Below are 55,125 nucleotides of genomic sequence, written 5' to 3'. Positions count from 1 at the left end.
TAGCCCGTCATGTTCCCGCTGGTCGGGCGAATTTGGTGACGTCCGCCATCCCGTCGCCTGGCTATCATGTCGCGCTGGGGGCGGCAGGTTGGCAAGTTCGGCCGACGGATGTGCGGGAAGGTTGCGGCCGAACGCGGTCTAAAACGAGACAACACCAGGCGGCGGGGTGACGACCAAGCGGGTTGCTACTGTAATCCTTCTTGATTTTCGGGATAGATCCTATCCACCTCTTCAAGCCAGCTCTTGTAGTGACTTCGCGATTCGTAGAACATCAACAGTCCCGCATTCATGCGGCTCAAAACTTTATCGAGATCTTTCGAGAACCCTTTTCCGCCTTCAATCGATGTCATCATGGACTCCGTGGTGCTCGTAGCCTCAAGTGACCTCTCTGCCATTTCGCGAACATTTTTAAGAAAATCCAGCACATCTCGATTTTCTGGGTTAGCGGCCTCGCCGCTGGCGCCAACCATGCGAATGATGGAGATAATGCCTGGACCAATTCCCTGAATTACTTCACGCAGCTCGTCGCTGATCCTGAACGACTCTTCAACTACGGGCTGGAGTTCCTTCGCGAGATTCCTAGCTACGGCAAGACGTTGGCCAAATGAGGTTGCATTTGCAATGGGTCCAGTGGCATTCGAAACGAGCTCGTTGAATTGGCTGATCTCCTTACCGTAGGTGCTCGCAAGGATGCCCACGCGGGGTAGGTCTTCTTCCGCTTTGGCTATCTCCTCAAGGGTGCCTTCCCTTAATTCCGGGTTTGCAGTATCGAAATTCTCGTCGGTATCAATGAGTGCACTTGAACTATCGATAGTTGATTGTTCGTCAAGCGCTTCTTCGATTCGCTGGGAGATCTGTTCGATAATCAGCATCCACGACGAAGAACCGACTTCTTCGCCGCGAAGACTGGATGCGTCTTTCCATTGCAATTGTTTAATTTCAGACCATTGTTCGTCATTTGGAAAAAGACGGTCAATTCGATCTTGGGGGAATAAAAGGATAGGGATCACAAGCTTACGGCCCTCGCGGCTGGGCAAGAATGCGAAGAAGCTCGCTAGTTCCTCTCGGCAGGCGGGACTTTTAAGATACGATGGCGATATAAAGGCGAGTAGCACGGTGGCGTTATTTAGGCCTGCACGAATCCTATCTCGCCAGTTCTCGCCAAGTCGAATTGATTCGGTGTCGAAAAATATCCCGACGTCCAGACCGGTTAGGCTTGCGTAGGTGTCCGCTATCCCTTCGGCAAGCTTCTTCACTCGGCCGTGCGAAGAATTATCGTCCTTATGCGCATATGAGACGAACACTGAAACATCGTTACCGGCAACTGCGTGCCGAGTCGGCGGGGTATCCTTGTTCTCATCGGTACTCAATGACAGTCATCCTCATCTCTGCCGAATTTAGCTCTATGGGATCAAGACGCGCCGCCGACGGCGGCGCGCGCGTCACCTCCCGTACGGCGGGCTCGCCCGGATACGACACGGACGGCCTGCCGCTCCGCTTCGGCCGCCGGTCGCCGGGCGGCCCGCCGGAGGGCAGGGCCGCGTACGCACGCCGCCGGGACCTGGTTGATCCGTCCGTCCGCATACGTCCAGAGACGTCGCACAGTCGATCAGTGTTACGCCGACCAGGTCACCATCCGATGACCGCTCCCTCGTCAGCGATCGTTTAACACCGGCCGACCGCCATCAAGGGCGCCTTCGGCGTCGCTGCGCGATGGACGCAAGCGCCCACCCTTGACACCGGCCCTCCGGCGCTAATGGCAGCAGGGACGAGGAAGACGGGGCAGGGCTGCCACCAGGCCAGATGGACACAGGGGCGGCAAGGAGCCAGGCCGTCTACAGGCCGTCAGAAGTCCAGACGGGCCCGGACGCGACCGGACCCAACAGACGCAAAAGAGCAGGTCAGAGGCGGTACGCCCAGGAACGCCCCCAGGCCCACCGACCGCCTGGATAGTTCATGAACAAGAAGCCCATCCGGCTCTGAGGGCTATTCGAGGGCTATTCGGAAACCTCGCCGTCCCGGATGGAGCGGGCCACCTCGCGGTCGATCTCCGCTTGCTCGCGCTCTGCGCCGGCCGCCGATGCCGACAGGCGGGCCTTCGCGCGCTGCACCTCCGCGCCGGCGCGGTCGAGCAGTTCGTGGTCGATCTCCGCGAGGGTGGTTTCGAAGTCCGGACTGGCTCCCGGGAAGGATTCGAAGCGGGCTTCGTGAAAGCGGATTCGCTCCTCGCGCTTGTCGGCCGAGGATTCGCGCTGGTCGGCGCGGTGCTCGCGTTCGTCGGCGCGGTGGTCGCGCTCGTCCGCCTTGCGGTCGCGCTCGTCTGCCTTGCGGTCGCGTTCGTCGGCGATGCGGTCGCGCTCGCTCTTCGCCCGCTCGTCCATGCTTGCCAGGGTACGGCCGGAGAGGACCGGCCGCCTATCGGCTCACGGGATGATGCCCCGTGAGGCCAACGCGTCCGCCAAGCGCTGCCGCAGCTCCTGAGCCGTCGCCTGGACGTCGATCTCCGCCGGTGGGGACAGCACCTTCGAGATCACCGTCGAAAGGTTCTGGTACGCCGGGGTGAGCGGGCGGACCGCCGCGTCCGTGAGGGCCGCCTGGATGTCGCCCTTCATCGGGTACTGGTCGGCCATCGTCGGGTTTTCCTTCGGGTCGGCCGGTTTCGCCGGGTCCAGCGGGCCGTTGTCGCGGTAGATCGACGCGATGCTCGGCGGGATGCCGTCCACCAGGGCCTGGTACTTCTGCGAAGTCGCGTTCCGCAGGCACAGCGCCGCTTCGAACGCTTCCGGCTTGTGCTGCGAATACGTCGACACCGCCAGGTTGAACCCGCCGATCGTGACGCGGCTGGCGCGGCCCGGGTCCACCGCCGGGTAGCGCGTCCACTTGAAGTGCGCGAGGTCCTGCGGCTTTTCCTTGGCGTAGGAGGCGTAGACGAACGGCCAGTTCAGTTCGGTCGCCGCCTGCCCGCGCTGGAAAGCCTGCCGGATGTCGTCCTCCTTCTGGTTGGTCAGCGACGGGTCGGTGATCCCCGCGGTCGTCAGCTTCTTGAGCAGCTCCAGGGCCCGCACGGCGCCGTCGTCCATCACCACGGACTTGCCGTCGTCGGACAGGATGTGCCCGCCCGCGGAGGCGACCAGCGTGTTGTAGAAGACGACCAGGCCTTCGTACTGGGCGCCGGTGAACACGACCTGGTACGGCTTCCCGGCGGCCTTCAGCTGCTGCGCCTGCGTCATCAGCTCGTCGAACGTCTTCGGCGGCGACGGCGTGATCCGGTCGTCGTACCAGAGCAGCTGGACGTTCGTGTTCTTCGTGGCGCCGTACAGCTTTCCGTTCCACTTGGCGGTGGCCAGCGGCCCGGGCAGGACGTCCTGCGTGGCCGCGGCCGCGTTCGCGCCCGTCCACTCCTCGGCCCAGCCCGCCTCGGCGAACTCCGGGACCCACGTGACGTCGAGGCCGAGCACGTCCAGCGAGGTGTCCCCGGCGGCGAGCCGGCGCACCATCTGCTCGCGCTGGCCGTCCGCGCCGCGCGGCAGCTTGTTGTAGACGATCTTGTAGCGGCCCGCGGCCTCCTGCGTGCACCGGTCGACCACCGTCTGCAGGTGGTCCTCCGGCGAGATGTACAGGTTGATCGTCAGGCCCGCGGCCGAGGAGCACGCGGCGAGCGCGGAGGCGGCCAGCGTGACCGCGCCGACGACGGGAAGGAGCTGGCGCATGTCGGCCTCCTTGCCGGACAGGCAACGCTTGATTGCAAGCGCTTGCATCGATGATTAGCCTTAATCAAGGCAAGTGTCAACGCCTGATGGGAAACTGGTTGCAAGCGTTTGCGGCGAATGGGGCAGGAGATGCCGGACAAGCTCGACGACGTGGCCCGGCTCGCCGGCGTCTCGGCGGCCACGGTGTCGCGGGCCCTGCGCGGGCGGCCCGGGGTCGCCGAAGGCACGCGGACCCGGGTGCTGGCGGCCGCGGCGCGGCTCGGGTACGCGATCTCGCCCGCCGCGTCGAGCCTGGCCACGGGCCGCACCGGGACGGTCGGCGTGATCGTCCCCTACGTCGACCGCTGGTACTTCTCGCGGCTCATCTCCGGTGTGGAGCGGGTGCTGCGCGACGCCGGGACGAGCCTGCTGCTCTACAACCTCGGCGACGACCCGGGCCGCGCGCGGTTCTTCGCCGATCTGCCGCTGCGGCGCCGCGTCGACGCCGTGCTCGTGCTTTCCCTGCCGCTGACCGGGGCCGAGCGCGACCGGTTGCTCGGCCTCGGCACGCCGCTGGTCACGGTCGGCACCGAGGAGCCCGGCGCGGACTCCGTCGGCATCGACGACCACGCGGCCGCGGTGGGCGCGATGCGCCACCTCGTCCAGCTGGGCCACCGGGAAATCGCGTTCATCGGGGAGAACGCCCCGGTGCCGCTCGGGTTCACGACGCCGCTGCGACGGCTCGAGGCCTACCGCGAGGTCTACCACGCGGTGTGCCGGGAGGACGGCCGCGAGCCGGAGGCGGCGTTCGAGACCGGCGGCGGGTTCACCGTCGCGGGCGGGGAACGCGCGATGGGCACCCTCCTCGGCCTGCCGCGCCGGCCGACCGCGGTGTTCGCCGCCTCCGACGAAATGGCGTTCGGCGCGCTGCGCACGCTGCGCCGGGCCGGGCTTCGGGTGCCGGACGACGTCTCGGTGCTCGGGTTCGACGATCACGAACTGGCCGACCTGCTCGACCTGAGCACGGTCGCGCAGCCCGTGGCCGAGCTCGGCGAGCGGGCCGGGCGGTTGCTGCTCGCGCGATTGTCCGGTGGAAAAATCGCGACATCGCCGTCGATTCTCGGGACACAACTAGTCCTTCGGGGGAGTACCGCGCCACCGAAGGCGCTCTGACCAGCGGTTCTTACGGCGTTGCTCTGTTCGGTCGATTGCGGCCAAGTGGATCACCGGGTCAAATAATCGCCGACAAGGATTAATCGCCGTGAGGAGCTGGCTGTGCACTGGGGGTCCGTGCTCGAAGAAGGCGGAGCGGGGATGGTCCGCCCGTACTTCCGCACCCACGGCCGAACGCGGCCGACGCGGGATCTGCCGATCGAGACGCTGGTGTCGATCACCCAGCGCGGTCAGGCCGTGGTGCGGGGGAGCACGACGGAAGAGTCGGAGATCTGCGCGCTGCTGCGGACCTCCCAGTCGGTCGCGGAGGTCGCCGCGCGGCGGCGGATCCCGCTGGGCGTCGCGCGGGTCCTGCTGTCCGATCTGGCCGACCGGGGGCTGGTCATCGTGCACACCGCGCGCAAGAGTTCCGGGAACCGGCCCAGCCTCGAGCTGATGGAACGCATCCTCCACGGCCTCAGCCGGCTGTGAACTCCCGGATCAGCCGCGCGAGCTCGGCGGGCTGATCGAGCGGGACCAGCGTGTAGCTGTCATCGACCTCGACGAGCTTTCCCTTGGGCAGCAAGGCGGCCAGCCGCTTCCCGTGCTCCGGTGGCATCACGCGGTCCTCGGCGGCCCAGACGACCAGGACGGGCCGGTCGAACGCCGGCAGCCGCTCGGCCGCCTCGACCAGGAGGTTCGGGGCCGCCGCGGCCGCGCGCAGGACGCGGACCGTGTCGCGGCGGACGTCCGCCCGGCTCAGCAGCGGCCGGATCCAGCCCGCCGAAACGGCGTCGCCGCGTTTCGTCAGCCAGCCGAACGCGATCGGGAGCCGGCGCACCGCGCGCAGCCGCATCTGCTGCATGAACGCGCCGAACAACGCCGGTGACAGCTTCCCGGTGAGGAACAGCGTCCTGCCGGTGAGCCCGGGCGGGAAGTTGTCGAAGGCGTCGCACGAGGCGAGCACCACGCGGCTGACCCGCGGAGCACCGTCCGCCATGAGCAGCTGCACCAGCGCGCCGCCGGTGTCGACGCCGACCAGGGTGACGTCCCGCAGGTCGAGCTGCTCCAGGAAGCCGGCCAGCAGGCGGGCGATGCCGGGCATCGAAAGGTCGGCGTCCGTCGGCATCGGGTGCCGGTGCGCGCCCAGCGGCAGCGTCGGGACGACGCAGCGGTGGTCCGGCAGCGCCGCGACCGGGCCGTCCCACAACGTGCCGTCCATCAGCAGGCCGTGGACGAAGACGACGACCGGGCCCGGCCCGCCCGTGTCGGTGTACTCGACGGTGCCCGCCCCCAGCGCGATTTCCATGCCAGAAGTGAACCACGCGGTTCACATTGTGTCGAGAGCTTCCTCCCGCTCCACCGCGCGCAGGAGCGCCTCGAACCCGGCGGCCGCGCCTGCGCCGTCCGGGCTCGTCAGCAGGTCCACGAGGAAGCCGCGCAGGGTCGCGAGGATCATCGAAGCGACCTCGAACTTCCGCTGGTCCGGCCAGCCGGGCGGGCAGAACTCCATGAGCGTCGGCAGGTACTGCTGGGACGCGCCGTGGCCGAGCGCCGCGTACCGGCCCGGGTCGTACATCGCCAGGCCCATCGCCTGGTCGAGGACCCGTCGCAGCTCCGACTCCTCGTCGCGCAGGCTCACCCAGGCGGCGCGGACGCGGTCGGTGAGCGTCGAGGGCGTCTCGGCGACGGCCGTCAGCGCGTTGCCGATCCGCCGTTCCCGCAAGGCGAAGACCGCTTGGCGGAGTAGGTCCTCCGCGCTCGCGAAGTGGTAGAGCAGCACCTTGTGCGTCGTCCCGGCGGCCCGCGCGGCGCGCCGCAGTGAGAAGTCGACCAGGCCGTTCTCGGCGACGTCGTCGGTGACCTTCGCCAGCAGCTCCCGGCGCCGGGCCTCGCCGCGGGCCGAGCCGGTCGAGCGCCGGTAGCCGGTAGCGTTGTCCATGGCCGACAGCTTGGCACGGGGAGGGGTCGTCGATGCGGGTACTGGTGACCGGGGGCAACGCCGGGATCGGGTACTTCGCCGCGGAGCAGCTGGCGTCGGCGGGTGCCGAGGTGGTGATCGGCAGCCGGGACCCGGCGAAGGTGGAAGCCGCGAAGAGCGCCCTTCGCGCGCGGGTCGCCGGGGTGAAGGTCGAGCACGTCCGGATCGACCTCGCGGACCTGGCTTCGCTCGAGGCGGTCGACCCGGGTGAGCTGGACGCCGTCGTCTGCAACGCGGGCGTCATGCTCGACGAGCCGCCGCGGCGCGAGACCCCCGCCGGGCACGAGCTGATGTTCGGCACCAACCACCTCGGCCACTTCGCGCTGGTCGCCCGGCTGATGCCGGTGCTGGCGCCGGACGCGCGCATCGTCACCACCGGCAGCTTCGCGGCCAAGTCCGCGAGCCTCGACTTCGCCGACCTCCAGAGCGAGCGCGACTACCGGCCGAAGCGGGCGTACGAGCGGTCCAAGCTGGCCCAGATGCTGTTCGCGCTGGAGCTCGACCGGCGGCTGCGGGAGGCGGGCTCGAAGCGGCTGAGCGTGGTGGCCCATCCCGGTGGTGCGCTCGACTCGCTGACGCCGTCACGGCCACCCGTGCACGTCCGCACCGCCGGCGAGTGGCTCACGGGGCTGCCGGCCCGGGTTCTGCTGCAGGGCAAGGACGCCGGCGCGCGGCCCGCCGTCCGCGCGGTGCTCGGCCCGGACGTCACCGGCGGCCAGCTGTGGGGCCCGCGCGTCTTCGGCCTGCGCGGCCGCCCGCGGCTCGAGGAACGCTGGAAGAACCTCGCCGACGACGCGGCCGCCGGGCGGCTGTGGGCGGAAAGTGTCACGCTGACCGGGGTGGACCCGCTGGGCTGAGTGCACAGCGCCGACGCCCTGGCTGTGCACATCGCACGGTGACGCCGCCGGAACCGCTGCCTACGGTGCGGGGAACCGTTCCCCTTCCCGGAATAGGAGGTCGGCGTGGCCTCAGCAGTCGGTGTCGATGACTATGCCCTCACCAGAGTGCCGGACCAGGCCCGGTACTCGTGGTGGTCGGTCGCCGTCCAGCGGTTCGGCCAGGTGTCCGCCCTGTCCCAGTTCCTGCTCGGAGCCACCGTCGGCTTCGGGATGAGCTTCTGGAACGCGGTACTGGCGTTCACGTTCGGCTCGGTCATCCTGGAGCTCATCACGATCCTCGTCGGCGTCATCGGCGTCCGCGAAGGTCTTTCGACGTCCATGATCGCCCGCTGGACCGGCTTCGGCCGCGGCGGCTCGGCGCTCATCGGGCTCGCCATCGGGATCAGCCTCATCGGCTGGTTCGGCATCCAGTCCGCGGTCTCCGCGGAAGGGCTCGTCTCGCTCATCGGCGGCCTGCCGGAGTGGGGCTGGGCGCTCGTGTTCGGCCTGCTCGTCACCGCGATCGTGGTGCGCGGCTTCCACTCCATGGCCTGGACGGCGTACGTGACCGTCCCGGCGTTCCTGGTCCTCGTCGGCTGGTCGGTCATCTCGGAGCTGACCCGCCACGACGTCGGCGCGCTCGTCTCCTCGGCCCCGCCCGGGCCGTCGCTGAGCCTGCTCCAGGGCACCACGCTGGTGGCCGGCGGCTTCATCGTCGGCGCCGTCATCACCCCGGACATGACCCGCTTCAACCGGTCCACTTCGGACGTCGTGAAGCAGACGCTCGTCGGGATCACGCTCGGCGAGTACGTCATCGGCCTCTCCGGCGTGCTGCTCGCGCACGCCGTCGGCAGCGCCGGGATCACCACGATCGTGACGTCGTCGGTCGGCTGGGTCGGGCTGCTCATCGTCATCGCCGGCACGATGAAGATCAACGACTGGAACCTGTACTCCTCGGGGCTGGGCGTCGTGAACTTCATCGGCACGGTGTCCGGGCGCAAGGCCCACCGCGGCCTGGTCACCGCGGTACTCGGCATCGCGGGCAGCGTGCTCGCCGCGGCCGGGATCCTGGCCAAGTTCACCGACTTCCTCACCGTGCTGGGCGTCGCGTTCCCGCCGATCGCCGGGATCATGGTCGCCGAGTACTTCGTCGTGAAGAAGTGGCGCGGGGACCTGGAAGCCGCCCGCGCCCGGGGCACGGTTCCCGAAGACGCCCCGGTGTGGGTGCCGGCCACGATCGTCGTCTGGATCGCCGCGGCGCTCTTCGGCGAGTTCGTCGAATGGGGCCTGCCGAGCATCAACTCGCTCGTCGTGGCCTTCGTCCTGTACGTCGTCGCCGGGAAGCTCGGTCTGGTGCGGGGGATCGGCAGCAGCCGGACCGCCGAGACCGCTCCCGCCGTCCAGTCTGCTTAAGGAGAACCTGTGCGCATCGGCATCGACGTCGGCGGCACCAACACCGACGCTGTCCTGCTCGACGGCCGTCAGGTGCTCGCCTCGGTCAAGACCAGCACGACCGCGGACGTCACCTCGGGCATCGTCGCGGCGATCGACGGGCTGCAGCGGCAGCGCGCGTTCGACCCGGCGGGCGTGCGGGCGGTGATGATCGGCACCACGCACTTCATCAACGCGCTCGTCGAGGCCCACCGGCTCGCGCCGACCGCGGCCGTCCGGCTCAGCCTGCCGGCCGGGGCGTCGTTGCCGCCGATGGTCGACTGGCCGCAGCGGCTCGTCGACGCGGTGTCGGGGCGCAGCTACCTGGTCCACGGCGGACACGAGTTCGACGGCCGCCACATCGCGGAGCTCGACGAGAGCGAGCTGCGCAAGGCCGCCGACGACATGGGAACGGCCGGGGTGCGCAGCGTCGCGATCACCTCGGTCTTCTCCCCGGTCAACGCCGAGTTCGAAGCCCGCGCGGCGGAGATCATCGCCGCGCAGCTGCCGGACGTCGCGATCTCGCTGTCCCACGAGATCGGCCGGATCGGCTTGCTGGAACGGGAGAACGCGACGGTCATCAACGCGGCGCTGCGGGAGCTGGCCGCGCACATCGTCGACGGGCTGGCCGCGTCGGTCACCGGCGCGGGCATCACCGCGCCGCTGTACCTGAGCCAGAACGACGGCACGTTGATGGACGTCGACTTCGCCCGCCGCTACCCGGTGGCGACGTTCGCCTCGGGGCCGACGAACTCGATGCGCGGCGCGGCCGTGCTGTCCGGTTTGGACACCTGCGCGGTGGTCGACGTCGGCGGCACGACGTCGGACGTCGGTGTCCTGCGGCAAGGGTTCCCGCGCGAGGCGACCACGGACGTCAGCGTCGCCGGGATCCGCACCAACTTCCGGATGCCGGACGTGCTGTCGATCGGCCTCGGCGGCGGCAGCCGGGTGCGCGGCAACGTCACGGTCGGCCCGGACTCGGTCGGCTACGAGCTGACGTCGAAGGCCCTGGTCTTCGGCGGCGACACGCTCACCGCGACCGACATCGCGGTCGCCGCGGGCCGCGCCGACATCGGTGATCCTTCGCTGGTGTCGCATTTGGACAAGAGCCTGGTGCGTGCCGCACTGGACCGCATCGCGGCCGAGGTGTCCGATGTGGTCGAACGGATGCGGACGTCCGCCGAGCCGTTGCCGGTGGTCGCCGTCGGCGGTGGCTCCGTGCTGCTGCCGGACGAGCTGGCCGGCTGCGGCGAGGTGCACCGGCCGGAGAACTACGCCGTGGCCAACGCGATCGGCGCGGCCATCGCGCAGATCGGCGGCGAGGTCGACCGCGTCTTCGTGATCGAACCGGGCCGCCGGGAAGCCGTCGTCGAAGAGGCCAAGCAGGAGGCGATCGACCGGGCCGTCGCCGCCGGGGCGTCGCCCGCGTCGGTCGGCATCGTCGACTTCGACGAAGTGCCCATCCCGTACCTGCCCGGCAACGCCACGCGCATCCGCGCGAAGGCCGTCGGCGACCTGCAGCTGGGGGCGTGATGCGCGAGATCACGGCGGACGACCTCCACGACATCGCCCGCGGTGCCGCCATCCTCGGCACCGGCGGCGGGGGCGACCCGTACATCGGCCGGCTGCTGGCGCTCTCGGCGGTCCGCTCGTACGGGCCGGTCCCGCTGGTGCCCCTGGCGGAGGTGGGCGACGACGCCGTCGTGCTGCCCGTGGCCATGATGGGTGCGCCGACGGTGATGGTCGAGAAGCTGCCCTCGGCCGAGCAGGTCGGGCTCGCCGCCCGCACGCTCGCCGGCTACCTCGGCAAGGAGCTGACGCACATCGCGTGCGCCGAGGCGGGCGGGGTGAACTCGCTCATCCCGGTCGTCGCGGCCGCGCAGCTGGGGCTCCCGCTGGTCGACGCCGACGGCATGGGCCGGGCGTTCCCCGAGCTGCAAATGGTTTTGCCGACTTTGTACGGCATCCGCGCCACCCCGATGTCCATTGCGGACGAGAAGGGCAACCGCGGGGTGCTGGACACAGTGGACAACCGGTGGGCCGAGCGGCTCGCCCGCTCCGCGACCATCGACATGGGCTGCTCGGCGATGATCAGCAACTACGCGATGTCCGGCTCGCAGGCCCGGGAGTCGCTGGTACCGGGCACGCTCAGCCTGTGCGCCGAACTGGGTGCGCTGGTGCGCGTGGCCCGGGCGGCGCACGAGGACCCGGTCGCTCGCGTGGTCGACCGGCTGGGTGGGCGGCGGCTGTTCAGCGGCAAGGTCGTCGACGTCGCCCGCCGGACGGTCACCGGCTTCGCCCGCGGCGAGGCCCGCCTGTCCGGAATGGACGACGACACCGGCGCGGAACTGGTGCTGCGGTTCCAGAACGAGCACCTGGTCGCCGAGCGCGACGGCGTCGTCGAAGCGTCGGTGCCCGACCTGATCTGCACGCTGGAGCGCGAGTCCGGCGAGGCGGTGACCACCGAAGGGCTGCGCTACGGCCAGCGCGTCACGGTGATCGCCGCTCCCGCCGACCCGCGCTGGCACACGCCGGAAGGCCTCGCGCTCGCCGGGCCGCGGTACTTCGGCTACGACATCGACCCGATCGGAGTCGCCGGGTGAGCTGGACCCTGACCGAAGACCACCTGACCGACCTCGCCCGCGGCGCCGCCGTGCTCGGCACCGGCGGGGGCGGCGACCCGTACGTCGGCCGCCTGCTCGTGCGCGAGGCCATCCGCGAACACGGGCCGGTCACGATCCTCGACCCGTCCGAAGTGGACGACGACGCCCTCGTCGTCCCGACCGCGCAGATGGGCGCGCCGACCGTGGTGCACGAGAAGCTGCCCAACGGCTCGGAACCCGTGCTGGCCCTGCGGACCCTCGAAAAGCACCTCGGGAAACGGGCCGACGCCACGATGCCGATCGAGTGCGGGGGCATCAACTCGATGATCCCGCTGCTCGTCGGCGCGCGGCTCGGTCTGCCGGTCGTCGACGCCGACGGCATGGGCCGGGCGTTCCCCGAACTGCAGATGGAGACGTTCGGCGTCTACGGCGTGCCCGGTTCGCCGATGGCGATCGGCGGCGAGCGCGGCGAGACGACCGTGATCGACACCGGCGCGGACAACCGGCGGATGGAGTGGCTGGCGCGCGGCATCACCATCCGGCTCGGCGGGGTCGCGCACATCGCCGAGTACGCGATGAGCGGCGCCGACGTCAAGCGCACGGCCGTGCCGCAAACGCTTTCGCTGGCGTTGACCGTGGGCCGGACGATCCGTGAGGCACGCGAGTCCAACGAGGACCCGGTCGGCCGGCTGGCGGCGGCGTTGCGCTCGACGCCGTACCAGCACCTGCGGGTGCTGTTCCGCGGCAAGGTGTCCGATGTGGAACGCCGGACCGAGGCGGGCTTCGCGCGCGGCCGGGCGGCGGCCGTGTCGTTCGACGGCGCGCACAAGCTGGAGATCCTGTTCCAGAACGAGAACCTCCTGGCCACTGTGGACGGTGAGGTGCGCTGCCTGGTGCCGGACCTGATCTGCGTGCTGGAGTCCGAGTCCGCCGAGCCGATCACCACCGAGACGCTGCGGTACGGGCAGCGCGTCACCGTCGTCGGCATCTCGACCCCGGCGCTGATGCGCACGCCCGAGGCGCTGGACACCTTCGGCCCGGGCGCGTTCGGGCTCGCCCACGACTTCCGGCCCGTCGAGGAGATCGCGTGAGCCTCGCCGGGAAGCACGTAGTGATCATCGGCGGCGGGTCGGGCATCGGGCTCGAAGTGGCCCGGCGTGCGTCGGCGGCGGGTGCGTCGGTGCACCTCGGCGGGCGGACGCCGGAGAAGCTGTCGACTGCGGCGAAGGAGGTCGGCGGCACCTGGCAGGTCGTCGACACCACGGACCAGGGCTCGCTGGCCACGTTCTTCGGCGCGCTCGACCGCGTCGACCACCTGTTCACGCCCGGCGCGTCCTACACGGTCGGGCCGCTGCGGGAGCTCGGTGACGAGGACGCGGCCAGCCCGTTCGTGACGAAGTTCTGGGGCCAGTACCACGCCGTCAAGCACGCCGTGCCGAAGCTGGCTCCCGACGCCTCGATCGTGCTGATGTCCGGCGCGGCGAGCGTCCGGCCGCCGGGAGCGGCGCCCGCCTACGTCGCCTGCAACGCGGCGGTCGAAGGCCTCGGCCGCGGACTCGCGGTCGAGCTGGCACCGGTCCGGGTGAACGTCGTCGCGCCCGGCACGATCGACGGCGCCCTGTGGGCCGGGCGGCCGGCCGACGTCCGGGAGGCGAGTTTCGCCCAGTACCGCGCGGACACGCTGCTGCACCGCGTCGGCAAGGAGTCCGAAGTGGCCGATGCCGTGCTGTACCTGTTCGGCAGCACCTACACCACGGGGTCGACGCTCTACCCCGACGGCGGCTACGCGCTGCGCTGAGCTCGTCTACTGTGGTCGTTCATGCGCATCACGGCCGGTGACGTGGCCGCCCTCGAACGCGGGGTGGCCCTGCTCGGGTCCGGCGGTGGCGGGGACACCGCCACCGCCGCGGTCCTGCTGCGGCGGCTGGTCGCAGCAGGCCGCTCACTCGCCGTGCAAGCGATCGAAGAGTTGCCATCGTCGGCCGGGGTCGTGCCGATCGGCATCGTCGGCGCCACCGCGGCGTTCACCGAGAAGCTGCCCGGCGGCGACGAGTTCGCGGCCGCGGTGGCCGCCGTCGAACGCTGGACCGGCGAGCGCGCCGACGCCCTGATGTCCATCGAGATCGGCGGGCTCAACGGGTTGCTGCCCCTGGTCGTCGCCGACCAGCTCGGGCTGGGCTACGTCGACGCCGACCTCGCCGGGCGGGGCCTGCCCCGGCTCGACCAGTTCTCCGTCGCCGCGACCGGCCGCGGCATCGCGCCCGCCGCGCTGGCCGAGCCCGGCGGGCAGGTGGTGGTGCTGGCGGCGGGGTCCGACGCCGTGATCGAGCGGGGTACCCGGGCGTTCCTGGCCGGCTCCGGCGGGTGGGCGGCGTTCGCGCTCGCCCCGATCCCGGCGGGCGAGCTGGCCGCGTGCACGGTGCCGGGGACGACGAGCGGCGCGCTGGCGCTCGGCCGCCGGGTGCTCGCCGCGGGGGAAAGCCCGGCGCGGGACGCGCTCGAAGCCGCCCTCAAAGGTTCGGTCCTGGCCCGCGGCCGGGTCCTGGAAGTGGCGCGGCACGTCGGACCCGGACAGCACGGCAGCCCGGGGTTCGGCCGGGGCAGCGTCACCCTCGCCGACCACCGCGACGGCGCGCTGCTGCGGCTGGAGATGGAGAACGAGTACCTGCTCGCCCTGCGCGACGGCACACCGGTGGCGTCCACTCCGGACGTCCTTTCGGTACTGGACCACCGCACCGGCGTCCCGGTGTCGTGCGACGCGATCCGCGCGGGCGTGGAGGTCGACGTCGTCCGGCTGGCGGCGGCGCCGTTCTGGACCGACCCGCGGTGGCTGCCGGTGGTCCGGCCCCGCGCGTACGGCATCGACTGCGACCCGGTGGGGCTCCCGTGACACTGCGACGGGTGCTCGCGCTGCCGGGCTGGGCGGAGCACGTCGCCCTGCTGGCCGGGTCGGCCGGTCTCGACCGTCCACTCGCGACGGTCAAGGCCACTTTGGACGCTTCGCACGTCCCGGTGGCCGGGGAGCTGACGGTCGTCGTCCGGCCGATCGCCGGCACCGACTGGCAGATCGACGCGCTGCTGCGGCGGTGTGCCGACGCCGGGGCCACCGGGGTGCTGCTGCCGGCGACCGAGCCGCTCACCGCGTCGCGCCTGCTCGCCGACCGCCTGGGCGTGCCGCTGCTGAGCACTGCCGCGTCGCCGCTGGACCTGCTCGTCGAGGCGCGGCTCCTGCTCGCGGCACCGGAACTGGACCGCGCGGAGCTGCTGCTGGCGACCCACCGCGCCCTCGGCGACCGGCTGCGCCCGCCCGAAGAGGTCGTCGCGGTGCTGCGGCGGCTGCTGCGTTCGCCGGTCGCGGTGCTCGACGACCGCGGCGCCCCGCTGGCCGGGGAGGTTTCCGGGCGCGTCCGGCTCGACGAGGCCGTGCCGCAGCGGATCGAACTCAACGAGGGGGTCCTGCTCGCGCACCCGGTGCTGCTGCAGCGGCCCGCGATGTGGCTGGCCGCCGAGGTGGACGCCGCCCGGGCCGACGTCGTCCCGCCCGCGCTCGCGGTGGCGGCCGGGGCGCTGCAGCGCTGGCTGCTGGCGAACCGGCTGGAGCTGGAACGCGACGCGCGCTCGCGCACGGCGTTGCTCGGCGACCTCCTGCGCCTGGACACCGAGCCGGGCGCGGACCTTCGCCGCCGCGTCGCCGACGCGGGCTGGCGGCTCGGCGGCTGGCACGCCGGGCTGCACCTCGGCGTCCCGGCGGCGGTCGACACGGTGGCACGCACCCAGGAAGTGGTGCGCGCGCTGCGAGCCGAGGACGTCGACGCGGTGGTCGTCGAGCACGGCGACGGCTGGACCGGCTGGGTCACCTTCGACCACGAGCCGACCGCGGAGCGCGTCCGGTCCCTGGCGGCCCGGCTGCAGGCGGTGCACCGGGCGGTGCGCCTGGGCGGGCACATGGGGGTCGGGCGGCCGCACCCGCGGCCGGAAGGCCTGGCGACGACGGTCGCGGAGGCCCTCGACGCGGCCCGGCTGGCCGCGACCCGGCCCGAAACGGGCCACTTCCTGCACGTCGACCAGCTCGGCATGGCCCAGCTGCTGCTGGAGTGGACCCGCACGGACACGTTCGAACCGGCGGCGCGCGCCCTGGTCGCGCCGCTGCGGGACGCCCCGGGCGACCTGGTCAGGACGCTTTCGGCCTACCTGGACGCGGAGTCGTCGATCGCCGAGACCGCCACGGTGCTGGGCGTGCACCGCAACACCGTGGCGGCCCGGGTCGCCCGGATCGAGCAGCTGCTGGGCGTCGACCTGTCCCGCCCGGACGAGAGGCTGGCCCTGCACCTCGCGTCCCGGGCGGTGATCCTCGCCGAGGAGTGACTAGTTGTCGTCCCCGCCGGTGACGTTCCCGATGCTGGCGGGCACACCCTTGATCATGTCGACGACGGTCTTCCCGGCCAGCCCCGACTTGCCGAACCACGGATCGGTCATGATCTTGATGGCCGACTCGAACCGCTCGGCGCCTTCCTTGCCGAAGACCTTGCCGAGCTCGTGCACGGAGAAGTTGCTGATCTTGTCGAACTTCTGCATGATCTCCGGCGTCACACCGTCGACTTTGGACAGTTTGTCCTTGATGACATCGGTCATCTGATCGGTGAACGGCTTGTGCGGCTTGGGATCCGGAGTGGCCGACGACGGGGTGCTGTCGGGCTTCGGCTCGGGTGTGGTGTCCGGCTTGGGCTCGGGTGTGGTGTCGGGCTTCGGTTCGGGCTTGGGTTCGGGGGTGGCCGACGAGGGGGTGGAGTTCGGCTTCGGCTCGGGCGTGGTGTCCGGTTTCGGTTCGGGCTTGGGTTCCGGGGTGGCCGAGGATGGGGTGGTGTCGGGTTTCGGTTCGGGCTTTGGCTCCGGGGTGGTGTCGGGCTTGGGCTCGGGCTTGGGTTCCGGGGTGGCGGACGAGGGTGTGGTGTCGGGCTTCGGTTCGGGGGTCGTGTCCGGTTTCGGCTCCGGTGTGGTGTCCGGTTTCGGTTCGGGCTTGGGGTCGGGGGTGGCCGAGGATGGGGTGGTGTCGGGTTTCGGTTCGGGCTTTGGCTCCGGGGTGGTGTCCGGCTTGGGCTCGGGCTTGGGTTCCGGGGTGGCGGACGCGGGTGTGGTGTCGGGCTTCGGTTCGGGCTTTGGCTCCGGTGTGGTGTCCGGCTTGGGCTCGGGCTTGGGATCCGGGGTGGCCGAGGACGGTGTGGTGTCCGGCTTCGGCTCGGGCTTCGGGGCCGGGGTCGGGGTCGGGTCCGGCTTGGGGGTGGGCTTCGGGGTGGGCGTTGGCGTCAGGCTGCCCGCCGGGGGCTTGACCGCTGCCAGGTCGTCGCCCGCTTTGCCCATCTTGGCCAGGGCCTGGACCAGGTCCGCCAGCTTCTTGCCCAGCTCCGCCAGCTTGGCGCCGATCTTGCCCAGGGCCGTGGCCACCGTGCCGATCGTCGTCGTGATGAACAGGGCGATCGAGGCGCCGAACGTCACCGGGGCCAGGGCCGCCGCGATCAGAGCGCCCTTGACGATCGTGGCCAGGAGCATCGCGATCAGGTCGCGGAGGATGCCGCGGAACGCGCCTACGATGCCGCCCGCGATCTTCATGTTCTTGCCGGCCTGGTCGAGGTAGCCGCCCAGGGAACCCAGCTGCTCGGTGACCGCGTCCATGTCCTTCTTGAACTGCTCGGCGGCCTTGCCCTCCCAGTCCTTCATGAGCGTGTCGAGCGCCTGCTGGTGCTGCGCCGACCAGTCCTCGAGCTTCTTCTTCTCCGCCGTGAGCGCTTCGCTGGCCGCCGCGATGCCGATCGGGTCGCCCATCAGGATGTCCAGTGGCCACCGCAGGATGGTGATGTGCTCGATGAGCCAGCCGATCCCGGCGGTCAGCAGGCTGCCGATCGGGTCCAGCACCAGGCCGATCGTCTCCAGCGCCATGCCCGCCGCGCCGATGCCGATCGCGACCTTGTCGTTGTCCTTGACGGCCTTGTCCAGACCGATCGCCGCTTCGAAGAAGCCCGCGCCGGCCGAGGCGTTGTCGCTGTTGAAGAGTTCGGAGCCGTGGAGGCTGACGTCCTTGCTCTGGTAGTCGTCGGCCACTATTCGAACCTCACGATCGAGTCGACGGCGTCTTCCTCGCCGGACTTGTAGCGCTTCGCGGCCTCGGCGACCTTGTCGGAGAACTCGCCGATCGTCTTGGCGTAGTCGCCGAACTGGTGGTGCGCCTTGTCCGTCCAGGTGCTCGCGCCCGCGGCCATCAGCTGGCACGCCGGGTTGATGCCGAACATGCCGGGGTCGCAGGTCATGCCGCCGACCAGGTCGGCCGTGCTCTGCAGGTTGCGCTGGAGTTCGTCGAGGTGCTGGCCGAACTTCGCCAGGGGTTCGGAATCGACCCGGAAGCCGCCGCCGCTCACCAGGGGTTCGATTCGTCGTCGGAGTGGTCGTCGGCCGGGGGACGGCGACGCGGCGCGGCCGGCGGCGGGGTCGCCGGCGGCGGCGGGGTCGCCGGCGGCGGCGGGGTGCGCTCGGGCTCGGCGCTTTCCGGCGCCGCGAAGTCGCCGTCCGGCGGCGGGTCCGGCGGCAGGAAGGAACGCACCATGTCGGTCGACTCGCCGTCGCCGTTGATGGTCGCGAAGGAGTCCGCGACGGCGCGGGCGGTCTGGCGCTGCGCGTCGCGCACCGCGCCCATGATCGCCGCGGTCAGCCGCGCCGGGCCCAGTTCGCACGCCCGGTGGCCGAGCTCCAGGTTCGTCAGCGCGCCGTTCGGCGCGAGCGTCACGGTGACCGACCCGTCGCGGGTGCGGACCGTGGCCCCGGCGGCGGAAAGCGCTTCGTTCAGCGCGGCCGCTTTCGTCTGCATGTCCCGGACCTGCCGCTCGAGCAGCAGTTGGAAGTCTTCACCTGGCCCCAGGTTCGGTTGCACGAATTCAACTCCTCGCCACGCCGGGGTGCGGGGCCGCCCAGCCCCATGATCGGGCCAGATTAGCGCACACCGGACATTCATCTGCTGATCGCCGGGGCGATGCCTCGTTTTCTCCCCGATGTTGCCCTCGAATGCCCTCGATCGGGTTTGACCCGGACCGCGCTCCGGGTTGCACGATCGGGGCATGACACTCGACGACTACCGGGCGCTGGGCCGCTCCGGGCTGCGGGTCTCGCCGCTGGCGCTGGGCGCGATGACCTTCGGCACCGGGTCCCTCTGCGCCGACGACGGCACCGCCCGCAAGCTCTTCCGCAGCTACGTCGAGCGCGGCGGCAACTTCGTGGACACCGCGAACAACTACAGCGCCGGCCGCAGCGAGGAGCTGGTCGGCGAGTTCCTCCGGGACGTCGACCGCGACGACGTCGTCCTCGCCACCAAGTACTCCGGCCCCGACTTCCGCGACGGCGTCCCGCGATCCGACGTCCGCCGCCGCAGCAACGGGCGCAAGAACATGGTCGCCTCGCTCGAGGCGTCGCTGCGGCGCCTGCGCGTCGACCACGTCGACCTCTACTGGCTGCACCTCTGGGACGGCTTCACCCCGGCCGAAGAGGTGATGGCCGCGTTCGACGACCTCGTGCGCGCCGGGAAGATCCGGGCGGCCGGGCTCAGCGACGTCCCGGCCTGGTACGCGACGAAGGCCGCCATGCTCGGCGGCCCGCCGGTGACGGCGCTGCAGCTGGAGTACTCGCTGATCGAGCGCGCGATCGAGGCCGAGTACGTGCCGCTGGCCCGGGAGTTCGGCATCGCGGTCCAGCCGTGGGGCGCGATCGGCGGCGGGTTCCTGTCCGGCAAGTACACCCGCGACGGCGCGGGCAGCGGACGGCTCGCCGAGGCGGCCGCGTTCCGGTCCCTGCCGGACACCCGCTGGGCGATCCTGGACGCCGTCCGCGAGGTCGCCGCCGAAGCCGGCGCGACACCCGCCCAGGTCGCCCTCCACTGGGTGACCCGCCGGCCGGAGATGCCCGCGCCGCTGATCGGTGCCCGGACGACCGAGCAGCTCACCGAAACCCTCGGCGCGCTCACGCTCGGCCTCACCGGCGCGCAGCTCGACCGGCTCACCGAGGTCAGCGCACCGGAACTGCCGTTCCCGCACGGTGTCCTGGCGCGGCTCAACGCCGGGCTGCCGCGCTAGCCGCGTCCCCGGTGGCCGCCGCTGTCGTCGGCGACCGTCTCGGCGTGCGGCTCGCCGCCCCGGCAGGTCACGACCGTCGTGTTCTCGGCCCCGTCGCTCTTGAACTTGACCGACGCGGTGGCGGCCGGGCCGCGCGAGACGTCGTCGGTGCGGTAGCCCGGGGCCGGGCTCCACGACACCAGCTCGACCCGGTCCCCGGTGCACTTCGCCACGAGGCTGCCGCCGGGGACGGTCAGGCCGCGCGGCGCCGGCGCGCTCGACGACGCCGGTGGCGCCGGGGTCGTGCTCGGCGGCACGGTTTCCAGCGCGCGGGCGACGTCTTCTTGGGACAGCGGCCGGCTCTGGGGGCCGAGGATGCCCGCGCCGACGACGTCGAGGGCGGCCGTGCCGACCGCGGCGGTGGCCGCGGCGGCCACCAGCCAGCCCGCCGTCATCAGCAGTCCACGCCCGGTCACCCGTCCACTGTGCCATCCGCGCGGGTTAAAGCGGGGCTAAGACGCCCTTAGCGTTCGCCACGGGCCCGGCGAAGCGGCTTCGCGTGTGTAGCCTCCGGGAATGGCGATCGTGCTGCTCGTCGAGGACGACCCGACCATCCGCACGGCCGTGCTGCGCGCGCTGACCGAGCGGGGGCACACGGTGACGTCCGCGCCGACCGCGATGGCCGGGCTGCAGGCGGCCGTCACCGACCGGCCCGACGTCGTCCTGCTCGACCTCGGGCTGCCGGACCTGGACGGCCGCGAGGTGCTGCGGATGATCCGGGCGGTCAGCGCGGTGCCGATCATCGTGGTCACCGCGCGCGGGGCCGAGGAGGAGATCGTCCGGCTGCTCGACGCCGGCGCCGACGACTACGTGGTCAAGCCGTTCGGCGGGGCGCAGCTCGACGCGCGGATCCGCGCGGTGCTGCGGCGGGCCGAGCCGGAGGAGACGGCGGCCCCGGTGGTCGTCGGCGGGCTGTCGGTCGACGCGCGCACCCGGCAGGCGTCGCTCGACGGCGCACCGCTGGACCTGACACCGCGCGAGTTCGACCTCCTGCACTACCTGGCGAGCCGGGCCGGGACCGTGGTCAGCAAGCGCGAGCTGCTCGCCGACGTCTGGAAGCTGCCGTACGCCGGCGCGGACAAGACCGTCGACGTCCACTTGTCCTGGCTGCGGCGCAAGCTCGGCGAGACCGCGCAGGAGCCGCGGTACCTGCACACCGTGCGCCGCGTGGGGGTCCGGCTCGCCGAACCGGGGGCCGGGGCGTGAGGAAACGGCTCGCGGTGCTGGTCGCCGCCGCGATGAGCCTGGTGCTCGTCGCGTTCCTCGTCCCGCTGGCGATCCTGCTGCGGTCGGTCACGGCCGACCGCGCGGTCACCGCCGCCACGGCGAAGGCTCAGTCCCTGACGTCGCTGGTGGCGACGGCCGACGCGGCGGCCCTGCGGCCGGCGGTCGACCAGCTGAACACGACCGCGGGCCACCCGGTGACGGTGTTCCTCCCGGACGGCACCGTGCTCGGCACGCCCGTGCCGCGCACCCCGGGCGTCACGCTGGCCGCCGCGCAGGGCAGCAGCCTGACCGTCGAGGACGCCGGCGGGCGCGAAATCCTCGTCGCGGTCCAAGGCCTGCCGCGCGGCACCGCCGTCGTGCGGGCGTTCGTCGACCGCGCGGAGCTGACCCGCGGGCTGGGCGCGGCGTGGCTGGTGCTGGCCGGGCTCGGCGTGGTGCTGCTCGCGCTCGGCGTGTTCGTCGCCGACCGGCTGGCTCGCTCGATCGTGCGGCCGGTCCACGAGCTCGCCGCCGTGTCACGGCGGCTCGCGGAGGGCGACCTCGACGCGCGGGCCGTCCCGGGTGGACCGGGGGAGGTCCGCTCGGTCGCCGCCGCGCTCAACCTCCTCGCCGCGCGGATCCGGGACCTGGTCCGGCAGGAACGCGAGGCCGTCGCGGACATCTCGCACCGCCTGCGGACGCCGTTGACCGTGCTGCGCCTGGACGCCGAGTCGTTGGGCGACCCGGCCGAGGCCGAGCGGATCACCGCCCACGCCGAGAGCCTGGAGCGTCAGGTCACCGCGCTCATCGACCAGGCCCGCGCGCGCGACTCGGCGCCCGGCTCGTGCGACGCGGCGGCCGTCGTCGGCGAGCGCGCCGGGTTCTGGTCGGTGCTCGCGCAGGACCAGGACCGCGCCGTGACCGTCGCGCTCGACCCCGGTCCGCTGCCCGTCGCGGTCGGCGAGCCGGAGCTGGCGGCGTGCCTGGACGCGGTGCTGGGCAACGTTTTCGCGCACACGCCGGAAGGAACGGCGTACACGATCCGGCTGATGGCGGCTCCCGGCGGAGCGCGGCTGGAGGTTGCGGACGAGGGCCCCGGGTTCGACTTCGACGGCGTCGAGCGCGGCGCGAGCGGAGCCGGGTCGACCGGGCTCGGGCTGGACATCGCGCGCCAGACCGCCCGCGCGTCCGGCGGGACGTTCCACGTCTCGCGCGTCCGGCCGCGGGGGGCGCGGGTCGTGCTGGAACTGGGGAAGCCCTTAGGGATGCCTTAAGGCCCGCGCAGTGCGGCGCTATCGCTCGGTGCGTGATGCTCGTTTCGTTGGCAGGGAACGAAAGGAGCGCACATGCGCAAGATTATGGTGATCGCCGCGGCGGGCGCGGCGCTGGCGGTCGGAGGGACCACGGCGGCGCTGGCCGCGGGCTCGCACTCCGGGACCGACGACGGGGTCCGGGTGCCCACCTCGAGCGTGCCGTCGAGCACCGGCGCCACCTCTTCGCAGCAGACCACGTACCCGACGCGCACCCACGACCTCGGCGACGACCACGGCGGCCGGCGCGCGGAACCGGGTGACGACCACGGTGGCCGCCAGGCGGAACCGGGTGACGACCACGGCAGCCGCCAGGCGGAACCGGGTGACGACCACGGTGGCCGCCAGGCGGAACCGGGTGACGACCACGGACGCCACCACGAAGGCGGCGACGACCACGGCGGCCGCCGCTGACCCCGTAGCAGTCCACAGTGGACCTGGGCGGACGGCGCGGTGGCCGTCCGCCCAGGGGTGTCACGGCGTGGCGGGACCCGCGGTGACCGCGCCGACCGTCAGGCCGTGCGCCTCGGCGGAGTCGTCGAGCGGGCCCTGGTTCCACGGCAGCGTGATCGCCGGGTCGCTTGTGTCGCCGCGCGGGGTCGTCGTCTGCGGCGCCGTGACCGTCACGCTCGCCGGCCGCACCTGGTTCTCCGGGCCCTCGATGCCGGTCCAGTGCAGCAGCATCGACGCGGGCGCGCCCTCGGCGACGGTGACCGACGGCGCGTCGGCCGCGGCCGGGTCGGGCGTCACGGTCACGCCGGGCGCGCCGGCCAGCGCGACCGGCAGTGCGCCCTGCAGGGTGCAGGATTCGCCGGGCTTCGCGGCGAACTCGACGGACGCGTACCGCTGGCCCGCACCCGGGGAGCCGGCCACCAGCGTCGTGTCGACCTGGGCCGAGGTGCAGCGGAAGTCGGTCGGCATGGCGGCCGCGGTCCCGGCCGTGGCGAGGACGGCGGCACCGGTCACGGTCAAGGCGGTCACGGTGCGGCGGACGCTCGGACGAGTGGTCATGAGCGGAATCCCCTTCCCTGCGTAGGTAAGTCCTTCACCGGACTTCGCGTACACAAGGAAAGATGCCCACGACCCGATCAGGTTAGCTCCGAAGTGCGATTGCCCGCACAAAAGCAACCCTCGGTGATCTTGAACGTCTCACCGGTGCGTGGCGGCGGCCCGCTCGATCTCCGCGCACCGCTGCGTCCAGAACTCGCTGTCCCGGGCCGGGGCGCTGGTCGTGCCGTCGAGCTGCTCGCGCAGGATGTCGGCGTGCCCGGCGTGCCGGGTGGTCTCGGTGAGCACGTGCACCATGACGTTGAACAGCAGGACGTCCGGCCGCGGCCACCACGGGACGTGGCCGGGGGCGTCGATGGGCAGCGCCGCGATCGTCGCGTCGGCGTGCGCCGCCGCGCGCTCGAACCGGTCGACGACGTCCGCGCGGGTCTCGTCTTCGGTCGCCCAGAAGTCGCGGCCGCGCGTCTCGAGGTCGTCCCAGCGGGGCAGCGGCTCGGGGAACGGCCGGCCGAACACCTCGCCAAGGTACCGCGTCTCCCACAGCGCCAGGTGTTTCACCAGGCCGAGCAGGTTGGTCCCGGTCGCGGTCAGGGGACGGCGGACGTCGTACTCGCTCAAGCCCTCCAGCTTCTCCAGCACGGCCTCGCGGGCCTCACGCAGATCGTCGTGCAGGTACTGTTTCGCGAACTCGTCGATCACCGCACCGAGCATGCCAGATCAGCCCACGGGCACGCCGCGCACCGCGACCGGTCCCCGGGTCGGGTCCAGCTCCGCGCTCTGGTCCACTCCGGACGGTGTCAGCACGTCGAACGCCTTCGGGGCCGTCGCCGGGTCCGCCGCGCAGATCGGAGCCGTGCCGCCCGGCGCGCAGAGGCCGAACGTGTACTGCCCCGGCGTCGGCGTGAACGGCCGCGCCTGGTCGGGGGAGTTGCCGTCCTGCCCGGTCAGCACCACCGCGAACGTCCAGCCCGCGGCCGGGGTGCCGAACGCCGGCTTCGCCACGCTCACGGTGATGTACCGCGTCGCTTGCGAAGCCTGCACCGACGGCGTTGCCAGCGTTGCGCCCGAAGCGTCGACGAGCGCCGGATCCGCGAAGCCTTGGACCTCGATGCGCCGGCTCCATGCGTCCTGCGATGCGATCGTGTACGCCCGGCTCGGGAACGGCGCCGCGGTGGACGTCACCGTCGCCGCCGGGTCGTGCGCGTAGATCGTCAGCAGCTGGGCGCCCAGCGGCGAGCCGAACGTCGGCGACAGGTCCCGGATCTGGGCCCGGAACACCAGGTTCGGGCCCGAGTCGATGACCTGGAACCGCTGCAGGTCGAACGCGCCGGCGTGGAAGTCGCCCGCCGTCGGGTAGGCGTAGGTGCCCGGGCCGTTGTCGTCCCCGTCCGGGTCGGCCTGGTCGAGCAGGACCGTGCCGGAGACGAAGTCCGAGCTGATCGTCTTCTGCGCGTACCCGGTGCCCGCGCCGGTGACCGCCGCGGTGACGACGTTCGCGCCCAGCGGCGTCGGCACCGTCGCGCCGAACTTCCCGTCCGCGGACGCCCGCACCGACAGCACCGAAGTCGTCCCCGCGTCGGTGGCCGAGACGGCGAGGTCGACCTGGCTGCCCGCCGGTGCGGTCCCGCTGACCGCCGCGGTCGCGGTGGACACCGACGCGGGCGCGTCGAGGGTCACCGCCAGCGCCGCCGGCGGGGCGTGCGTGACGTACCGGGCGCGGACGTCGGCGGGCTGCTCGGGGAGACGGCCGTCGTCGAGCGCGCGGGCCAGCCGCACCGACTGCGACTGCGCCCAGCTCAGCGGCGCGACCGAACCGGCGGGCTGCCCCGGCGCGAACCCGATCGACGCCGTGCGCGGGTCCGAGCCGTACGGGGCGGCCGGCACGGCCGGGTTTTCCCACGCCTGCTCGGGAATCAGGCCGGTGCCGCCGGTCTGGGCCCGCATCGCGCGCAGCAGGGACGCCGCCCCCGCGCGGTCGCCCGTCTGCACGGCCTGCTCGCCGCGCTCACCCGCGAGCACCGGCCAGAGGTGGCCCGACCCGGTGTTCGTCGACGGCCACGGCGCCCCGGTCGGGGCGCAGTTCGTCGGGTCCGGCTCGTAGCAGTCGCCGTAGCCGTCTTCGCTGCCCGCCGCGGAAGTGCCGTAGCGGTACCAGCCCGGCCCGGTCGGCGTGTCCCGCTTGATCACCCGGTCGACGACGCCGAGCGACGCGACGACGTCGGGATCGTCCGCGGGCAGCACGCCGAGGCGCGTCAGCTCGAGGAACCCGGCGTCGACGACCGCGCGCTGGTCGGCGTCGACCGAGCCGTTGCCCAGGTTGTAGATCCACTCGGAGTCCGGGGCGCCGTTCTTGGTCAGCCGCAGGAAGTACCGGCCGCCGTACGGGCCGTTCGACGTCACGGTCCAGCCCTTGATGCTGCGCTGGAAGTGGTCGGCCGTGGCGCGGTAGACGCGGGCGCGGGCCGGGTCGCCGTTGCGGTCGGCGATCACGCCGGCCGCGACGAGCCCGGCGATCTCGGCGGCGATCGTCGAGGGGGAGTAGCCGCCCTGCTCCTCCCAGCGTTCCGAGCCGAACGCCGGCCCGTGCGCGACGACGAAGTCCGCGGCCGCGCGGATGTGGTCGGTGTAGAGCGTGCGGTCGCGGTCGAGCCCGGCCTGCAACGCCATCAGGATCGGGTACGCGCTCTCGTCGAGCTGGTCACCGCCGGAGTCGGGCGCCTTCTTGCCGTTGAGCATGGAGTTGCGCGGGAAGCGGCCGTCGGGTTGCTGCTGACGGCCGAACAACCACCGCACACTGGCCCGCGCCGTCTCCCGGTCGCCCGCCGCGAGCAGGCCGGAGAAGCTTTCGTAGAGGTCGCGGGCGAAGATCTCCCGGTACGATCCGAAGTAGACGGGCTTGCCGCCGGGTGCGTCGCCCGCGGAGACGGCCTGGCCCCACGGGCTGCCGAGCGACGCGACCACGGCACCGGGGAACGTCTTGTCCTCACTGGCTTTCAGCACGTTGGCCGACTGGTAGTAAGCGTCGGAGTCCTTGCCGCGCACCGGGATCAGCCCGTTGTCGTAGTCGCGCCAGCCGCGCGCGTACTCGCGGTAGCTCTGGTCGAACGGCGTGCGCAGGCTCGCACCCGCGGTCTGGACCGCCGCGCGCGCGTCCGCGCCGAACCCGAGCGCCAGCACGGCCGGGCGCCGCGGCTCCAGGTCCAGCTGGGCGGTCTGCACCACGTTGCCGTTCACCGCCGACGACGTCGGATCGGTGAGCCGGTGGTCGCGGTCGAGCTGGGCCAGGCCGTCACCCGCGGTGCCGGCGAAACCACTGGACGTGGCGAGGAACCGGCGGTCGGCGCGCAACGCCGCGGCCAGCGGGGTGCCGTAGTCGCGGGCCGGCGCGCTGGACACCGTGTTCGGGTCGGCGCTGACCAGCGCGGACGTCGCCGGGTCGACGGTCGCGGTGTCCCCGCCGCCGTTGGCCGGGCCGCCACCGCCGTTGCCGTTGATGCTCGCGTCGAAGCGCACGTAGACCTTGAGGTCGCGGCCGGACCCGGTGAGCGGGTCCAGGCGTGTCCGGATCAGCACGCCGGTGCGGGCGGGGTCGGTCAGGTAGTCGGTGACCAGCCGGTACTTGCCGTTGCGCGCGGTCGACGTGATCTGGCAGGCCATCCCGCCGGCACTCGTCGAGACCGTGTAGGTCATGTCGCGCGCCTGCAGGTCGGTGAAGGTGCGGCCGTCGGTGACCGCGAACTGCAGCGTCTCGACGTTCGTGTTGTCGATCACCGGTGCGTACACATCGGACAGCACGCCGCCCGCCACCGTGAACCACGCCTTGCTCGTCGTGGTCCGCGCGGTGCCGAGGCAGTCCTTGCGGGCCAGGCCGAAGTGCGAAACCGCGCCCGGCCCGGGGGCCGGGTCGGCGGCGGCCGCCGGTGCGGGCAGCAGGGCCGCGGCCAGCACCGCACACACCAGGACGGACGACGTCGACCGAGTCATCCGCACATCCGATCACGGCGGACGGCGGCGCACCAGGTCCGAAAGCACCAGGGAAGTCGTTGCCCGTGATTGAGATTCCCGACCGGTGGGTAGGAAACGAACAGTCCCCCGGGGAGGTGAACGTGGAAGAGCACGGAGCGGACGGCTGGCGCTACCGCGGCACGATTTCGCCACGGACGCTGCCGAGCTTGCGGCGGCACCTCGTGTCGTGGCTGAGCAGACGAGCCGGAGACGAGGTGGGGCGCCAAGCCGACGACGTCGTCCTGGCCTGCTGGGAAGCCATGGCCAACGTGCTGGACCACGCCTACCGCGGCCGGCCCGGGCTGATCGACGTCCGGGCCCGGATCGACGACGACGTGCTGATCGTCACGGTCGCCGACCAGGGGCGCTGGGCGACGCTGGCCGAGCGCAACGACGGCGGCCGCGGCCTGCTCCTGATCCAGGCGCTGGTCGACGGTCTGGACCTCCGCTCGACCGACGACGGCACGGTGATCACGCTGACCTGGCCGTTCCCGGTCCGCCGCACGGCTTGAGCGTCAGCCCGCCGACGAGACCTCCGACACGAACCGGGCCGCGACCTCCCGCAGCTTGACGTTCGTGTGCTGCGACTCGGTGATCAGCCGTTTCATCGCGTCTTCGGCGGTGATCCGGTGCACGGCCATCAGGATGCCCTTGGCCTGCTCGATCACCGCTCGCGTGGTCATCGCCGTCTCGAGGTCGGCGGTGCGCTGCCGGGCCCGCAGGTAGCGGCGCGTGGTGCGCAGCCCGAACGAGACGATCTCGGTGTAGAGCCGGAGGATCCGGGAGTCGGTCTCGGCGAACCCGTGGTCGCCGTAGCCGAAGAGGTTCAACGCACCGGCGAGGTGCTCGTCGACCCGCAGGGGCGCGGCGAGGTAGCTGCCGACGCCGAGGCGGCGGGCGTTCTCGGTGAACTCCGGCCACAGGACACCGGCCGTGGGCACCGACAGCCGGACGATCTCGCCGGACTCCGCCGCCCGCAGGCACGGGCCCTCGCCCACGGCGTACTGGACGCGGTCGATCTCGACGGCGCGCTCGTCGGTCGACGCGGCGGTTTCCGGCTCACCGTCGCGGATCGCGGTGATGCTGGCCATGTCGGCGCCGGGCACGGCCCGGACGGCGTCGGCGCAGACGGCCTCGAGGATCTCCGCTTCCGCGGGCTCGCTCTCCAGCGCGCTCGTGAGGTCCGCCATCACGGCGGTCAGCTCGTCGAGGTGCTCGGCCGGGATCGGCTCACCGGTCACTGCTGGGTCACCTCCGTCAGGGTCCAGCCGCGACCTTACCCGGGTCCGTCGGCGGACCCGCGCAGGAGAGGCGGTGACTCCGGCGCGGCGCTCACTGTTGAACGTCGTGGGTCGGGCGCCGGGCCACCTGGCGACAGCCGGAAGTGCAACCCACCCGGCGACCGTCGCTGCGAATGGCTTACCCGTTGCTCCGGATGCCAACCGCTCAGCGGATCATCACTTTCGCGGCTTCGGTGAGCCCCGAGACGCGCAGGACCCGTTCGAGCAGGCGCGGTGCGACCAGACGCAGGTCGTGCCCGACCGCCCGGTCGAAGAGAGCGGCGACGCCGGCGCTGTCGAGGTAGGTCACCCCGGTCAGGTCGACGGTGAGCGCGGTCCCCGCGGCCAGCTCGCGGCCGAGCGCCGCGGCGAACTCCGCGGCGTTGCTCATGTCGACCTCACCGGTCACGGTGAGGATCCGGTCTCCGTCGTCGCCCGCGGTGGCGACCAGCGTGAGGGCCGTCGTCGTCACGAACCGATTCTCCATTCCAGCGTGACGGTGGTCCCTGCCGGGTCGTGCCGGACGGTGACCGCGTCGGCCAGCGCTTCCATCATCGGCATGCCGCGGCCGCGGAGCACGTGGTTGTCCGGCGGCGGGTCCTTCCAGCGGCCCTGGTCGGTCACCGTGACGAGCAGGTGCGTGCCGGTGAGGTGCGCGGCCAGGCGCGCGGTGCCGCCGTCGGCGGGGTAGGCGTGTTCGACCGCGTTGGCACAGGCCTCGCCCGCGGCGACGAGCACGTCCTGCGCGAGATCGTCCTCGAGCGCCGCGGTGCCCAGCCACGCGCGCAGCCAGTGGCGGGTGGACGCGAGGTTGTCCGGGTGCGCCGCGAAGTCCAGCTCCAGCGGCGGCACGGTCCGGCGGTAGAGCAGCAGCGCGACGTCGTCCTCGTACCCGCCGGCCGGCCGGAGCCGGCCCATCAGCGTGGCCGCCAGGTCGGCGAGCTCGGCTTCGCGGGCGCCGTGGGCGACCACGGTGGCCCGGTCGATGCCTTCGTCCAGCGACTCGCGGCGGCGTTCGACGAGGCCGTCGGTGTAGAGCATCAGCAGCGAGCCGACCGGGACGACCGCCGTGGCCTCCGGGCGCTTGGCCGGGATGCGGACGGCGAGCGGCACGCTGCCGCCCGCGTCGAGGAACTCCGCCGTGCCGTCGTGGTGGACCAGGGTGGCCGGCGGGTGCCCGGCGCTGCTGTAGGTCAGCGCGCCGGTGGCCGGGTCGAGGACGCCGCAGAAGACGGTGGTGCACAACGCACCCGGCAGCCGGTCGGCGAAGCGGTCGAGCGTGGTCAGGGTATGCGCCGGGCCGTTGGCCTCCAGCAGCAGCGCGCGGCAGGCGCTGCGCAGCTGGCCCATCACCGCGGCCGCGGCGAGCCCCCGGCCGACGCAGTCGCCGACGACGATGCCGATCCGGTCGCCGGCCAGCGGGACGACGTCGTACCAGTCACCGCCGACCTCCAGCGGCGGGTTCGCCGGCTCGTAGCGCACCGCGAAGCCGTCGGGAAGCCGGGCGGGGCCCAGGATCGAGCGCTGCAACGCAATCGCGACCTCGCGCTGGCGGTCGTCGCGGTGCGCCCGGCGCAGCGCGTGCGCGAGGGTCCCGGCGAGCAGCGCCAGCAGCGTCCGGTCCTCGATGCCGAGCGGGCGGGCCGGGTCCGGCTCGACCCAGAGCGTCAGCCGGCCGCCCGGGTGGTCCAGCGTCGTCCCGGCGCCGCCTTCCGCCGCGGTCGCGTGCAACGCCGGGAGCGAGCGGAGCCGGTCGAGGGTCGCGCGCAGCGGCGCGGCGAGGTCGGTCCACCGCCGGTCGACGGGGGTGGTCGAAGCCAGCTCCGGTTCGCCGTCGCGCGGCCAGGTCACCGCGAGCACGCGCGTGGCCTGCCACAGCTCGCGCAGCATGTCCAGACCGGTGCGCAGCACGTCCGGCACCCCGCTGATCCCGGCGAGGCGCTGGTTCATCGCGGCGAGCGCGTTCTCCCGCTGCACGGCGTAGCGCTCCGCCGTGACGTCGCGGATCGTGCCGATGAGCCGGCGGTCGCCGTCGTCGTCGTACAGCTCCTTGTAGGCGATCGCGGCCCACACGCGGTGCCCGTCGCGGTGCTTCAGCGGCAGCACGAAGCTGCCGGACGGCTCGGTCCGCGACCGGCCCAGCGCCTCGGCGACCTGCCGGTGGGCGGCGGGGTCGTCCGGGCCGGGCGCCCAGGGGAACGGCGGCGAGTAGGGCAGTCCTTCGGGGCCGTAGCCCAGCAGCTCGATGCACGCGGCGTTGATCTCCACGACCCGGCCGTCGGAGTCGCAGACGAAGAAGCCCTCCTGCAGCGAGTCGATCATCGCCGCGCGCCAGCGGGAGTGCTGGGTCCGCAGCCGGGCCATCCGGACGGTCGTGCGGACGCGGGCGAGCAGCTCCTGCGCGGAGAACGGCTTCACGAGGTAGTCGTCGGCGCCGGCGGCCAGCCCGTCGACGGCGGCCTCCTGGCCGGCCCGCGCGGACAGCAGCAGCACGGGCACGGCGGCGGTCCGCGGCACTCGCCGCAGTTCGGCGAGCAGCTCCAAGCCGTCCAGCCGCGGCATCATCACGTCGCTGATGATCAGGTCGGGCGGCGCGGCGGACGCGGCGGCGAACGCCTCGACGCCGTCGCGGACCGCGGTGACCACGTAGTCGTCGCGCAGCAGGCGGGCCAGGTAGTCGCGCATGTCGGCGTTGTCGTCGGCGACGAGCACGTGCGCGCCCGTGGTCCGGCCGGGCGCCGGCCGGAGCCCGCTGTCGTCGTCCGGCAGCCAGCGCAGCGTCTCCTGCACGAACGGCTCGACCGTTTCGGCGGCGATCCCGCCGGCCGACGGTTCCGGGGCGACCTGCTCGGCGGGCAGGTGCCGGCTGCCCAGGGGCAGCCGGATCCGGAACGTCGTGCCCGCGCCGGGGGTGCTGTCCACGGCGACGCTGCCGCCGTGCATGGTGACGAGCTCGCGCACCAGCGCCAGGCCGATGCCGCTGCCTTCGTTCGAGCGCGCCCGCGCCGACTCGATCCGGTGGAACCGCTCGAAGAGCCGGGGCAGCTCGGCCGCCTCGATGCCGATCCCGGTGTCGGAGACGGTGACCACGGCGTGTTCGCCGTCGAGGGCGGTGCCGACCCGGATCTCGCCGTCGAAGGTGAACTTGACCGCGTTGGACAGCAGGTTGAGGACGACCTTCTCCCACATCCCGCGGTCGACGTGCACCGGTTCGGCCAGCGGCGGGCAGTCGACGGTGAACCGCAGCCCGGCCCGTTCCACGGCGGCGCGGAACACGCTCGCCAGCTCCGCGGTGAAGGCGGAGAGGTCCACCGGTTCGAACCGGGCCTGCATGCGGCCCGCCTCGAGCCGGGAGAAGTCGAGCAGGGTGTTCACCAGCCGCCCCAGCCGCAGCGCGTTGCGGTGGATGACGGCGACCTCTTCGCGCACGCGTTCGTCGGCGTCGCCGAGCGACTTGCCGAGCTCGGCGACCGGCCCCTGGATCAGGGTGAGCGGCGTCCGGAACTCGTGGCTGATGTTGGCGAAGAACGCCGTCTTCGCCGCGTCCAGCTCGGTCAGGTCTTCCGCGCGCTGCCGCTGCACCCGGTAGGCGAGCGCGCCGTTGACCAGCGCCGCCGTCTGCTGGGCGACCAGCCCGAGGAAGGTCCGGTAGGACTCGTCGAGGGCGTGCCCGGCGCTCGCCGCGAGCACGATCACGCCGGTGGCCGGGCGGCCGGCGTCCCCGGGCAGCGGCAGCACCACCGCCTCGGTGGGCGGGGTGGACCAGCCACCCGACGGCAGCTCGCCGAAGGTCGCCGTCAGGTCGGTCACGGTCCGCGCGGTCCCGTCGGCGAGCACGGCATCGAGCGGCCAGCCGTCCGCGTGCCCGGCCCCGCCGGGGGTGACGGCCGCGAGCGCGAGCCCGCCGTCCTCGTCGAGGACGTGGATCGCGGCGTAGGGGACGTCGTCGCCGGCCCGCGCGAGGACGCCGGCGACGAGGTCGCAGGCCTCGCCGACGGTCCGGGCCGAGCCCACCTGGGCGCCGAGCTCGCGCAGGGTGGCCAGCCGGCGGCCGCCGATCACGCGCTCGGTGGTGTCGGTGACCGCGGTGAACACGGCCCGCACGCCACCTTCGTCGTCGTGGAGCGGGCTGTAGGAGTACGTCCAGTAGGTCTCTTCCCAGTAGCCGTGCCGGTTCATCGGCAGCAGCAGGTCCTCCGACCAGGTCGCCTCGCCGGTGGCCATCACGCCCTCGAGCATCGGGCCGATGATGTGCCAGATCTCGGCCCAGACCTCGGCGCCCGGCTTGTCCAGCGCCGGGTGCTTGGTGCCGAGCAGCGGCAGGTAGGCGTCGTTGTAGAGGAACCGCAGCTCCGGCCCCCACCAGACGATCATGGGGAAGCGCGAGGTGAGGCAGATCCGCACGGCCGTCGTCAGGCTCGCCGGCCAGTCCGCCGGGTGGCCGAGCGGCGACGACGCCCAGTCGAACTCCCGCATCCGGGCGGCCATCTCGCTGGTCCCCGGGAAAACGGCGTGCTGGCCGGATTCCTCGCCGACGCTCATCACACTCCCGGTTCACGCGGCCCCGGCTGAGCCTACTCGACCCCAGGAGCCCTTGCCGGGTAGGCGACCCGGGTGCGGCCGCCCGGCCCACCCGGTCAGGAAACCGTGTCGTCCAGCCAGGTCATCGTCACCGTGGTGCCGTCCTCGCGGTGCACCTGCGCGCTGTGGTCGGCGAGGCTGTCGATGAGGAGCAACCCGCGGCCCCGCAAGCCGTTCGTGTCGGCCGGGGTGCGCCAGGCACCGTAGTCGGTGACCGTCACGGTCAGGCGGCCGTGCTGTGCTTCGGCCCGGACGTCGACCGCGCCCGCCGCACCTTCGGCGTAGGCGTGTTCCGCGGAGTTGGCCATCGCTTCGTAGCCGGCGAGGACGACGTCCTCCTGGCGTTCTTCGGTCAGGCCGAGCGTGCCCAGCCACTTCGCCAGCGCTTCGCGCAGTTCCGGCAGCCGGTCGGCGATCGCGACCGTGCGGCGGTGGAACGCCGCCGGGGGCGCGGGCGGCGCGCCCGGGGGGAGGGGGTCCGTCATGGTGCGTCCTCTCCGCGGTTGCGCACGTGGATCAGCGCGATGTCGTCGTCGTGGCGGCCGCGGGTCAGCTCGTCCACCAGCTTGTCCCACGCCGTGCCGAGGTCGGGCGCGGTCAGCACCGCGGGGATGCCCGCCAGCAGCCATTCCACACCCAGGGTGAGGTCGCGCGTACGGCTTTCGACCAGCCCGTCCGTGTAGAGCACCAGGTCCGCCCCGGCCGGGAAGCCGGTGGTGCGCTGGGGGAACTCGGCCCCGACGCCCAGTGGCTGTGCCAGCGCCTCGCCGATCTGCTCCGGCCCGGCGTCCGGGCGGACGAGGATCGCCGGCAGGTGGCCGGCGTTCGCGAAGGTCAGCGTGCCCTCACCGGGCCGGTGCACGGCGTAGAAGCAGGTGACGAAGCTCTCGCCGAACAGCCCGCCCGTCAGCGCGGAGACGGTGCGCAGCACTTCCGAAGGGGACAGCTCGAGCAGCGCGTAGCAGCGGATGGCCGTGCGGACCTGGGCCATCACGGTCGCGGCCGTGACGCCGTGGCCGACGACGTCGCCGATGACGAACGCGGTCGCGCCCGAGGGCAGCGCGATGACGTCGAACCAGTCGCCACCCACCTTGCCGCCCGTCGCCGCGGGCAGGTACCGCGTGACGACGTCGAGGCCCGGCGGGGCCGGCGCGACCGGCAGCATGCTGCGCGACAACTCCGAAGCGAGGTTGCGTTCGCGCTCGTAGAGGCGGGCGTTGTCCAGCGCGATGGCCGAATAGCCGGCGATGCCTTCGGCGAGGTACTCGTGCCGCGCGGTGAACCGCCCGGGCCGCGAGTGGCCGAAGAAGAACCCGCCGAGCACGTCTTCGGACGTCGGGCTGATCACCGAGACGGCCAGGTAGCTGCGCACGGGCAGGTGCCCCTCCGGCATCCCGTGGTACGGCGCGTTGTGCCCGAACCGCGGGTCCTGCGTGATGTCCGCGCTGCGGACGGTGCCGGTGCCGTCGAAGGTCGGCGCGAACACGTCGGTGTTGCGCGGCATCGGGAACCGGGTGAACGCCTCGCGCGGCACGCCCGAAATCGTGTAGAGCGTGTAGGACTCGCCGAGCTCGTCGATCAGGTTGTAGAAGAACGCGCCGAACTCCGCGCCGGTCGCCTCGGTGGCCGCGTCCGTCGCGCCCTGCACGATCCGGTCGATGTCGAGCTGGGCGGTCAGCTCGCGGCCGACCGAGTGCAGTGCGTCGAGCACCGCGGCTTCGGCACGGAGGCGGCGCACGACGCCGCTCGAGTGCGCGGTCGCCGCCTCGATCCCGGTGGCGACCGCGTGCGGGGTCCCGCCGACGTCCTCGGTGGTGTAGACCAGCACGTCCTGGCCGTCGCCGGTGAGGGCCACCGCGCCGGTGACCGCCCGGTCCGGCAGCAGCTCCGCCAGGACCGCGCGGTCGGTCACGGCGACCGCGACGTGGTCGCCCAGCACCGCGCGGGCTTCGGCCGGCTCGAGCGGCCGGACGTCCGTGGCCGCCGGGGTGCCCGTGGCGCCGACGAACGCCCGGCGCACGGCGTCGAGCAGCTCGTCGAACCCCGGGGCGGTCATCCGGTGGCCAGCGCCTCGGTCAGCGACGGGTAGATGGCGAGCTCGTCGGTCAGCCGGGTCAGTTCCAAGGGGCGCAAGGTGATCCGGCCGGTGGCGACCACCCGCAGCGGCGCGGACACCGTCCGCCCGCGGTGCGCGCGCACGAGTTCGGCCATCCCCGCCGAAGCCAGGAACGTGACGCCGGTCAGGTCGATGACGACCATCGTGGGGTCCTGGCGCGCCGCGCGTTCGGCCAGCTGCCGGAGCTTGGGCGCCAGCGCGAGGTCGAGCGCGCCGCCGACCCGGAGCACGGCCGCGCCTTCGCGGGTCTCCAAGGCCACCGTGCCCGCTGAGCTGGCGGCGTCGCCGAGGGAGTTCCCGGTCGCGTCCGTTTCGGCCATGATGACCATCCTGCCTGTTCGCGCACGCCGCGCAAAGCCGAAACGGATCCTGAACCGGCGGGGGGTGAGCGGGCCGGGCATGATGGGTCCCGGTTGAGCAGACAGCCTTCGTGATCACGCACGCCCTCCGGACGTTCCCCGGTGGCGTTGCCGAAGGCGAGGAGAACACCATGACGGAACACATCCACGGTGAAGGCCCGGCCACCGCTGTGCCATTCGGAGAGTTCCGGATCGCCCGAACGGAGCAGGACGGCGCGGTCGTCGTCGAGGTCGCCGGAGACGTGGACACGACCACCGCGCCGAAGCTCGTCGAGGCCGCGCAAGCGGAACTGGCGGGCGCCCCGGCGTTGCTGGTGGTCGATCTGACCAGGGTCGAGTTCCTCGCCTCGCCCGGTCTGACGGCGTTGCTGACGATCCACCGCGAAGCCGGTCCCGGTACCGCGGTGCGGATCGTCGCGTCCGGCCGGGCGACGCTGCGCCCGATCCAGCTGACCGGGCTCGAGGACAGTCTTTCGCTGTTCCCGACCAGAGAGGCGGCGCTGGCCGGGGCCTGACCGGTGCCGTCCCGGCCCGTCAGTCCTCGGCCGGGACGGCTTTCCGCTCGATGGCCAGCAGCGCGACGTCGTCCTGGGCCGGCCGGTTGCCGATCATCGCGGCCATCACCTGCGCGCAGACCCGTTCCGGCTCGCCGGCGCGCAGCGTGTCCGCGAGCAGCCGCATTCCGGCGTCCACCGGCCGGTCACGGCGTTCGACGAGGCCGTCGGTGTAGAACGCGAGCACGCTGCCCGGCGGCAGGGGCACCACGGTCGTGCGCCGCTGCGGTTCCCCGATGGTCAACCCGATCGGGGGATCCGGCGGCGCGTCCACCAGCCGGCCGGCACCGCCGGGCAGGGCCTGCACCGGCGGCAGGTGCCCGGCCAGGGACAGCGCGACGCTGTCGCGGCCCGGCTCGACGATCCCGTAGGCGACCGTGGCCATCGCGCCGTGCTCGAAGTGGTTGGCCTTGCGGTCGAGCTTGGCGAGCACTTCGGCCGGGCTTTCGCAGTCCAGCGCGTAGGCGCGCAAGGCGCTGCGGAGCCGGCCCATGATCACGGCGGCCTCCAGACCGTGGCCGGAGACGTCGCCCATCACGACGCCCAGCCGGTCGTCCGGCAGGACGAACAGGTCGTACCAGTCGCCGCCGATGCCGGTTTCCGCGCCGGGCACGTACCGGGCGCCGAAACCGAGGCCGGACACGTCCGGCAGGCTGCTCGGCAGCAGGCTGCGCTGCAGCGCCATGGTGGCGGTGCGGTTCTCTTCGAGCGCCTCGACCTGGATCGCCATCGCCAGCCGGTCGGCGAGCAGCTGCAAGGTGACGACCTCGGTTTCGGTGAACTGCCGGGCCGCGACCGATCCGACGTGCAGCACCCCGACGAGCTCGCCGCCCGTGATCATCGGCACACCGAGCATGGAGTGCAGGCCGCGTTCCCACAGCAGGGAGTTCACGACGGTGGTTTCGTCGACGTGGTCGAGCGCAACGGGTTCCCGCTCGAGCGCGACCCGGCCGGCGAAGCCGCTGCCCACCGGCACCCGGACGCCCTGGTGGACCTCTTCTTCGATGCCGGACGCCGCGAACGCCACGAGCTGACGGCCGCTGGCCTGGTACCGCAGCACCGTCGCGGTGTCGACGTCCATGACCTCGCGCAGCCGCTGCAGGGTCCCGGCGAGCAGCTCGGGCAGCCCGAGGTGCCCGGCGGGCGCGCCGATGATCGCCTCCAGCTGCTGCAGCCGGTCCTGGGCGTCGAGACTTCGCGACATGGACAGACCCTAGCCGGAACTCCTTTGCGGGCCTAACCATCCCGGGTTTCGACGGCGGGTCCTCGGGGGTACCAGCCGGGCGTGAAGGTCGACTTGGCGTGGGTGGCCGTGCTGCGGCACGGCGAGAGCACCGGGAACGTCGCCCGCGAGGAAGCGGAGGCGGCGGGCGCGGATGTGATCGACATCGCCGAGCGCGACGCCGACGTCCCGCTGACCGACCTCGGCCGCGAACAGGCCGAAGCGGCACGGGAGCTGGTGGCCGGGCTCGCGCCGGACGTCGTCGTCACCTCGACCTACCGCCGGGCCTGGGACACCGCGCGCGTGGCCGCGCCGGCCGGCGTACCGGTCGTCCCGGACGAGCGGCTGCGTGACCGCGAACTCGGCGTGCTGGACCTCCTGACGTCGCACGGCGTGCGCGAGCGGTGGCCCGACGAGCTGCGCCGCAAGCGGCGGCTGGGGAAGTTCTACTACCGCCCTCCGGGCGGGGAGTCCTGGGCGGACGTCGTGCTGCGGCTGCGGTCCCTGCTGGCCGAGCTGAGCTCGGAACGGCCCGGCGCGCGCGTCCTGCTGGCCGCGCACGAAATGACGACCTTCGCCCTGCGCTACCTCCTCGAAGGCCTGCCGGAGCCGGACCTGCTGCGCGCGGCGGCCGTCACCGACGTCCCGAACGCCTCCCTGACCACCTGGGAACCCGACCCCGACGGCGGCTTCACGATGGTCCTGGCCCAGGAGACCTCGCCGTGTCGACCCTTCAATCACGCGTGATGCCCCTCCAATCACGCGTGATGCCTCCCTGATCACACGTGATGCCCGTCCGATCACGGCCGATGCCGTGCGGGAAGGGTCGACACGCGTGATTGGACGCTCGATACGGTGTCAGCGCTGGGCGGTCGGCCGGACGACCAGCTCGTTGACGTCCACTCCGTCGGGCTGGCCGATCGCGTAGGAGATCGCCGCGGCGATGGTGTCCGGGGCGAGGGTCACCGCGCGGTAGGTGCGCATCGCCTCCCGCGCCCCGCGTTCCGTGATCGTGTCGGCCAGTTCGGACTCGACGACGCCCGGTGAAACCGTCGTGACGCGGAGGCCGGGCTCGGCCTCCAGCCGAAGCCCTTCCGTGATCGCCCGGGCCGCGTACTTCGTGCCGCAGTAGACCGCGGCGGTCGGCACGACCTCGTGCGCGCCGGTCGAGGCGATCGTCACGAAGTGCCCGGACCCCTGCCGCCGGAAGTGCGGCAGGGCGGCCGCGATCCCGTGCAGCAGGCCGCGGACGTTGACGTCGATCATCCGGTCCCACTCGTCGACGTGCAGGGAGTCCAACCGCGACAACGGCATCACGCCCGCGTTGGCGACGAACACGTCGAGCCGCCCGTGCGCCCGCACCGCCGCGTCGGCGAACTCGGCGACGTCCGCGCGGTCGGTGACGTCGAGGCGGTGGACGTCGGCCGTGCCGCCCGCGTCGTGGATTTCCTTGGCCAGCTCGGTCAGCCGGTCTTCGCGCCGGGCGCCGAGCACGACGTGGTGGCCTTCGCAGGCCAGTCGCAACGCGGTGGCGTGCCCGATGCCGCTGCTGGCCCCGGTGATGAGGACGGTCTTCACGGATTTCCTTTCACGAAACGGGGAAGTCGGCGCCGAGGGTGACCTCGCGCCAGGTGTCGAAGCCGGCCCGCAGCGTGTCGAGGCGGGCGGTGGCGATGTCGTAGGCGGCCTTGCCGAGGAGCAGCCGCAGCGGCGGTTCGGGGGAGTCGACGGCGGTGAGGATCGCCTCGGCCGCGCGCACCGGGTCGCCGGGCTGGTTCCCGTACGTCGCCGTCGTGGCCGCGCGACGTGCGCCGGCCGTCGCCGCGTAGTCGTCGATGTGCGTCGCCGACTGCTTCATCGACGGCCCGGACCAGTTGGTGCGAAAGGCGGCGGGCTCGACGATCGTCACCTTGATCCCCAGCGGCGTCACTTCCGCGGCGAGCGACTCGGAAAGCCCCTCCACGGCGAACTTCGTCGCGTGGTAGTACCCGGTGGCGCCGAAGGCCGCGAGCCCGCCGAGCGACGACACGTTCACGACGTGCCCGCGCCGCCGCGCCCGCATCCCCGGCAGCACCGCCCGGGTGACGTCGGCGAGGCCGAAGACGTTGGTGTCGAACAACTTCCGGACCTCGTCGTCCTCGCCTTCCTCGACGGCGGCGAGGTAGCCGTAGCCGGCGTTGTTGACCAGGACGTCGATTCCGCCGAACGCGGTTTCGGCCCGCTTCACCGCGGCGGCGACCTGGGCGTGGTCGGTGACGTCGAGCGGCAGCGCCAAAACGCGGTCGCCGTGCGCCGCGACGAGGTCGCCGAGCTGCGCCGGATCACGAGCCGTGACGACGGCGCGCAGTCCCCGTTCGAGCACGGCCGTGGCCAGTGCCCGGCCGAGGCCGGTGGAACAGCCGGTGACGAACCAGTTTTCGGGCATGACGAAGTACTCCATCCATTGTGGAATGACAGAAAATTCAGCTCGCGGCGAGACTGCCGAGCAACGCCAGCGCGGCTTCCGAAGGGCTGCCCGGCGCAGCCTGGTAGACGACCAGCTGCTGGCCGGGCGCGCTGTTCACGGTCAGCGCTTCGTAGCTCAGCTCCAGCTCACCGACCTGCGCGTGGTGGAACCGCTTGGTTTCGTGCGTTTTCTGCCGGATGTCGTGGCGGGCCCACAGCCGGCGGAAGTCCGCGCTCTTGACCGACAGCTCGCCGACGGTCTCGATGAGCTGCGGATCGTCCGGGTCGATCCCGGCCGCCGCCCGCAGGCCGCCGACCGTGTTGACCGCGACGCGCTCCCACTCCGGGTAGAACGTGCGCGCGTCCGGGTCGAGGAAGACCAGCCGGACGAGGTCGCCGCTGTACGCGTGCCCGCCGAACAACGCCTCGCCGAGCGCGTTGCTCGCGAGCACGTCGAGGCAGCGGCCGAGCACGAGCGCGGGCGTGTCCGGCCAGCCGTCCATCAGGCGCAGGAGGTTCGGGCTGACCTGCTCCCGCCGCCGCGCGCGCCGCCGGGTGGGCCGGGCCAGCCGGTGCAGGTGGGCGGTGGCGTCTTCGTCGAGGGCCAGTCCCTGGGCCAGCGCGTCGACTACCTGCGCCGACGGGTTCCGCTCCCGGCCCTGCTCGAGCCGGACGTAATAGTCGGTGCTGACCCCGGCGAGCACCGCGACCTCTTCGCGGCGCAGGCCCGCGACCCGGCGCGACCCGCCCGCGGGCAGGCCCAGCGCTGCCGGGCCCACCTGTTCGCGGCGGGCCCGGAGGAACTCCCCGAGTGCGTTCTCCTTGGCCATGATCCGAGGCTAACCCGGATCGAGCCGACCAGGGTGGCCGCGCCGCACCCACCCTCAGGTGAGCCGGACGGTCTCCCCGTCCCGCTCCGGCTGCAGCAGCGTCGCGGTGGCCTCGCGCCCGTCGACGTCCAGCGTCATCACGGCGTTCCCGAAGTGCGGGCCGGAGACGCAACCCCAGGTCAGCGGCGCGGGCGGGACGCCGACGCGGCGGGCCAGCCCGGTGCTCAGCCGGGTCAGCCCGCGTGCCCAGCCCGCGCGGAACAGGCGGTTCATGTACCAGGGCACGGTGTTGTGGATCGGCGAGCAGGTCAGCTGGTGCACGGGCGCGCCCGGGAGGTCGGCTCGCGCGACGTAGGCGTGGTGGACGTCGCCCGAGAGCACGCTCACCGACGCGACATCGGTGTCGGCGACCCGGCCGATCAGCCGGGCCAGCCGGTCGAACGACTCGCGGAAGGCGGGCCAGTGCTCCAGGTCGGCGAGCTGCCGGAACCACTCCGACGCGCGGCCGACGAGCCCCGGCCGGGCGCACAGGCGCTCGTTGACCGACTGCGCGGCCGAGAGCGCGGTCGGCAGCAGCCACGGCAGCGACGTGCCGATGAGCAGGTGGTCGAAGTCGCCGTCGGCCTGCTCCTCGATCCAGCGGAACTCCTCCTCGCCGATCATCGAGCGCTGCCCGCCGTCGAGGATCCGGCCGGCGCGCGAGTCGATGACCAGCAGCCGGACCGGCCCGAAGTCACGCCGGTAGGACCACCGGGTGCCCTTGGCACCGTCGGCCTCCCGGTCGGCGCGGTCGGCGAACTCGCGCAGCAGTGCGGCGTTGTCGGTCCCGGACTTCGTCACCTGCCGGTAGACGTCGTCCTCGGCCAGCTCGCGCGGCCCGAGGTTCCCCAGGTGCTGGTAGACCCAGTACGACACGAGCGCACCGCGGATCCGCTCCGGCCACCACGACGTGCGGGCCATCTCCGCGCGCCAGGCCTGCGAGGTGTTCCAGTCGTCGCGGACGTCGTGGTCGTCGAAGATCATCGACGTCGGCACCGTCGAGAGCAGCCAGCGCACCGCCGGCTCGCACCACGCCTCGAAGTACAGGTGGCAGTACTCCTCGAAGTCGGCGATCTCGGTGCCCGGCGGCTTGCTCGTGTCACGCCGGGAGGCGAGCCATTCCTGCGTCGCGTCGGTGGTTTCGTCCGCGTAGACCTGGTCGCCGAGCAGGAGCAGCGACTCCGGCCATTCGGCCTCGTCGAGCCCGGCCATCCGGTGGGCGTAGGCGGCGAGCGCGTCCGGGCCGAGCGCGTCCTGCTCCCGCGGCTTGCGGCAGGACCCGAAGACCAGCCGGAACCGCGGGTCGCCGGGTCTCAGCGTGCGGATCCGGCTCGGCGGCAGGGTGCTGTCCGGTTCGGGCCAGACGCGTTCGCCGTCCAGCCGGACCTCGTACGGCGTGCTGCGCCCGGGTTCCAGCCCGGTCAGCACGACCAGCGCGTAGTGGTAGCCGGCGACCTCGAACGTCCTTTCGGAGGCGTCGGCGACCCGGACTTCGCACGGCCCGGAGGTTTCGACCCAGATCGTCGCCGACGTCGCGTCGACGTGCCGGAGCAGGGGACCCAAGAGCAGCTCGGTCATCCCCGGATCCTTTCAGCAGTACGGCCGGTCGGCAGGTCGAAAGGCCCCGAAACATTCCGATAATCGTTGACCGGTTCCGGGCGGTGAACGAACGATCGTGACAGCTGCGCGCCCTGCCCCCGGAAAGGATTTCCTCGAGTGCGAAGAATCATCACGACTCTCCTCGCCGCCGTGGTGCCGATCGTCGCGGCCGTCGTCCTCGTCGTCGCCCAACCCGCGTCCGCGGCCAGTTTGACGCGCGTGACCGGCTTCGGCGACAACCCGAGCAACCTCGCCATGTACGCCTACGTCCCGGACCACGTCGCGGCCCGCCCGGCGCTGCTGGTCGCGCTGCACTACTGCACCGGCTCGGCGTCGGCGGTGTTCAACGGCGCCGCCCGCGACTACGTCACGGCGGCCGACCAGTACGGGTACGTCATCGTGTTCCCCGAAGCCACCCGCAGCGGGCAGTGCTTCGACGTCTCCTCGCCGCAGGCCCTCACCCGGGGCGGCGGCAGCGACCCGGTCGGCATCCTGTCGATGGTCGGCTACGCCAAGGAGCACTACAACGTCGATCCGTCCCGGGTGTTCGTCACCGGGTTCTCCTCCGGCGCGATGATGACGAACGTGCTCGCGGCGGAGTACCCCGACGTGTTCGCCGCGGGGTCGGCGTTCATGGGCGTGCCCGCGGGCTGCTTCGCCACCGCGGACGGCTCCAGCTGGAACAGCCAGTGCTCGGGCGGCCAGCTGACGAAGACCGCCCAGCAGTGGGGCGACCAGGCCCGCCGGATGAGCGGCGGGCGCAGCGGCCCGTACCCGCGGATGCAGCTCTGGCACGGCACGGCCGACGACACCCTGCGCTACCCGAACTTCGGGGAAGAGATCAAGCAGTGGACGAACCTCGACGGGGTGAGCCAGACGCCGTCGTCGAGTGACGCGCCGCAGTCCGGCTGGACGCGCACCCGCTACGGCGGCACCGGCACGCAGGCACCGGTCGAGGGGATCAGCGTCCAGGGCGCCGGGCACGTGCTGCCGCAGAACGGGATGGTGGCCTACGCGATCGCGTTCCTCGGCCTGGACAGCGGTTCGACCACCCCCGCGGCGGGCACCACGCTGGGCGGCGCGGCGAGCGGCACGGGCCGCTACTTCGGCACCGCGGTCTCGGCGAGCAAGCTCTCCGACAGCGTCTACACCGGCATCCTCAGCCGGGAGTTCTCCATGATCACGCCGGAGAACGAGATGAAGATCGACGCGACCGAGCCCGCGCAGGGCCAGTTCAGCTACACCAACGCCGACCGGATCGTCGCCCAGGCGGCGAGCCAGGGTGCCCGGATGCGCGGGCACACGCTGGCCTGGCACGGGCAGCAGCCGGGGTGGATGCAGGGCATGGAGGGCGCCGCGCTGCGGTCGGCGATCCTGAACCACATCACGCAGGTCGCAACCCACTACCGCGGCAAGATCTACGCCTGGGACGTCGTCAACGAGGCCTTCGCCGACGGCAGCTCCGGCGCGCGGCGCGACTCGAACCTGCAGCGCACGGGCAACGACTGGATCGAGGCGGCGTTCCGCGCCGTGCGGGCGGCCGACTCCGGCGCGAAGCTCTGCTACAACGACTACAACACCGACGACTGGACCCAGGCCAAGACCCAGGCCGTCTACCGGATGGTGCAGGACTTCAAGTCCCGCGGCGTGCCGATCGACTGCGTCGGCTTCCAGTCGCACTTCAACAGCGCCAGCCCGGTGCCGTCGAACTACCAGACCACGCTGGCGAACTTCGCGAGCCTCGGCGTGGACGTCCAGATCACCGAGCTGGACATCGAAGGCTCGGGCACCACGCAGGCGAACAACTTCCGGACGGTCACGAACGCCTGTCTCGCGGTGGCGCGCTGCACCGGCATCACGGTGTGGGGCATCCGGGACACGGACTCCTGGCGGGCGTCGGGCACGCCGCTGCTCTTCGACGGCAACGGCCAGAAGAAGGCGGCCTACACCGCCGTACTGGACGCGCTCAACGGTGGCACGACCCCGCCGCCGACCAGCACCACGCCGACCACGCCCACCACGCCGCCGACGACCACGACCCCGCCACCGGGCGGCTGCACCGCGGTCTACGCGACCACGGCGGAGTGGAACGTCGGCTTCAACGGCCAGGTGTCGGTGTCCGGGTCGGACAACTGGGTGCTCACGATCACCTTCCACGCCCCGCAGAAGGTGATCGGCAGCTGGAACTACACGGGCACCTGGGACAGCACCGGGTACGTGCTGACCGCGCGGCCCAACGGCAGCGGCAACGTCATCGGGTTCACCGTGCAGCACGGCGGGAACCTGACGGCGCCGACCGTGACCTGCGCGGTGGGTTAGAACAGCCGCCCGACCTCGTCCGCGGGCGGTTCTTCCAGGCTGAGGAGGAACCGCTTGCGGGCGAGGCCGCCGGCGTACCCGGTCAGGCCGCCGCTGGTGCCGACCACGCGGTGGCACGGCACGATGACGCTGATCGGGTTCCAGCCGTTGGCGTTCCCGACGGCCTGCGCGGCGCCGGGGTCGCCCAGCTCGGCGGCCAGCTGGCCGTACGTGCGGGTTTCGCCGTACGGGATCTTCGTCAGCAGCGCCCAGACCTGTTTCTCGAACGCGGAGCCACGCGGCGCGAGCTCGAGGTCGAACTCGCGCCGCGTGCCGTCGAAGTATTCGCCGAGCTGGACCTGAGCGGCCGGGAAGGCGTCGTCGTCGCGCGGGCCGAGGTCGGTGAGGCGAGGCGTGCGCAGGTGGCCGTCGAAGTACAGCCCGGCCAGCGCCTCACCGTCGCCGGCCAGGGTCAGCGGTCCGATCGGTGACGCGATGACGGCGTGCTTCATGGCGCCAGCTTACGGGTCAGCCCTGGCTGGTCTTGACCGAGAGGGAGTCGACGCTCATCTCGGCGCCCGGCGTGATGTCCGCGGACGGGCTCGTGCAGCCGCAGACCTTGTTCGGGTACGAGCCGCCGATGGCGACGTCGAAGATGACGAAGAACCCGTGGTCGACCGCGGCCTTCCAGGTGCCGGCCGAGACCTGGTTCTGCTTCACTGCGTACGTCTGGTTGCCGTCGAGGTAAAAGCGAAGCTCTTCGGCGGCGGCGTCGCGGCGGTCCACGACCACGGAGTAGGTGTGGTAGCCCTCCTGGCAGCCGGGGCAGTCCTGGAGGTCGCTGGTGATGCCGTCCGGGTCGTGGCACTCGCCCTGCCACTGTCCACAGTGGAAGGTCGTGGAGTGCTTGCTCAGCGCGTTGACGTCCTCCATGATGTCGAGCTCGCCGATGCTCGGCCAGTTGGTCGCGCCGACCGGGCGCGTCGGCGCCCATCGCCCAGAACGCGGGCCAGTAGCCGAGCCCGCTGGCTGGGGAGGGCTGCTTCAGCGTCGCGCTGATCTCCAGCTGACCGCCTTCGGGCGCGGCGAAGTCGGTGCGCTGGGTTTCGATCCGGCCGGACGTCCAGTTGCCCGACGCGTCGCGCAGCGGCTTGATCGCGAGGTGGCCCTGGCCGTCGTGGTAGACGTTGTCCGTCGAGTCGGTCGACGTCTCGAGCTCGCCGGTGCCCCAGTTCGCCGCGCCGCCCGGGTAGCCGGTTCCCTTGTCGTAGAGCCAGTCCTGGGTGTTCAGCCCGGTGCCGGCGGCGCCGTCGAAGTCGTCCTGGAAGACGGTGGTCCACTCGTCCGCGGCGTGGGCCGGGGCGGCCGTGACGACGAAGGGCAACGTGGCCAGCACGGCGGCCAGCCGGATGTGGGTGCGCATGGGTCCCGCTTTCTGTGGGATGAGCGGTGTTCTGGCCGTCCACCGACCTGCGCGGTCCTCCACTGTCGGCGGCGATCTCCGGTGGCGTCAAGGGATCTGCCCGATCGTCCGGGCCACTCGGGACGGACGGGCAGGATCACCGGGGATTGTTTCGAAATCCGTCCGGCGGGGAAACGCGCGGGCCGTTTGCGACGATGGTCTGGACCTCCTCGGGAGGGGTTGTCAGTCCCGGGAGCGGTGTGGTGCTATTTGTTTACGTCCACAACGAACTGCGCACCGCCCTCGGATGTCCTTTTCGGACTCCGCCGTCTCCTCAACGTGGAGGACGCCATGATCTCCCGCCGCTCGTTCCTCAGCTTCTCCGCGGCCACGCTCGCCACGGCCACGGTGCTGCCCCTCGCCGCGCGGTCGGCCTTCGCCGCCACGCCCGACACCTTCGGCCTCAAGCTGGTGAACAAGTCCGGCTCCGGCACCGTGTACGCCTACGTGACCGGTACGACCCCCGACGGCAAGCTGGTGCTGCTGCGCGCCGACGGCACGCCGTACTACCCGGACTCGCCGAGCGCGCCGACGACGCCGCTGCCCGAGGACTGCGCCATCCCGATCGCCTCGGGCGCCCAGGTTTCGGTGCCCAAGATGGGCGGCGCGCGCATCTACGTCGTCACGGACGCGAAGCTGGACTTCTTCCTCGACCCGGGCCCGAACCTGGTCCACCCGAGCTTCCTCAACTCCGGCGACCCGAACTACGGCAAGAACTGGTCGTTCAGCGAGTTCACGTTCAACGACACGCAACTGTTCGCCAACATCAGCTACGTCGACTTCGTCGGCATCCCGATGGGGCTCGAGCTGACGACCAAGGGCTCGGGGACCTCGACGGTGAACGGGCTGCCGGCGGGGGCGCTCGACCAGATCGCGTCGGAGCTGTCCGGTTTGGGCGGCGAGTGGCCGGGCCTGGTCCAGACCGGGGGCGGCGGCACCCTGCGCGTGCTGTCGCCGCACCACCACGCCGACCAGTTCGGCGGCTACCTCGACGGCTACATCGACCAGGTGTGGCAGAAGTACGCGGGCACGGACCTGGTCGTCGACTCGCAGAACCCGGGCCTGGGCAAGTTCACCGGCCGCGTCTCGGGCGGCAACCTGGTGTTCGGGGCGGAGTCGTTCGCGAAGCCGGCCACGAAGGACGTGTGGAGCTGCGACAGCGGCCCGTTCGCCTTGGCGGAAGGAGCGAGCGACGCGCGCAAGAGCATCGTCCCGCGCCTGGCGGCGGCGCTGAACCGCACGACGTTGCTGGACAACCCGAACCAGCCGACGGACGAGGACCCCGCGCGCTTCTACCAGGGCGACACGACCAACCACTACGCGCGGATCGTCCACTCGAAACTCCCGGACAACCGGGGCTACGCGTTCCCGTACGACGACGTGAGCCCGGGCCCGGACTTCAGCGGCGCGGTCTTCGCGGGCGACCCGGACGTGCTGACGATCACAGTGAACGCCACGCACGGCTGAGGCAGTGCGAAAACTGTCGGTGGTGGCGGCTAGCCTCACTGCATGAACACGGACGACGCGACGGTCCCGGCGGACCAGCTGACCAAGGGCCAGTGGTTCTGGCACGAGCCGGCGCCGGGGCTGCCCGCGTGGCAACTGCAGGTGACCTCGGCGGAGTTGCTGGAGGACTCCGTCGAAATCTTCACCACGGACGAGGAGAGGGAGCTGGTTTCGTACCCCCGCACCCGGCTCGTGCGGCTCGCGGGCGCGGCCTGAGGTGCTTGTGAGGTAGGGCACGGCGCTTGGGGCGGCTGGTCGGCCGGTTTGCCCTGGGGAGGGCGGCCGGGCGCTTGCCCTGGGGGCGGGCGGCTGGGTTGGTGCGTGCCGTGCGGCGGGCTGGGGATGCCGGTCCGCGGCGCGCGGCGACCGATCGGCTGTCCTGGAGCGGAACTGCCCGGGTCGGTGAAGTGCTGTGCGGCGGCGTGGCGGGCTGCTGGGGAGGCCGGTCCGCGGCGTGCGGTCGCCCCGATTGGTTGTTTGCCATCGCGCGGGCCGGTGAAGTACCGACCGGCCGCGTGGCGAGCCGCCGGTGCGGTGAGCGGGTCCCAGGTTTGTTGCGCTGTGCGAAACCAGCCATCGGCTCGGCCCGCGGGCGAGGATTTCTTCCATCGTGCTGCGTAGTCATCGCCTGCGGAGGCTCCCGAGCCGGAGCCTCCGCAGGCGAGCGGTCTGCCGGAAATCCTTGCGCCGAGCGCAGCGCGGCTACCAGGAAGCGGGCCTGGGCCGGCGCACGATCACCGGTGCGCGGCTGCCCGGCTCTTCCTCCTCACGCCGAAACTCCTTACGCAGTGCCCGTGTCTCGCAGGGCTGCCGGGCGCCAGGTCATGCGGACCGTTGTTCCTTGGCTGCCCGAGTCGATTTCCGCCTGGTCCGTCACCTTGTCGATCAGCAGCAGACCGCGGCCGCCGGTGGTGCGCAAGCCTGGCTGGCGGGGGCGGGTTGGCGGGATTCCGCAGCCCGTGTCGGTGACCGTTACCGTCACCGTGTCGCCCTTGCGTGTGGCCGCCAAGCGGGCCCAGCCGTGGCCGTCCGGGTAGGCGTGGGACGCTACGTTCGCCAACGCCTCGTACGTGGCCAGCGTGATGTCGTGTGTGCTTTCCGGGTCGAGCGGGAGATCGCCCAGCCACTGGGTCAGCTTGCGGCGCAGGCCCGCCATCTCGTTCGGCAGGGCCGGTGCCAGTTCTTCGAACGTCGAGGTGACCACGGCGCCGGCGCTGGTGCGTGCCGGGGACGTGGTCCCGGTTTGGTCGGCGTCGACGCTCTCGCCCGTGTCGACGCCCGGGTCCGGAGTATGTCGGTACACGATCCGCTCCCATCCGTCAGCCGCTGTTCCCCCGTTGTCCGGGCTTCCCCTGTGAGCTACCCACCGCAGTGGAGTCTTACCCGTTGTGCTTTCGGTGACATCGCGCTAACGTAAAAGTGCTCCTCGCGGATGTCGGCCCCTCGGCCGCCCGGAGGAAGCTCCCGGATCCAGGCCGATCGGCCTCTTTCCTTCGTTGGATCAACCCACCCGGCCGCGCCGTCCGCGCGGCCGGTCACCTCATCAGGAGACACCCATGTCTTTTCACGGAATCCTTGACCTGTCAGGGAAAACCCCGTTCGTCCGCACCAGCTACCGCCCGGCGCCGGACGACGTCGCACTACCGCTTTCCGTCATCCGCAAGCACAAGCTGCGCGCCGGCGACGAAATCACCGGCACCGCCGACGAAATCACCAGCGTCAACGGCGCCGACCCCGCCGAGCCGCGGCCGTTGTTCACCGACCTGGTCCCGCTGCACCCGGACCGGCGGCTGCTGCTCGAAACCACGCCGGAGCGCCTGCTGTCGCGCGTCATCGACCTCGTCACCCCGCTCGGCAAGGGCCAGCGCGCCCTCGTCGTTTCCCCGCCGAAAGCCGGCAAGACGACCGTGCTGCGCGAGATCGGCCACGGCATCTCGGTCAACCACCCCGAATGCCGGCTGATGGTGCTGCTGGCCGACGAACGTCCGGAGGAGGTCACGGAGCTGCAGCGCACCGTCCGCGGCGAAGTGATCGCGTCCACTTTCGACCGTCCGCCCGCCGAGCACGCCGCGGTGGCCGAACTCGCCGTCGAACGCGCGAAACGCCTGGTGGAGCGCGGTGAAGACGTCGTGCTGCTGCTCGACTCCCTCACCCGCCTCGGCCGCGCGTACAACCTTTCGCTCCGCGCTTCGGGCCGCACGCTGTCCGGCGGTGTCGACGCGGCCGCGTTGCAGCCGATGAAACGCATCCTCGGCGCGGCCCGCAACATCGAGGGCGGCGGCTCGCTCACCATCGTCGCGACGGCGCTGGTGGAGACCGGATCGCTGGCCGACACGCTCTTCTTCGAAGAGCTGAAGAGCACCGGCAACGCCGAACTCAAGCTCGACCGCAAGACGGCCGAACGCCGCGTGTTCCCGGCCGTCGACCTGCCCGCGTCCAGCACCCGGCGTGAAGAACTCCTGGTCACGCCGGGCGAACTGGCCGCGATGCGCGACGTCCGCCGCGCGCTGCAGGGGCCGCACGCGATCGAGCAGCTGATCGACCAGCTCCGCAAGACCGGCTCGAACGCCGAGTTCCTCCTCCGTGTTTCGGGAGCCCCGCTGCCCGCCGCTGCCTGAGCAACGTCACCGAGGCGGCTGGTACGGGGTCGTACGCGGGTACGTCGTCCGTTCAGGCCCGCGATTCAGCGTCGCGACGAGAAAGCCGAGCCCGACGACGGTGACGACGAGCGGCCCGGCCCCGGGCGTGGCGGCCCACCACCCGATCCCGGCGGCAGCCACCACCCAGGCCGCGACGAGAGTGCGTTTCGCCGTCAGGGGATAGGGCTTGGGCAGTTCCGCCAGCGCCGACGCGCCGAGCACCACGAGCCCGGCGAGCGCCACGACAAGCACGGTCAAGTACATGGGGGATGTCCTCCTTCGGGGAGTCGGGCATCTCAGAGGTGATTACCCCCATGCGGGACGGCCATGCCGTGGCGCCGGGCACACCGCGCAGAAGCTCAGCTGCCGCGCCCGGTCGCGCGTTGCAGCTCGTCGATCCGCGCCGACGCCTCCGCTTTCGTCAGGTTGTCCGGCACCTCTTCGCCGGCCTCCTGGGCCAGCGTCTGCAGGTACGACTTCTGCGGACCGGTCATCGGCTCGTCGCCGGTCGTCCAGTCGCTCGGGTCCTTCTCGGGGTTCGGTTCCACCTGCTCGTCCATCGTTCCTCCCAACGTGAGTCGAACACCTGTTCGCTTCGAAGTGAAGGGTAACCCAGGGGTCCGACAAAAACCGGTCAAGCGGGCGGGGTGCTGGGGTGGCCCATCTCGTGATCGGGCCGGCCCGGGGTGATGCGCGCTTCCTTCTGCCGCTGTTCCTGCAGGTGGCGGCGGCCGCCGACGAGGGCTTCGCACAGCGAGCGCGTGAACTCGCGGGTCGTGCCGTAGTAACCGTCGTCGTACTCCTCGACCACCTGGAACGTCCACCGCTCGGGCAGGACGTTGAGCCCGATCAGCTCCTCGGCGATCCGGTCGGCCCAGTCGTCGTGGCCCGCGTCCCGCAGCATCTTCATGGCGTCTTCGAACAGCAGGTCCGCGGTTCCGGTCAGCTGGTGGAAGGCGTAGAGGTGGCCGCGCGCACGTTCGATGGTCTCGAAGGCTTCGGTGGCCTTGCCGACGGCGTCCGCGGTCGGCTGGTCGACGTCCAGGTTTTCGGGCATGGACGCAGAATGCCCCGTTCCGGAGGCGCTACACCTCCCGGACGGGGCACTCTGGCCGGAGCGGTCAGGCCGTCGGCCGCGTAGCTCCCGCGTACTCGCTCAGCAGCGGCGAGATCTTGACGACGTCGCCGCTGGTCGGGGCGTGGACCATCTTGCCGTCGCCGATGTACATCCCGATGTGGGACACGGGGGAGTAGTAGGCGACCAGGTCACCCGGCTGCAGCTGGCTGCGCGACACCGGGGTGCCGAAGCCGGCCTGCGCCGACGACGTCCGGGGCAGCGAGATCCCCGCCTGCTTGTAGGCCCACTGCATCAGGCCGGAGCAGTCGAACGTGCTCGGCCCGGTGGCGCCCCAGACGTAGGCGCTGCCGAGCTTGCTCAGTGCCGCGTCGACGGCCTTCTGCGCCGCCGCGCTGGGCGCCTTGACGTTCGGGGCCGCGCCGCCCGTGTCCTGCTGGGCGGCCTTGTCGGCGCTGCTGAGGTTCTTGCTCTGCGCCTCGATCTGGTCGATCTGGGCCTGCAGGTTCTTCTTCTTGCCCTCGATGTCCGAGGCCAGCTTCGCCGCCGCGTCACGGGCGTCCTGCGCCTGCTTCGCCGCGTCGGTGGCGGCCTTCTGGGCGGCGGTGGCCTTGTCGGCCGCGCCGCTGAGGTTGTCCATCGCGCCGTTCTTCTCGGTCGCGATGACCTCGAGGGCGGCCGAACGGTCGAGGAAGTCCTGCGTGGACGTGCCCGCGAGCAGCGCCGACAGCTTGTTCAGCTGGACGCCGCTGGTGAACGACGCGCCGGCGAACTTGTCGACCTGCGTCTGGTACTTCTGCTTCGCCTCGGTGGCCTGGGCGCCGGCGTCCTTCGCGGCGGTGGCGTCGGCGTTGGCCTTGTCGAGCTGGCCCTGCTTGGCCTTGAGGTCGTCCTGGGCCTTGAGCAGGTCTTCGTTGAGCTTCTCGGCCTGCGCCGCGAGGTCGCGGTACTTGGCGAGGGCGTCCGACCCGGAGGGCGGGGCCTGGAGGGCGGGGATGGGGGCGGCGGTGGCCGGGGGCTGGGCCATGGTGACGACAGTGATCACCGAGGCCGCGGCGAGGGCACCTGACACCACGCGCTTGACGGGATGCGAACGCATTCTCGCGCGGGTCTCCTTTGCTGTTCGGCCGCCGTCGGGTCCGGAGCCGGCGAGTCGGGGGCCTCGCCGTACCCGGCGCGTGGTCGACCGCAACAGGAAGAGCACGCGGTGGGGTCCGGTACCCGGCAGGGGGGTATCGGCGGCGATCTCGCGTCGCCGTCTCATCGACGACCGGGGGCCGCGAGATCTCGAACAGGTTACGAAAGGAGTACGGAGACGTCCAGTCCGGGCCGCCGGAAACTCTCCGTGACGTCAAGAAACACGGCTGGACCAGTGTGAACCAGGCCAGGTGTGGTCGGGATTACACCTCGTGACCAGGCTTGATTACCCTACCCCCCTAGGGTATCCATGAGGCATGACAGACACCACCTACACCGTCACGGGCATGACGTGCGACCACTGCGCCCGCTCGGTCGAAGAGGAACTCCGCGAGCTCGGCGCCGTCACCGGCGTCGCGGTCGACCTGGCCACCGGCGCGGTGACCGTCAGCAGCACGCGCGAACTCGACCTCGCCGACGTGCGCGGAGCGGTCGAAGAGGCGGGGTACCGGCTGACATGAACACCGCAGCGAAGCTCTCCGCCCGCGGTGCGGCTCTCGCCCTGGTCGCCGCGGGTCACTACATCCTCACGCTCACTCCGGCGCCGGTCATCTTCGAGATCACCGGCGCCGACGGGGTCACCGCCGCCACCGGGAAAGGGGACCGGCCATGACGCTGCAGCTCGACGCGAAGAACGTCGAACTCGCCATCACCGGCATGACCTGCGCGTCCTGCGCCGCGCGGATCGAGCGCAAGCTCAACAAGCTGGACGGCGTCACGGCGACCGTCAACTACGCCACGGAGAAGGCGAAAGTCGTCTACGGCGGCGAAGTCGGCACGCAGGACCTGGTCGCGGAGGTCGAAGCGGCGGGCTACGGCGTGACGCTGGCCGAAGCGGAACCCGAGCAGCCGGCCGAGGATCCGACGAAGGCGGTGCGGCAGCGCCTGCTGGTCTCCGCGCTGCTGAGCCTGCCGGTGATCGTCCTCGCGATGGTCCCCGCCTGGCAGTTCACGTACTGGCAGTGGATCTCGCTCACGCTGGCCGCGCCGGTGGTGGTGTGGGGCGCGTGGCCGTTCCACCGGGCCGCGTTCGCCAACCTCCGCCACGGCACCGCCACCATGGACACGCTCGTCTCGCTCGGCACGCTCGCGGCGTTCGGCTGGTCGGTGTACGCGCTGCTGTTCGGCACGGCCGGCACCCCGGGGCTGACCCACCCCTTCGAGCTCACCGTCGAGCGGATGGCCGGCGACGGCTCGAGCTACCTCGAAGTCGCCGCCGGCGTCACGACGTTCATCCTGGCCGGCCGCTACTTCGAAGCCCGTTCGAAGCGCCGCGCCGGTGCCGCGCTGCGGGCCCTGCTGGACCTCGGCGCCAAGGACGTCGCCGTCCTGCGTGACGGCCGCGAGCAGCGGATCCCGGTCGGCGACCTGGTCGTCGGGGACGTCTTCGTGGTGCGGCCGGGGGAGAAGGTCGCCACCGACGGCGTGGTCGCCGACGGCGGGTCCGCGATCGACGCGAGCCTGCTCACCGGCGAGAGCGTGCCGGTCGAGGTCGGGCCGGGCGACGCCGTCGCCGGGGCGACGGTCAACGTCGGCGGGCGGCTCGTCGTCCGCGCCACCCGCGTCGGCTCGGACACGCAGCTCGCGCAGACGGCCCGGCTGGTCGAAGAGGCCCAGACGGGCAAGGCCCGCGTGCAGCGGCTCGCGGACCGCGTCTCGGCGGTCTTCGTGCCGATCGTCATCGCGCTGGCCGTGGCGACACTCGCCTTCTGGCTCGGCGCGGACGCGACGCCGTCGGCCGCCTTCACCGCCGCGGTCGCCGTGCTGATCATCGCCTGCCCGTGCGCGCTGGGCCTCGCCACGCCGACCGCGCTGCTGGTGGGCACCGGGCGCGGCGCGCAGCTCGGCATCCTCATCAAGGGGCCGGAGGTGCTGGAGTCGACCCGCCGCGTCGACACGGTGGTGCTGGACAAGACCGGCACCGTGACCACCGGGAAGATGACGCTGGTCGAGGGGGACGGCGAGGTGCTGCGCCTGGCCGGCGCGGTCGAAGCCGCGTCCGAGCACCCCGTGGCGCGGGCGATCGCGGAGGCGGCGCGCGAGCGCTTCGGCGAGCTGCCGTCCGTAGCGGACTTCCGCAGCACACCGGGCGTGGGTGTCTCTGGGGTCGTCGAGGGACGCGAAGTCGTCGTGGGGCGGGCGGACGCGTCCGAAGCCGCGGTGACCACGGTGGCGGTGGCCTGGGACGGCGAGGTCCGCGGCACGCTGGCCGTGGCCGACACCGTCAAGCCGACGTCCGCCGAGGCGGTCCGGCGGCTGCGCGGGCTCGGCCTGACGCCGATCCTGCTGACCGGGGACCACACGGCCGTCGCCCGCGCGGTCGCCGCCGAGGTCGGCATCGAGCACGTGGTCGCCGAGGTGCTGCCGCGGGACAAGGCCGACGTCGTGCGCCGGCTGCAGGAGGACGGCAAGGTCGTCGCGATGATCGGCGACGGCGTCAACGACGCGGCCGCGCTCGCCCGGGCCGACCTGGGGCTGGCCATGGGCACCGGCACCGACGTCGCGATCGA

At 72.0% G+C, this 55,125-nt stretch carries 55 protein-coding genes (2 of these 55 cut by a window edge); 25 read left to right on the top strand and 30 right to left on the bottom strand.

All coding sequences use genetic code 11. From position 1 onward, the window contains the following. Positions 1-3, top strand: partial view of an NUDIX hydrolase gene (locus ACWEN0_RS38530; protein WP_451984893.1) — the final stretch only. It extends 468 nt beyond the left edge of the window; the window shows 3 of its 471 coding nt (coding positions 469-471); the start codon falls outside the window, past its left edge; its stop codon occupies positions 1-3. A gap of 182 nt (positions 4-185) precedes the next feature. On the opposite strand, the gene ACWEN0_RS38525 is transcribed toward ACWEN0_RS38530, so the two are convergent. The 3 genes from ACWEN0_RS38525 to ACWEN0_RS38515 all read right to left on the bottom strand — a co-directional run bounded on the left by ACWEN0_RS38525 (position 186) and on the right by ACWEN0_RS38515 (position 3,710). Further along, positions 186-1,370, bottom strand: coding sequence for a toll/interleukin-1 receptor domain-containing protein (locus ACWEN0_RS38525; protein ID WP_451984891.1), 1,185 nt, complete (start codon positions 1,368-1,370; stop codon positions 186-188). Between the two features lie 627 nt (positions 1,371-1,997). After that, on the bottom strand, positions 1,998-2,381 hold the full coding sequence (locus ACWEN0_RS38520; protein WP_451984889.1) for a hypothetical protein: 384 nt from the start codon (positions 2,379-2,381) through the stop codon (positions 1,998-2,000). 42 nt (positions 2,382-2,423) lie between these two features. Continuing rightward, on the bottom strand, positions 2,424-3,710 hold the full coding sequence (locus ACWEN0_RS38515) for an ABC transporter substrate-binding protein (RefSeq protein ID WP_451984887.1): 1,287 nt from the start codon (positions 3,708-3,710) through the stop codon (positions 2,424-2,426). Between the two features lie 129 nt (positions 3,711-3,839). Between ACWEN0_RS38515 and ACWEN0_RS38510 the strand changes: the two genes are divergently transcribed. Both ACWEN0_RS38510 and ACWEN0_RS38505 read left to right on the top strand, forming a co-directional pair. Beyond that, positions 3,840-4,862 (top strand): LacI family DNA-binding transcriptional regulator, encoded by a 1,023-nt coding sequence (locus tag ACWEN0_RS38510; RefSeq protein ID WP_451984885.1) that lies wholly within the window; start codon positions 3,840-3,842, stop codon positions 4,860-4,862. Positions 4,863-4,964: 102 nt separating this feature from the next. Further along, positions 4,965-5,333, top strand: coding sequence for a DUF742 domain-containing protein (locus ACWEN0_RS38505; protein ID WP_451984883.1), 369 nt, complete (start codon positions 4,965-4,967; stop codon positions 5,331-5,333). Here the strand turns inward: ACWEN0_RS38505 and ACWEN0_RS38500 are convergent. Continuing rightward, the gene (locus ACWEN0_RS38500) at positions 5,320-6,150 is read right to left on the bottom strand and encodes an alpha/beta fold hydrolase (RefSeq protein WP_451984881.1); all 831 of its coding nucleotides are present in this window, start codon (positions 6,148-6,150) and stop codon (positions 5,320-5,322) included. The two genes, ACWEN0_RS38505 and ACWEN0_RS38500, sit on opposite strands and share 14 nt — an antisense overlap. A 21-nt stretch (positions 6,151-6,171) precedes the next feature. Continuing rightward, positions 6,172-6,783, bottom strand: a complete 612-nt coding sequence (locus ACWEN0_RS38495) for a TetR/AcrR family transcriptional regulator (protein WP_451984879.1) — start codon at positions 6,781-6,783, stop codon at positions 6,172-6,174. Between the two features lie 32 nt (positions 6,784-6,815). On the opposite strand from ACWEN0_RS38495, the gene ACWEN0_RS38490 reads away from it, so the two are divergent. The 8 genes from ACWEN0_RS38490 (at position 6,816) to ACWEN0_RS38455 (ending at position 16,099) form a co-directional block, all read left to right on the top strand. Beyond that, entirely contained in the window at positions 6,816-7,679 is an 864-nt protein-coding gene (locus tag ACWEN0_RS38490) for an SDR family NAD(P)-dependent oxidoreductase (protein WP_451984877.1), read from the top strand. 105 nt (positions 7,680-7,784) lie between these two features. After that, the gene (locus ACWEN0_RS38485) at positions 7,785-9,113 is read left to right on the top strand and encodes a purine-cytosine permease family protein (RefSeq protein ID WP_451984875.1); all 1,329 of its coding nucleotides are present in this window, start codon (positions 7,785-7,787) and stop codon (positions 9,111-9,113) included. Between the two features lie 9 nt (positions 9,114-9,122). Next, positions 9,123-10,664, top strand: a complete 1,542-nt coding sequence (locus ACWEN0_RS38480) for a hydantoinase/oxoprolinase N-terminal domain-containing protein (RefSeq protein ID WP_451984873.1) — start codon at positions 9,123-9,125, stop codon at positions 10,662-10,664. After that, positions 10,664-11,734: a DUF917 domain-containing protein gene (locus tag ACWEN0_RS38475; RefSeq protein WP_451984871.1), complete on the top strand. Its 1,071-nt coding sequence runs from the start codon at positions 10,664-10,666 to the stop codon at positions 11,732-11,734. Before ACWEN0_RS38480 ends, ACWEN0_RS38475 begins: the two co-directional genes overlap by 1 nt. Further along, positions 11,731-12,825, top strand: a complete 1,095-nt coding sequence (locus ACWEN0_RS38470) for a DUF917 domain-containing protein (RefSeq protein ID WP_451984869.1) — start codon at positions 11,731-11,733, stop codon at positions 12,823-12,825. The genes ACWEN0_RS38475 and ACWEN0_RS38470 overlap by 4 nt, the downstream gene beginning before the upstream one ends. Then, on the top strand, positions 12,822-13,532 hold the full coding sequence (locus ACWEN0_RS38465; protein ID WP_451984867.1) for an SDR family oxidoreductase: 711 nt from the start codon (positions 12,822-12,824) through the stop codon (positions 13,530-13,532). The genes ACWEN0_RS38470 and ACWEN0_RS38465 overlap by 4 nt, the downstream gene beginning before the upstream one ends. A gap of 21 nt (positions 13,533-13,553) precedes the next feature. Further along, complete coding sequence (locus ACWEN0_RS38460; RefSeq protein WP_451984865.1) at positions 13,554-14,624, top strand: DUF917 domain-containing protein; 1,071 nt, start codon at positions 13,554-13,556, stop codon at positions 14,622-14,624. Further along, entirely contained in the window at positions 14,621-16,099 is a 1,479-nt protein-coding gene (locus ACWEN0_RS38455; RefSeq protein WP_451984863.1) for a PucR family transcriptional regulator, read from the top strand. Before ACWEN0_RS38460 ends, ACWEN0_RS38455 begins: the two co-directional genes overlap by 4 nt. Here ACWEN0_RS38455 and ACWEN0_RS38450 read toward each other — a convergent pair whose 3' ends face one another. Genes ACWEN0_RS38450 through ACWEN0_RS38440 form a run of 3 tightly spaced genes read right to left on the bottom strand, consistent with a single transcriptional unit; the run spans position 16,100 to position 18,653 of the window. Beyond that, a complete protein-coding gene (locus ACWEN0_RS38450) occupies positions 16,100-17,830 on the bottom strand; it encodes a hypothetical protein (protein ID WP_451984861.1) in 1,731 nt (576 codons plus the stop codon). Beyond that, positions 17,830-18,144: a hypothetical protein gene (locus ACWEN0_RS38445; protein ID WP_451984859.1), complete on the bottom strand. Its 315-nt coding sequence runs from the start codon at positions 18,142-18,144 to the stop codon at positions 17,830-17,832. The genes ACWEN0_RS38450 and ACWEN0_RS38445 overlap by 1 nt, the downstream gene beginning before the upstream one ends. Next, the gene (locus tag ACWEN0_RS38440) at positions 18,141-18,653 is read right to left on the bottom strand and encodes a YbaB/EbfC family nucleoid-associated protein (protein WP_451984857.1); all 513 of its coding nucleotides are present in this window, start codon (positions 18,651-18,653) and stop codon (positions 18,141-18,143) included. Before ACWEN0_RS38440 ends, ACWEN0_RS38445 begins: the two co-directional genes overlap by 4 nt. A 184-nt stretch (positions 18,654-18,837) precedes the next feature. Between ACWEN0_RS38440 and ACWEN0_RS38435 the strand changes: the two genes are divergently transcribed. After that, the gene (locus ACWEN0_RS38435) at positions 18,838-19,845 is read left to right on the top strand and encodes an aldo/keto reductase (RefSeq protein ID WP_451984855.1); all 1,008 of its coding nucleotides are present in this window, start codon (positions 18,838-18,840) and stop codon (positions 19,843-19,845) included. Here ACWEN0_RS38435 and ACWEN0_RS38430 read toward each other — a convergent pair. After that, complete coding sequence (locus ACWEN0_RS38430) at positions 19,842-20,300, bottom strand: hypothetical protein (protein ID WP_451984853.1); 459 nt, start codon at positions 20,298-20,300, stop codon at positions 19,842-19,844. The genes ACWEN0_RS38435 and ACWEN0_RS38430 overlap by 4 nt on opposite strands. Before the next feature lie 100 nt (positions 20,301-20,400). Between ACWEN0_RS38430 and ACWEN0_RS38425 the strand changes: the two genes are divergently transcribed. From ACWEN0_RS38425 to ACWEN0_RS38415, 3 genes are all read left to right on the top strand, one after another. After that, entirely contained in the window at positions 20,401-21,090 is a 690-nt protein-coding gene (locus ACWEN0_RS38425; protein ID WP_451984851.1) for a response regulator transcription factor, read from the top strand. Continuing rightward, complete coding sequence (locus ACWEN0_RS38420; protein ID WP_451984849.1) at positions 21,087-22,364, top strand: HAMP domain-containing protein; 1,278 nt, start codon at positions 21,087-21,089, stop codon at positions 22,362-22,364. Before ACWEN0_RS38425 ends, ACWEN0_RS38420 begins: the two co-directional genes overlap by 4 nt. A gap of 72 nt (positions 22,365-22,436) precedes the next feature. Continuing rightward, positions 22,437-22,814 carry a hypothetical protein gene (locus ACWEN0_RS38415; RefSeq protein ID WP_451984847.1) on the top strand — a complete coding sequence of 126 codons (378 nt, stop codon included), beginning with the start codon at positions 22,437-22,439 and terminating at the stop codon, positions 22,812-22,814. 60 nt (positions 22,815-22,874) lie between these two features. Here ACWEN0_RS38415 and ACWEN0_RS38410 read toward each other — a convergent pair whose 3' ends face one another. The 3 genes from ACWEN0_RS38410 to ACWEN0_RS38400 all read right to left on the bottom strand — a co-directional run bounded on the left by ACWEN0_RS38410 (position 22,875) and on the right by ACWEN0_RS38400 (position 27,392). Then, positions 22,875-23,411 carry a DUF4232 domain-containing protein gene (locus ACWEN0_RS38410; RefSeq protein ID WP_451984845.1) on the bottom strand — a complete coding sequence of 179 codons (537 nt, stop codon included), beginning with the start codon at positions 23,409-23,411 and terminating at the stop codon, positions 22,875-22,877. Positions 23,412-23,549: 138 nt separating this feature from the next. Beyond that, a complete protein-coding gene (locus ACWEN0_RS38405; RefSeq protein WP_451984843.1) occupies positions 23,550-24,119 on the bottom strand; it encodes a DinB family protein in 570 nt (189 codons plus the stop codon). Between the two features lie 6 nt (positions 24,120-24,125). Beyond that, a complete protein-coding gene (locus ACWEN0_RS38400; RefSeq protein WP_451984841.1) occupies positions 24,126-27,392 on the bottom strand; it encodes a glucodextranase DOMON-like domain-containing protein in 3,267 nt (1,088 codons plus the stop codon). Between the two features lie 122 nt (positions 27,393-27,514). Between ACWEN0_RS38400 and ACWEN0_RS38395 the strand changes: the two genes are divergently transcribed. Continuing rightward, positions 27,515-27,925: an ATP-binding protein gene (locus tag ACWEN0_RS38395; protein ID WP_451984839.1), complete on the top strand. Its 411-nt coding sequence runs from the start codon at positions 27,515-27,517 to the stop codon at positions 27,923-27,925. A gap of 3 nt (positions 27,926-27,928) precedes the next feature. On the opposite strand, the gene ACWEN0_RS38390 is transcribed toward ACWEN0_RS38395, so the two are convergent. The 6 genes from ACWEN0_RS38390 to ACWEN0_RS38365 all read right to left on the bottom strand — a co-directional run bounded on the left by ACWEN0_RS38390 (position 27,929) and on the right by ACWEN0_RS38365 (position 35,710). Continuing rightward, on the bottom strand, positions 27,929-28,654 hold the full coding sequence (locus ACWEN0_RS38390; protein WP_451984837.1) for an ANTAR domain-containing protein: 726 nt from the start codon (positions 28,652-28,654) through the stop codon (positions 27,929-27,931). Positions 28,655-28,859: 205 nt separating this feature from the next. Continuing rightward, positions 28,860-29,165 (bottom strand): STAS domain-containing protein, encoded by a 306-nt coding sequence (locus tag ACWEN0_RS38385; protein ID WP_451984835.1) that lies wholly within the window; start codon positions 29,163-29,165, stop codon positions 28,860-28,862. Further along, the gene (locus tag ACWEN0_RS38380; protein WP_451984833.1) at positions 29,162-33,235 is read right to left on the bottom strand and encodes a SpoIIE family protein phosphatase; all 4,074 of its coding nucleotides are present in this window, start codon (positions 33,233-33,235) and stop codon (positions 29,162-29,164) included. Before ACWEN0_RS38380 ends, ACWEN0_RS38385 begins: the two co-directional genes overlap by 4 nt. 95 nt (positions 33,236-33,330) lie before the next feature. After that, positions 33,331-33,759, bottom strand: coding sequence for an ATP-binding protein (locus ACWEN0_RS38375; RefSeq protein ID WP_451984831.1), 429 nt, complete (start codon positions 33,757-33,759; stop codon positions 33,331-33,333). Continuing rightward, positions 33,756-35,330, bottom strand: a complete 1,575-nt coding sequence (locus ACWEN0_RS38370) for a PP2C family protein-serine/threonine phosphatase (RefSeq protein WP_451984829.1) — start codon at positions 35,328-35,330, stop codon at positions 33,756-33,758. The genes ACWEN0_RS38375 and ACWEN0_RS38370 overlap by 4 nt, the downstream gene beginning before the upstream one ends. Then, a complete protein-coding gene (locus tag ACWEN0_RS38365; protein WP_451984827.1) occupies positions 35,327-35,710 on the bottom strand; it encodes an STAS domain-containing protein in 384 nt (127 codons plus the stop codon). Before ACWEN0_RS38365 ends, ACWEN0_RS38370 begins: the two co-directional genes overlap by 4 nt. Before the next feature lie 170 nt (positions 35,711-35,880). On the opposite strand from ACWEN0_RS38365, the gene ACWEN0_RS38360 reads away from it, so the two are divergent. Further along, positions 35,881-36,264, top strand: a complete 384-nt coding sequence (locus ACWEN0_RS38360; protein WP_451984825.1) for an STAS domain-containing protein — start codon at positions 35,881-35,883, stop codon at positions 36,262-36,264. A 19-nt stretch (positions 36,265-36,283) separates the two neighbouring features. Here ACWEN0_RS38360 and ACWEN0_RS38355 read toward each other — a convergent pair whose 3' ends face one another. Continuing rightward, complete coding sequence (locus tag ACWEN0_RS38355) at positions 36,284-37,507, bottom strand: PP2C family protein-serine/threonine phosphatase (protein ID WP_451984823.1); 1,224 nt, start codon at positions 37,505-37,507, stop codon at positions 36,284-36,286. Positions 37,508-37,588: 81 nt separating this feature from the next. Here ACWEN0_RS38355 and ACWEN0_RS38350 point away from each other — a divergent pair, with 81 nt between their 5' ends. Continuing rightward, entirely contained in the window at positions 37,589-38,272 is a 684-nt protein-coding gene (locus tag ACWEN0_RS38350; RefSeq protein ID WP_451984821.1) for a histidine phosphatase family protein, read from the top strand. Between the two features lie 111 nt (positions 38,273-38,383). On the opposite strand, the gene ACWEN0_RS38345 is transcribed toward ACWEN0_RS38350, so the two are convergent. The 4 genes from ACWEN0_RS38345 to ACWEN0_RS38330 are packed head-to-tail and all read right to left on the bottom strand — an operon-like array spanning position 38,384 to position 42,417. Continuing rightward, entirely contained in the window at positions 38,384-39,103 is a 720-nt protein-coding gene (locus tag ACWEN0_RS38345; protein WP_451984819.1) for an SDR family oxidoreductase, read from the bottom strand. Positions 39,104-39,113: 10 nt separating this feature from the next. After that, positions 39,114-39,950, bottom strand: a complete 837-nt coding sequence (locus ACWEN0_RS38340) for an oxidoreductase (RefSeq protein WP_451984817.1) — start codon at positions 39,948-39,950, stop codon at positions 39,114-39,116. A gap of 37 nt (positions 39,951-39,987) precedes the next feature. Next, the gene (locus tag ACWEN0_RS38335; protein WP_451984815.1) at positions 39,988-40,800 is read right to left on the bottom strand and encodes a helix-turn-helix transcriptional regulator; all 813 of its coding nucleotides are present in this window, start codon (positions 40,798-40,800) and stop codon (positions 39,988-39,990) included. A 54-nt stretch (positions 40,801-40,854) separates the two neighbouring features. Continuing rightward, a complete protein-coding gene (locus tag ACWEN0_RS38330) occupies positions 40,855-42,417 on the bottom strand; it encodes an alkaline phosphatase D family protein (protein ID WP_451984813.1) in 1,563 nt (520 codons plus the stop codon). Between the two features lie 138 nt (positions 42,418-42,555). Between ACWEN0_RS38330 and ACWEN0_RS38325 the strand changes: the two genes are divergently transcribed. Further along, entirely contained in the window at positions 42,556-44,757 is a 2,202-nt protein-coding gene (locus ACWEN0_RS38325) for an extracellular catalytic domain type 1 short-chain-length polyhydroxyalkanoate depolymerase (protein WP_451984811.1), read from the top strand. Here the strand turns inward: ACWEN0_RS38325 and ACWEN0_RS38320 are convergent. Further along, positions 44,754-45,248 carry a methylated-DNA--[protein]-cysteine S-methyltransferase gene (locus ACWEN0_RS38320; protein ID WP_451984809.1) on the bottom strand — a complete coding sequence of 165 codons (495 nt, stop codon included), beginning with the start codon at positions 45,246-45,248 and terminating at the stop codon, positions 44,754-44,756. The genes ACWEN0_RS38325 and ACWEN0_RS38320 overlap by 4 nt on opposite strands. Positions 45,249-45,264: 16 nt before the next feature. After that, a complete protein-coding gene (locus ACWEN0_RS38315; RefSeq protein WP_451984807.1) occupies positions 45,265-45,669 on the bottom strand; it encodes a hypothetical protein in 405 nt (134 codons plus the stop codon). A gap of 820 nt (positions 45,670-46,489) precedes the next feature. Between ACWEN0_RS38315 and ACWEN0_RS38310 the strand changes: the two genes are divergently transcribed. Together ACWEN0_RS38310 and ACWEN0_RS38305 are read left to right on the top strand one after the other, a co-directional pair. Beyond that, positions 46,490-47,665 (top strand): glycoside hydrolase family 64 protein, encoded by a 1,176-nt coding sequence (locus ACWEN0_RS38310; protein WP_451984805.1) that lies wholly within the window; start codon positions 46,490-46,492, stop codon positions 47,663-47,665. A gap of 42 nt (positions 47,666-47,707) precedes the next feature. Next, positions 47,708-47,920: a hypothetical protein gene (locus ACWEN0_RS38305; RefSeq protein WP_451984803.1), complete on the top strand. Its 213-nt coding sequence runs from the start codon at positions 47,708-47,710 to the stop codon at positions 47,918-47,920. A gap of 565 nt (positions 47,921-48,485) precedes the next feature. Here the strand turns inward: ACWEN0_RS38305 and ACWEN0_RS38300 are convergent. Then, positions 48,486-49,007: an ATP-binding protein gene (locus tag ACWEN0_RS38300; protein ID WP_451984801.1), complete on the bottom strand. Its 522-nt coding sequence runs from the start codon at positions 49,005-49,007 to the stop codon at positions 48,486-48,488. 253 nt (positions 49,008-49,260) lie between these two features. Here ACWEN0_RS38300 and rho point away from each other — a divergent pair, with 253 nt between their 5' ends. Next, positions 49,261-50,322 carry a transcription termination factor Rho gene (gene rho / locus ACWEN0_RS38295; protein WP_451984799.1) on the top strand — a complete coding sequence of 354 codons (1,062 nt, stop codon included), beginning with the start codon at positions 49,261-49,263 and terminating at the stop codon, positions 50,320-50,322. Between the two features lie 6 nt (positions 50,323-50,328). Here rho and ACWEN0_RS38290 read toward each other — a convergent pair whose 3' ends face one another. The 4 genes from ACWEN0_RS38290 to ACWEN0_RS38275 all read right to left on the bottom strand — a co-directional run bounded on the left by ACWEN0_RS38290 (position 50,329) and on the right by ACWEN0_RS38275 (position 52,517). Further along, a complete protein-coding gene (locus tag ACWEN0_RS38290; protein ID WP_451984797.1) occupies positions 50,329-50,607 on the bottom strand; it encodes a hypothetical protein in 279 nt (92 codons plus the stop codon). A gap of 95 nt (positions 50,608-50,702) precedes the next feature. After that, positions 50,703-50,903 carry a DUF3072 domain-containing protein gene (locus tag ACWEN0_RS38285; RefSeq protein ID WP_451984795.1) on the bottom strand — a complete coding sequence of 67 codons (201 nt, stop codon included), beginning with the start codon at positions 50,901-50,903 and terminating at the stop codon, positions 50,703-50,705. 74 nt (positions 50,904-50,977) lie between these two features. Beyond that, on the bottom strand, positions 50,978-51,400 hold the full coding sequence (locus tag ACWEN0_RS38280) for a hypothetical protein (protein WP_451984793.1): 423 nt from the start codon (positions 51,398-51,400) through the stop codon (positions 50,978-50,980). 64 nt (positions 51,401-51,464) lie between these two features. Beyond that, positions 51,465-52,517 carry an NlpC/P60 family protein gene (locus ACWEN0_RS38275; RefSeq protein WP_451984791.1) on the bottom strand — a complete coding sequence of 351 codons (1,053 nt, stop codon included), beginning with the start codon at positions 52,515-52,517 and terminating at the stop codon, positions 51,465-51,467. Positions 52,518-52,872: 355 nt separating this feature from the next. Between ACWEN0_RS38275 and ACWEN0_RS38270 the strand changes: the two genes are divergently transcribed. The 3 genes in view from ACWEN0_RS38270 to ACWEN0_RS38260 are tightly spaced (each overlapping or abutting the next) and all read left to right on the top strand, a layout consistent with a single transcriptional unit that may run on beyond the window. Further along, on the top strand, positions 52,873-53,076 hold the full coding sequence (locus tag ACWEN0_RS38270) for a heavy-metal-associated domain-containing protein (RefSeq protein WP_451984789.1): 204 nt from the start codon (positions 52,873-52,875) through the stop codon (positions 53,074-53,076). Further along, a complete protein-coding gene (locus ACWEN0_RS38265; protein WP_451984787.1) occupies positions 53,073-53,228 on the top strand; it encodes a hypothetical protein in 156 nt (51 codons plus the stop codon). The genes ACWEN0_RS38270 and ACWEN0_RS38265 overlap by 4 nt, the downstream gene beginning before the upstream one ends. Next, positions 53,225-55,125 carry the 5' portion of a heavy metal translocating P-type ATPase gene (locus ACWEN0_RS38260; protein WP_451984785.1) on the top strand. The gene runs 244 nt beyond the window's last position, so the window shows 1,901 of its 2,145 coding nt (coding positions 1-1,901); its start codon is at positions 53,225-53,227; its stop codon lies beyond the right edge, outside the window. The genes ACWEN0_RS38265 and ACWEN0_RS38260 overlap by 4 nt, the downstream gene beginning before the upstream one ends.

The sequence above is a fragment of the Amycolatopsis sp. NPDC004378 genome (assembly GCF_053602455.1).
Note: the sequence above shows the minus strand (reverse complement) of the source record. Positions and strands in the feature narration are given on the sequence as shown.

Excerpts from the sequence above, each read along its gene's own strand:
- ACWEN0_RS38460 (WP_451984865.1), top strand. The coding sequence starts at position 13,554 with ATGCGCATCACGGCCGGTGACGTGGCCGCCCTCGAACGCGGGGTGGCC.
- ACWEN0_RS38415 (WP_451984847.1), top strand. The coding sequence starts at position 22,437 with ATGCGCAAGATTATGGTGATCGCCGCGGCGGGCGCGGCGCTGGCGGTC.
- ACWEN0_RS38355 (WP_451984823.1), bottom strand. The coding sequence starts at position 37,507 with ATGTCGCGAAGTCTCGACGCCCAGGACCGGCTGCAGCAGCTGGAGGCG.
- ACWEN0_RS38315 (WP_451984807.1), bottom strand. The coding sequence starts at position 45,669 with ATGGAGGACGTCAACGCGCTGAGCAAGCACTCCACGACCTTCCACTGT.
- ACWEN0_RS38495 (WP_451984879.1), bottom strand. The coding sequence starts at position 6,783 with ATGGACAACGCTACCGGCTACCGGCGCTCGACCGGCTCGGCCCGCGGC.
- ACWEN0_RS38360 (WP_451984825.1), top strand. The coding sequence starts at position 35,881 with ATGACGGAACACATCCACGGTGAAGGCCCGGCCACCGCTGTGCCATTC.
- ACWEN0_RS38380 (WP_451984833.1), bottom strand. The coding sequence starts at position 33,235 with ATGAGCGTCGGCGAGGAATCCGGCCAGCACGCCGTTTTCCCGGGGACC.
- ACWEN0_RS38285 (WP_451984795.1), bottom strand. The coding sequence starts at position 50,903 with ATGGACGAGCAGGTGGAACCGAACCCCGAGAAGGACCCGAGCGACTGG.
- ACWEN0_RS38475 (WP_451984871.1), top strand. The coding sequence starts at position 10,664 with ATGCGCGAGATCACGGCGGACGACCTCCACGACATCGCCCGCGGTGCC.
- ACWEN0_RS38400 (WP_451984841.1), bottom strand. The coding sequence starts at position 27,392 with ATGACTCGGTCGACGTCGTCCGTCCTGGTGTGTGCGGTGCTGGCCGCG.
- ACWEN0_RS38520 (WP_451984889.1), bottom strand. The coding sequence starts at position 2,381 with ATGGACGAGCGGGCGAAGAGCGAGCGCGACCGCATCGCCGACGAACGC.
- ACWEN0_RS38320 (WP_451984809.1), bottom strand. The coding sequence starts at position 45,248 with ATGAAGCACGCCGTCATCGCGTCACCGATCGGACCGCTGACCCTGGCC.
- ACWEN0_RS38335 (WP_451984815.1), bottom strand. The coding sequence starts at position 40,800 with ATGGCCAAGGAGAACGCACTCGGGGAGTTCCTCCGGGCCCGCCGCGAA.
- ACWEN0_RS38435 (WP_451984855.1), top strand. The coding sequence starts at position 18,838 with ATGACACTCGACGACTACCGGGCGCTGGGCCGCTCCGGGCTGCGGGTC.
- ACWEN0_RS38490 (WP_451984877.1), top strand. The coding sequence starts at position 6,816 with ATGCGGGTACTGGTGACCGGGGGCAACGCCGGGATCGGGTACTTCGCC.
- ACWEN0_RS38515 (WP_451984887.1), bottom strand. The coding sequence starts at position 3,710 with ATGCGCCAGCTCCTTCCCGTCGTCGGCGCGGTCACGCTGGCCGCCTCC.
- ACWEN0_RS38510 (WP_451984885.1), top strand. The coding sequence starts at position 3,840 with ATGCCGGACAAGCTCGACGACGTGGCCCGGCTCGCCGGCGTCTCGGCG.
- ACWEN0_RS38410 (WP_451984845.1), bottom strand. The coding sequence starts at position 23,411 with ATGACCACTCGTCCGAGCGTCCGCCGCACCGTGACCGCCTTGACCGTG.
- ACWEN0_RS38340 (WP_451984817.1), bottom strand. The coding sequence starts at position 39,950 with ATGCCCGAAAACTGGTTCGTCACCGGCTGTTCCACCGGCCTCGGCCGG.
- ACWEN0_RS38330 (WP_451984813.1), bottom strand. The coding sequence starts at position 42,417 with ATGACCGAGCTGCTCTTGGGTCCCCTGCTCCGGCACGTCGACGCGACG.
- ACWEN0_RS38425 (WP_451984851.1), top strand. The coding sequence starts at position 20,401 with ATGGCGATCGTGCTGCTCGTCGAGGACGACCCGACCATCCGCACGGCC.
- ACWEN0_RS38265 (WP_451984787.1), top strand. The coding sequence starts at position 53,073 with ATGAACACCGCAGCGAAGCTCTCCGCCCGCGGTGCGGCTCTCGCCCTG.
- ACWEN0_RS38275 (WP_451984791.1), bottom strand. The coding sequence starts at position 52,517 with ATGCGTTCGCATCCCGTCAAGCGCGTGGTGTCAGGTGCCCTCGCCGCG.
- ACWEN0_RS38405 (WP_451984843.1), bottom strand. The coding sequence starts at position 24,119 with ATGCTCGGTGCGGTGATCGACGAGTTCGCGAAACAGTACCTGCACGAC.
- ACWEN0_RS38370 (WP_451984829.1), bottom strand. The coding sequence starts at position 35,330 with ATGACCGCCCCGGGGTTCGACGAGCTGCTCGACGCCGTGCGCCGGGCG.
- rho (WP_451984799.1), top strand. The coding sequence starts at position 49,261 with ATGTCTTTTCACGGAATCCTTGACCTGTCAGGGAAAACCCCGTTCGTC.
- ACWEN0_RS38270 (WP_451984789.1), top strand. The coding sequence starts at position 52,873 with ATGACAGACACCACCTACACCGTCACGGGCATGACGTGCGACCACTGC.
- ACWEN0_RS38375 (WP_451984831.1), bottom strand. The coding sequence starts at position 33,759 with ATGACGGACCCCCTCCCCCCGGGCGCGCCGCCCGCGCCCCCGGCGGCG.
- ACWEN0_RS38500 (WP_451984881.1), bottom strand. The coding sequence starts at position 6,150 with ATGGAAATCGCGCTGGGGGCGGGCACCGTCGAGTACACCGACACGGGC.
- ACWEN0_RS38280 (WP_451984793.1), bottom strand. The coding sequence starts at position 51,400 with ATGCCCGAAAACCTGGACGTCGACCAGCCGACCGCGGACGCCGTCGGC.
- ACWEN0_RS38365 (WP_451984827.1), bottom strand. The coding sequence starts at position 35,710 with ATGGCCGAAACGGACGCGACCGGGAACTCCCTCGGCGACGCCGCCAGC.
- ACWEN0_RS38310 (WP_451984805.1), top strand. The coding sequence starts at position 46,490 with ATGATCTCCCGCCGCTCGTTCCTCAGCTTCTCCGCGGCCACGCTCGCC.
- ACWEN0_RS38290 (WP_451984797.1), bottom strand. The coding sequence starts at position 50,607 with ATGTACTTGACCGTGCTTGTCGTGGCGCTCGCCGGGCTCGTGGTGCTC.
- ACWEN0_RS38305 (WP_451984803.1), top strand. The coding sequence starts at position 47,708 with ATGAACACGGACGACGCGACGGTCCCGGCGGACCAGCTGACCAAGGGC.